The 57671-nt window shown below is 64.8% G+C and carries 45 protein-coding genes (1 of these 45 running past the window's edge); 21 read left to right on the top strand and 24 right to left on the bottom strand.

Translation table 11 applies throughout. The features are described 5' to 3' along the window. From AC4LGL_RS01210 to AC4LGL_RS01195, 4 genes are all read right to left on the bottom strand, one after another. Nucleotides 1–528, bottom strand: the 5' portion of a protein-coding gene (locus AC4LGL_RS01210) for an ABC transporter permease (protein ID WP_064884624.1). Its footprint begins 315 nt before the window's first position; 528 of the gene's 843 nt are visible here — the first part of the coding sequence; it begins with the start codon at nt 526–528; its stop codon lies off the left edge, out of view. Further along, nucleotides 525–1289 carry an MlaE family ABC transporter permease gene (locus tag AC4LGL_RS01205; protein WP_064884622.1) on the bottom strand — a complete coding sequence of 255 codons (765 nt, stop codon included), beginning with the start codon at nt 1287–1289 and terminating at the stop codon, nt 525–527. Before AC4LGL_RS01205 ends, AC4LGL_RS01210 begins: the two co-directional genes overlap by 4 nt. A 272-nt stretch (nt 1290–1561) precedes the next feature. Beyond that, entirely contained in the window at nt 1562–2479 is a 918-nt protein-coding gene (locus AC4LGL_RS01200) for a 3-oxoacyl-ACP reductase (protein WP_491837255.1), read from the bottom strand. 14 nt (nt 2480–2493) lie between these two features. Continuing rightward, complete coding sequence (locus AC4LGL_RS01195) at nt 2494–2685, bottom strand: ferredoxin (RefSeq protein ID WP_064933094.1); 192 nt, start codon at nt 2683–2685, stop codon at nt 2494–2496. 165 nt (nt 2686–2850) lie between these two features. Here AC4LGL_RS01195 and AC4LGL_RS01190 point away from each other — a divergent pair, with 165 nt between their 5' ends. From AC4LGL_RS01190 to AC4LGL_RS01175, 4 genes are all read left to right on the top strand, one after another. After that, entirely contained in the window at nt 2851–4032 is a 1182-nt protein-coding gene (locus AC4LGL_RS01190; RefSeq protein ID WP_065148027.1) for an acyl-CoA dehydrogenase family protein, read from the top strand. A 13-nt stretch (nt 4033–4045) separates the two neighbouring features. Next, nucleotides 4046–5155, top strand: a complete 1110-nt coding sequence (locus AC4LGL_RS01185) for an acyl-CoA dehydrogenase family protein (protein ID WP_491837254.1) — start codon at nt 4046–4048, stop codon at nt 5153–5155. A gap of 2 nt (nt 5156–5157) precedes the next feature. Next, the gene (gene fadD17 / locus AC4LGL_RS01180; RefSeq protein WP_491837253.1) at nt 5158–6669 is read left to right on the top strand and encodes a long-chain-fatty-acid--CoA ligase FadD17; all 1512 of its coding nucleotides are present in this window, start codon (nt 5158–5160) and stop codon (nt 6667–6669) included. Between the two features lie 149 nt (nt 6670–6818). Further along, nucleotides 6819–7793, top strand: coding sequence for an NAD-dependent epimerase/dehydratase family protein (locus tag AC4LGL_RS01175; RefSeq protein ID WP_491837252.1), 975 nt, complete (start codon nt 6819–6821; stop codon nt 7791–7793). On the opposite strand, the gene AC4LGL_RS01170 is transcribed toward AC4LGL_RS01175, so the two are convergent. After that, complete coding sequence (locus AC4LGL_RS01170) at nt 7779–8333, bottom strand: TetR/AcrR family transcriptional regulator (RefSeq protein ID WP_491837251.1); 555 nt, start codon at nt 8331–8333, stop codon at nt 7779–7781. The two genes, AC4LGL_RS01175 and AC4LGL_RS01170, sit on opposite strands and share 15 nt — an antisense overlap. A gap of 42 nt (nt 8334–8375) precedes the next feature. Between AC4LGL_RS01170 and AC4LGL_RS01165 the strand changes: the two genes are divergently transcribed. After that, the gene (locus AC4LGL_RS01165; RefSeq protein ID WP_491837250.1) at nt 8376–9101 is read left to right on the top strand and encodes a DUF6597 domain-containing transcriptional factor; all 726 of its coding nucleotides are present in this window, start codon (nt 8376–8378) and stop codon (nt 9099–9101) included. Here the strand turns inward: AC4LGL_RS01165 and AC4LGL_RS01160 are convergent. After that, nucleotides 9038–9433 (bottom strand): VOC family protein, encoded by a 396-nt coding sequence (locus tag AC4LGL_RS01160; RefSeq protein ID WP_491837249.1) that lies wholly within the window; start codon nt 9431–9433, stop codon nt 9038–9040. The genes AC4LGL_RS01165 and AC4LGL_RS01160 overlap by 64 nt on opposite strands. A 127-nt stretch (nt 9434–9560) precedes the next feature. Between AC4LGL_RS01160 and AC4LGL_RS01155 the strand changes: the two genes are divergently transcribed. Next, nucleotides 9561–11114 (top strand): succinic semialdehyde dehydrogenase, encoded by a 1554-nt coding sequence (locus tag AC4LGL_RS01155; protein ID WP_491837248.1) that lies wholly within the window; start codon nt 9561–9563, stop codon nt 11112–11114. Nucleotides 11115–11121: 7 nt separating this feature from the next. Here AC4LGL_RS01155 and AC4LGL_RS01150 read toward each other — a convergent pair whose 3' ends face one another. The 3 genes from AC4LGL_RS01150 to AC4LGL_RS01140 all read right to left on the bottom strand — a co-directional run bounded on the left by AC4LGL_RS01150 (nt 11122) and on the right by AC4LGL_RS01140 (nt 14846). Then, the gene (locus AC4LGL_RS01150) at nt 11122–11958 is read right to left on the bottom strand and encodes a class I SAM-dependent methyltransferase (protein ID WP_491837247.1); all 837 of its coding nucleotides are present in this window, start codon (nt 11956–11958) and stop codon (nt 11122–11124) included. Nucleotides 11959–12060: 102 nt separating this feature from the next. Next, nucleotides 12061–13182, bottom strand: a complete 1122-nt coding sequence (locus AC4LGL_RS01145) for an NAD(P)H-dependent flavin oxidoreductase (RefSeq protein WP_491837246.1) — start codon at nt 13180–13182, stop codon at nt 12061–12063. A gap of 14 nt (nt 13183–13196) precedes the next feature. Then, on the bottom strand, nt 13197–14846 hold the full coding sequence (locus AC4LGL_RS01140) for a medium/long-chain-fatty-acid--CoA/3-oxocholest-4-en-26-oate--CoA ligase (protein WP_491837245.1): 1650 nt from the start codon (nt 14844–14846) through the stop codon (nt 13197–13199). Nucleotides 14847–14915: 69 nt separating this feature from the next. Between AC4LGL_RS01140 and AC4LGL_RS01135 the strand changes: the two genes are divergently transcribed. After that, entirely contained in the window at nt 14916–15716 is an 801-nt protein-coding gene (locus AC4LGL_RS01135) for a crotonase/enoyl-CoA hydratase family protein (RefSeq protein WP_064884597.1), read from the top strand. Nucleotides 15717–15830: 114 nt separating this feature from the next. Beyond that, complete coding sequence (locus AC4LGL_RS01130) at nt 15831–17111, top strand: sensor histidine kinase (protein WP_491837244.1); 1281 nt, start codon at nt 15831–15833, stop codon at nt 17109–17111. A gap of 60 nt (nt 17112–17171) precedes the next feature. Here AC4LGL_RS01130 and AC4LGL_RS01125 read toward each other — a convergent pair whose 3' ends face one another. The 4 genes from AC4LGL_RS01125 to AC4LGL_RS01110 all read right to left on the bottom strand — a co-directional run bounded on the left by AC4LGL_RS01125 (nt 17172) and on the right by AC4LGL_RS01110 (nt 20736). Continuing rightward, nucleotides 17172–17525, bottom strand: a complete 354-nt coding sequence (locus tag AC4LGL_RS01125) for a hypothetical protein (protein ID WP_491837243.1) — start codon at nt 17523–17525, stop codon at nt 17172–17174. Nucleotides 17526–17684: 159 nt separating this feature from the next. Further along, a complete protein-coding gene (locus tag AC4LGL_RS01120) occupies nt 17685–18890 on the bottom strand; it encodes a cytochrome P450 (RefSeq protein ID WP_491837242.1) in 1206 nt (401 codons plus the stop codon). Continuing rightward, nucleotides 18887–19594, bottom strand: coding sequence for an acetoacetate decarboxylase family protein (locus tag AC4LGL_RS01115; RefSeq protein ID WP_491837550.1), 708 nt, complete (start codon nt 19592–19594; stop codon nt 18887–18889). The genes AC4LGL_RS01120 and AC4LGL_RS01115 overlap by 4 nt, the downstream gene beginning before the upstream one ends. Nucleotides 19595–19704: 110 nt before the next feature. Then, entirely contained in the window at nt 19705–20736 is a 1032-nt protein-coding gene (locus AC4LGL_RS01110) for an LLM class F420-dependent oxidoreductase (RefSeq protein ID WP_491837241.1), read from the bottom strand. A 58-nt stretch (nt 20737–20794) separates the two neighbouring features. Between AC4LGL_RS01110 and AC4LGL_RS01105 the strand changes: the two genes are divergently transcribed. From AC4LGL_RS01105 to AC4LGL_RS01085, 5 genes are read left to right on the top strand one after another with little or no spacing between them, the layout of a single operon-like run. Further along, a complete protein-coding gene (locus tag AC4LGL_RS01105; protein ID WP_491837240.1) occupies nt 20795–21808 on the top strand; it encodes a Zn-ribbon domain-containing OB-fold protein in 1014 nt (337 codons plus the stop codon). A gap of 11 nt (nt 21809–21819) precedes the next feature. Beyond that, nucleotides 21820–22875 carry a thiolase family protein gene (locus AC4LGL_RS01100; protein ID WP_491837239.1) on the top strand — a complete coding sequence of 352 codons (1056 nt, stop codon included), beginning with the start codon at nt 21820–21822 and terminating at the stop codon, nt 22873–22875. Nucleotides 22876–22879: 4 nt separating this feature from the next. After that, nucleotides 22880–24079, top strand: a complete 1200-nt coding sequence (locus tag AC4LGL_RS01095) for a thiolase family protein (RefSeq protein ID WP_491837238.1) — start codon at nt 22880–22882, stop codon at nt 24077–24079. A gap of 5 nt (nt 24080–24084) precedes the next feature. Next, nucleotides 24085–24963, top strand: coding sequence for a TIGR03619 family F420-dependent LLM class oxidoreductase (locus AC4LGL_RS01090; protein ID WP_491837549.1), 879 nt, complete (start codon nt 24085–24087; stop codon nt 24961–24963). Nucleotide 24964: 1 nt separating this feature from the next. Beyond that, nucleotides 24965–25378 carry a nuclear transport factor 2 family protein gene (locus AC4LGL_RS01085; protein WP_491837237.1) on the top strand — a complete coding sequence of 138 codons (414 nt, stop codon included), beginning with the start codon at nt 24965–24967 and terminating at the stop codon, nt 25376–25378. A 77-nt stretch (nt 25379–25455) separates the two neighbouring features. On the opposite strand, the gene AC4LGL_RS01080 is transcribed toward AC4LGL_RS01085, so the two are convergent. Continuing rightward, nucleotides 25456–25980: a gamma carbonic anhydrase family protein gene (locus AC4LGL_RS01080; protein ID WP_491837548.1), complete on the bottom strand. Its 525-nt coding sequence runs from the start codon at nt 25978–25980 to the stop codon at nt 25456–25458. A gap of 61 nt (nt 25981–26041) precedes the next feature. On the opposite strand from AC4LGL_RS01080, the gene AC4LGL_RS01075 reads away from it, so the two are divergent. The 3 genes from AC4LGL_RS01075 to AC4LGL_RS01065 all read left to right on the top strand — a co-directional run bounded on the left by AC4LGL_RS01075 (nt 26042) and on the right by AC4LGL_RS01065 (nt 28430). After that, a complete protein-coding gene (locus AC4LGL_RS01075; RefSeq protein ID WP_491837236.1) occupies nt 26042–26677 on the top strand; it encodes a hypothetical protein in 636 nt (211 codons plus the stop codon). A 107-nt stretch (nt 26678–26784) separates the two neighbouring features. Beyond that, entirely contained in the window at nt 26785–27945 is a 1161-nt protein-coding gene (locus AC4LGL_RS01070; RefSeq protein WP_491837235.1) for a 3-ketosteroid-9-alpha-monooxygenase, oxygenase component, read from the top strand. After that, nucleotides 27945–28430 carry a hypothetical protein gene (locus AC4LGL_RS01065; RefSeq protein WP_491837234.1) on the top strand — a complete coding sequence of 162 codons (486 nt, stop codon included), beginning with the start codon at nt 27945–27947 and terminating at the stop codon, nt 28428–28430. Before AC4LGL_RS01070 ends, AC4LGL_RS01065 begins: the two co-directional genes overlap by 1 nt. An 85-nt stretch (nt 28431–28515) precedes the next feature. Here AC4LGL_RS01065 and AC4LGL_RS01060 read toward each other — a convergent pair whose 3' ends face one another. The 3 genes from AC4LGL_RS01060 to AC4LGL_RS01050 are packed head-to-tail and all read right to left on the bottom strand — an operon-like array spanning nt 28516 to nt 31574. Then, nucleotides 28516–29664 carry a sulfotransferase family protein gene (locus AC4LGL_RS01060; protein WP_491837233.1) on the bottom strand — a complete coding sequence of 383 codons (1149 nt, stop codon included), beginning with the start codon at nt 29662–29664 and terminating at the stop codon, nt 28516–28518. Beyond that, nucleotides 29661–30443: an SDR family oxidoreductase gene (locus AC4LGL_RS01055; protein WP_491837232.1), complete on the bottom strand. Its 783-nt coding sequence runs from the start codon at nt 30441–30443 to the stop codon at nt 29661–29663. Before AC4LGL_RS01055 ends, AC4LGL_RS01060 begins: the two co-directional genes overlap by 4 nt. A gap of 3 nt (nt 30444–30446) precedes the next feature. Then, nucleotides 30447–31574, bottom strand: a complete 1128-nt coding sequence (locus tag AC4LGL_RS01050; protein ID WP_491837231.1) for a hypothetical protein — start codon at nt 31572–31574, stop codon at nt 30447–30449. A 110-nt stretch (nt 31575–31684) separates the two neighbouring features. On the opposite strand from AC4LGL_RS01050, the gene AC4LGL_RS01045 reads away from it, so the two are divergent. After that, complete coding sequence (locus tag AC4LGL_RS01045) at nt 31685–32590, top strand: IclR family transcriptional regulator (RefSeq protein ID WP_491837230.1); 906 nt, start codon at nt 31685–31687, stop codon at nt 32588–32590. Between the two features lie 5 nt (nt 32591–32595). Here AC4LGL_RS01045 and AC4LGL_RS01040 read toward each other — a convergent pair whose 3' ends face one another. The 6 genes from AC4LGL_RS01040 to AC4LGL_RS01015 form a co-directional block, all read right to left on the bottom strand. Next, a complete protein-coding gene (locus tag AC4LGL_RS01040) occupies nt 32596–32814 on the bottom strand; it encodes a hemophore-related protein (protein WP_330220075.1) in 219 nt (72 codons plus the stop codon). A gap of 258 nt (nt 32815–33072) precedes the next feature. After that, nucleotides 33073–35940 carry an MMPL/RND family transporter gene (locus AC4LGL_RS01035; protein ID WP_491837229.1) on the bottom strand — a complete coding sequence of 956 codons (2868 nt, stop codon included), beginning with the start codon at nt 35938–35940 and terminating at the stop codon, nt 33073–33075. A 3-nt stretch (nt 35941–35943) separates the two neighbouring features. Further along, nucleotides 35944–38862 (bottom strand): MMPL/RND family transporter, encoded by a 2919-nt coding sequence (locus AC4LGL_RS01030; protein ID WP_491837228.1) that lies wholly within the window; start codon nt 38860–38862, stop codon nt 35944–35946. After that, a complete protein-coding gene (locus tag AC4LGL_RS01025) occupies nt 38859–39278 on the bottom strand; it encodes an MmpS family transport accessory protein (RefSeq protein WP_064884913.1) in 420 nt (139 codons plus the stop codon). The genes AC4LGL_RS01030 and AC4LGL_RS01025 overlap by 4 nt, the downstream gene beginning before the upstream one ends. Before the next feature lie 363 nt (nt 39279–39641). Further along, nucleotides 39642–40439: an alpha/beta fold hydrolase gene (locus AC4LGL_RS01020; RefSeq protein WP_491837227.1), complete on the bottom strand. Its 798-nt coding sequence runs from the start codon at nt 40437–40439 to the stop codon at nt 39642–39644. 21 nt (nt 40440–40460) lie between these two features. Beyond that, nucleotides 40461–42197 (bottom strand): AMP-binding protein, encoded by a 1737-nt coding sequence (locus AC4LGL_RS01015; RefSeq protein ID WP_491837226.1) that lies wholly within the window; start codon nt 42195–42197, stop codon nt 40461–40463. Between the two features lie 428 nt (nt 42198–42625). On the opposite strand from AC4LGL_RS01015, the gene pks2 reads away from it, so the two are divergent. From pks2 to AC4LGL_RS00995, 4 genes are all read left to right on the top strand, one after another. Continuing rightward, nucleotides 42626–48931, top strand: a complete 6306-nt coding sequence (gene pks2 / locus AC4LGL_RS01010) for a sulfolipid-1 biosynthesis phthioceranic/hydroxyphthioceranic acid synthase (RefSeq protein ID WP_491837547.1) — start codon at nt 42626–42628, stop codon at nt 48929–48931. 3 nt (nt 48932–48934) lie between these two features. After that, complete coding sequence (locus AC4LGL_RS01005; protein WP_491837225.1) at nt 48935–49744, top strand: GAP family protein; 810 nt, start codon at nt 48935–48937, stop codon at nt 49742–49744. Further along, the gene (locus AC4LGL_RS01000) at nt 49744–51081 is read left to right on the top strand and encodes a WS/DGAT/MGAT family O-acyltransferase (RefSeq protein WP_491837224.1); all 1338 of its coding nucleotides are present in this window, start codon (nt 49744–49746) and stop codon (nt 51079–51081) included. Before AC4LGL_RS01005 ends, AC4LGL_RS01000 begins: the two co-directional genes overlap by 1 nt. 409 nt (nt 51082–51490) lie before the next feature. Next, nucleotides 51491–52156 carry a methyltransferase family protein gene (locus tag AC4LGL_RS00995; RefSeq protein WP_491837223.1) on the top strand — a complete coding sequence of 222 codons (666 nt, stop codon included), beginning with the start codon at nt 51491–51493 and terminating at the stop codon, nt 52154–52156. Between the two features lie 83 nt (nt 52157–52239). Here the strand turns inward: AC4LGL_RS00995 and AC4LGL_RS00990 are convergent. After that, nucleotides 52240–57671: non-ribosomal peptide synthetase (locus AC4LGL_RS00990; protein ID WP_491837222.1), on the bottom strand; the 5432-nt coding region annotated here is incomplete at its 5' end.

The following is a 57671-nucleotide window of genomic DNA, read 5'->3' as shown; positions in this document are numbered from 1 at the left end:
TACCGACAGCGAGTACAGCGGAACGATCGCGATCAGCCCGGCCAGCAACCGGGTGGAGACCAGATAGGACACCGCGTGGACCGCCATCGCTTCGACGGCGTCGATCTCCTCGGCCACCCGCATCGCGCCGAGCTGGGCGGTGGCGCCTGCGCCGATCGTGGCCGCCAGGGCGATGCCGGCGATCACCGGTGCCACGATGCGCACGTTCAGGAACGCCGAGAGGAAGCCGGTCAGGGCCTCGATGCCGATGTTGCCCAGCGACGAGTAGCCCTGAACCGCGATGACGCCACCGGAGGCCAGGGTGAGGAAGGCCGCGACACCGACGGTGCCACCGATCATCACCAACGCGCCTGCGCCCATGGTCATCTCGGCTACCAGCCGGATGGTCTCCTTGCGGTAGCGGTTGACCGCGTTGGGCAGGTACCGCATCGTCTCGCCGTAGAACAGTGCCTGTTCGCCGATATTGTCGACGGTCTTGGGCACGCCCCGGAACAGCCGCCGGAAGCGGAGGGTGGCGTCATAACTCATCGGACAAGCACCCGAACCCCGATAGCGGTCATGATCACGTTGATCACGAACAGGCAGATGAAGGCGTAGACCACCGTTTCGTTCACTGCGTTACCGACACCCTTCGGGCCTCCTTTGACGGTCAACCCGCGGTAGCAGCCGACCAGGCCGGCCACCACGCCGAACAGCAGTGCCTTGATCTCGGCCAGCACGAGCTCGCCGAGCCCGGTCAGCACGGTCAGGCCGTTGATGAAAGCTCCGGGGTTCACCCCCTGGAGAAATACCGAGAAGGCGTAGCCGCCGGCGATGCCGATCGCACACACCAGACCGTTGAGCAGCAGCGCGACGAACATCGACGCGAGCACACGGGGCACCACCAGGCGTTGGATCGGGTCGATGCCCAGCACCCGCATCGCGTCGATCTCCTCGCGGATGGTGCGGGCGCCGAGGTCTGCGCAGATCGCCGTGGCACCGGCGCCTGCCACCACCAGCACGGTCACGACGGGGCCGAGCTGGGTGATGGTGCCGAAGGCGGTGCCGGCGCCGGACAGGTCGGCGGCGCCGATCTCGCGGAGGAGGATGTTGAGCGTGAACGCGACCAGAACCGTGAACGGGATGGCGACCAGCAGGGTCGGCACGAGCGACACCCGGGCGATCATCCAGGTTTGATCCAGGAACTCTTTGAACTGGAACGGTCGACGGAACATCTTGGCGAAGGTGTCCAAGGACATCTCGACGAAGCCGCCCACGGCCCGGGCCGGAACCGCAAGCTGTTCGATCAACCTGGGCTCCGTTCTCGGGGTACTCGGATGGGGGAAAATTTTGCGGAAACTCGCGTTAGCGAAAAACTGACGGCCACATGTCGTGGCTGCCCTCCCACCCCTTGGTCTTAGTGCGCTCTTAGTGAGCCGGATCATATTAACTAGAACATGTTCGCACTGTCAAAGAATTCAAAATATTAGCTTCAACAGCGGTTTTCCCAGTTCAGGACACGTTAGATGGACTAGCAACTAGAACTTGTTCCAGTCCCGTTGAACCGCCCTGAACGAGACCGTCAGTCTCGTGAGGCCATCAGTTCGGTGGCCGAGAATCCACGCGTCCGGTCACGATCAGCAAAGTAATCCTGCAGTGTCCCGCTGAGGTCTGCCGGGTTCCAGGCGTCGGAGTCTGCAGTGAAGTGCTTCTCGGCGGTGGGCGGCGCGACCAACGTGACAGTTGGACCATAGACGATGAACAGCTGAGCGTTCACAGCTTCGGACGCCGGAGCGGCCAGGAAACGCACAAGTGTGACGACATGGTCGGTCGACAGCGGGTCGATCTGTCCTTCGGCCCCGTCGGGCGCGTCGCCGAAGACACCTGCGGTCATGGCGGTGCGGGCCCGCGGCGCGATCGCGTTGGCCCGCACGCCGAAGCGTTCCAAGGCCCGGGCGGCGGACACCGTGAGCGCCGTGATGCCCGCCTTGGCGGCACCGTAGTTGGGCTGGCCGACCGGACCCGACAGTCCGGCCTCCGACGAGGTGTTGATGATCCGGCCATAGACCGTGCCATCCCCCGCCTTGGCCTTGTTGCGCCAGTAGACGGCGGCATTGCGGGTCAGCAGGAAGTGGCCACGCAGGTGCACGGCGATGACCGCGTCCCACTCCTCGTCGCTCATGTTGAACAGGATCCGGTCGCGGGTGATGCCCGCGTTGTTGACGACGATGTCCAGTCCACCCAGACCGTCGGCAGTGGCGACCAGCTCGTCCGCGGTCGAGCGCGCACTGATGTCCCCGGCCACGGCGACGCCCTTGGAGCCGGCAGCGGCGATCTCGTCGAGAACGTCAGAGGCGTCGAGCGCGCCGGCCATGTCGTTGACCACCACGGTGGCTCCGGCCTTGGCCAGACCGATGGCTTCGGCGCGGCCCAGGCCCGCGGCCGCACCGGTCACCACAGCCACTTTTCCGGACAGGTCGATCTGAGCGTCGTCAGTCATATTTATGAATACCTCTAGTCTTTTCGGATCAGGGCTGCACGGGGGCATTCGGCGATGGACTGCTCGGCCAGATCCTCCTGGTCGGCAGGCACCGGATCGGCCTTGACCACGGCGTAGTCGTCGTCATCAAGATCGAACAAATCGGGGGCAATACCCACGCAGACCGCATTACCTTCACAGCGATCACGGTCAACTTCTACTCGCATGGCGACCTCCTCACGACGTGTGCACGCACGGGGCTGCGTACGCGCAGCCACAGAATACGACCACACCGGACGGATACCGGTCCGACACCGGCCTGGATCCTAAGACTAGAACGTGTTACAACCAGGTGAGAACTCAGGTCTATCAAGCAGTGAGGATGCAGCGCAATGCGGATCGGTTACACCCCCGAGCAGGAGGAGCTGCGCCGCGAGTTGCGCGCGTACTTCTCCAAGTTGATGACACCCGAACGGGTTGAGGCACTCAGCTCCTCCGAAGGCGAGATGGGACGCGGCAACATCTACCGCGAGACCGTCGCGCAGATGGGCAAGGACGGCTGGCTGACGCTGAACTGGCCCGAGGAGTACGGCGGCCAGGCGCGTACGCCCATGGAGTCGCTGATCTTCACCGACGAGGCCGCGATCGCCGGCGCGCCGGTGCCGTTCCTGACGATCAACAGCGTCGCGCCGACGATCATGCACTTCGGCACCGATGAGCAGAAGAAGTTCTTCCTGCCCAAGATCGCCGCGGGTGAGCTGCACTTCTCCATCGGCTACTCCGAGCCCGGCGCGGGTACCGACCTGGCGGCGCTGCGCACCACGGCAGTCCGCGACGGTGACGACTACGTGGTCAACGGCCAGAAGATGTGGACGTCGCTGATCGCCTACGCCGACTACGTCTGGCTGGCGGTGCGCACCAACCCCGAGGCCAAGAAGCACCGCGGCATCTCGATGCTGATCATGCCGACGACGGCCGAGGGTTTCTCCTGGACCCCGGTGCACACCATGTCGGGTGTGGACACCAGCGCCACCTACTACCAGGACGTGCGCATCCCAGTCACCAACCTGGTCGGCGAGGAGAACGCCGGCTGGAAGCTGGTGACCAATCAGCTGAACCACGAGCGGGTGGCTCTCGTTTCTTCGCAGCCGATCTACGTCGCACTCGACGGGGTCCGCGAGTGGGCCCAGAACACCAAGGACGTGCACGGCAAGCGGGTCATCGACTCCGAGTGGGTTCAGCTCAACCTGGCCCGGGTGCACGCCAAGGCAGAGGTGCTCAAGCTGATCAACTGGGAGCTGGCCTCGGCCCAGGACGAGGCTCCTTCTCCGGCGGATGCGTCGGCGGCCAAGGTCTACGGCACCGAGCTGGCCACCGAGGCCTACCGCCTGCTGATGGAGGTGCTCGGCACGGCGGCGACGCTGCGCCCGGACAGCAAGGGCGCGCTGCTGCGTGGCCGCATCGAGCGGTTCCACCGGTCGGCGCTGATCCTGACCTTCGGCGGCGGCACCAACGAGATTCAGCGTGACATCATCGGCATGGTCGCTTTGGGCCTGCCCAGGGTCAACCGGTAAGGACGGCACACCAATGGATTTCAAGACGACCGAAGAGGCCACCGACCTGGGTGGCCTGGTGCGCACGATCACCGAATCGGTGTGCACACCCGAACGCCAGCGTGAGCTCGACGGGCTCGAGCAGCGGTTCGACGCCAATCTGTGGGCCAAGCTGGTCGAGGCCGACGTCCTGTCGGCCGCGGCTCCCGAATCCGTGGGCGGCGGCGGCCTCGGCGTGCTCGAGCAGACCGCCGTGCTGACCGCGCTCGGTCGCCAGCTGGCTGCCGTGCCCTACGTGGACTCGGTGGTACTGGGCGCGGGCGCGCTGGCTGCGTTCGGATCCGAGGAACTGCGCACCCAGTGGGCCGCGCCCGCGGTATCCGGCGACAAGATCCTCACTGTCGCCCTCGACGGCGAAATGGGCCAGGGCCCGGTGCAGGCTACGTCTTCTGAGGGGCCTGACGGCCGAAGCTACAAGCTCACCGGTACCCGCACCCAGGTGAACTACGGGCCGATCGCCGACGCGTTCCTGGTTCCGGCCGAAACCGATTCCGGAGTCAGTGTCTTCCTGGTGTCCGGGGATGATCCCGGCGTGACGGTCAGCCTGCTCAGCACCACCGGCAAGGGCAGCGTGGCTCTGCTGGAGCTCGAGGGCACCACGGTGGACGCCGCGCGCGTCGTCGGCGGTGCCGAGGTCGCCGATTGGCTGACCACGCATGCGGCGTTGGCCCGCACCGCGTTCCAGCTCGGCGTGCTGGAACGCGCGCTGGAGCTCACCTCCGAGTACGCCCGGGAGCGCGAGCAGTTCGACCGGCCGATCGGCAGCTTCCAAGCCGTCTCGTCACGGCTGGCCGACGGCTACATCGACGTCAAGGGCCTGCGCCTGACACTGACCCAGGCGGCGTGGCGGCTGTCCGAGGATCTGCCCGCCGACATCGATGTCGCCAGTGCGGCGTTCTGGGCTGCCGAGGCGGGCCACCGCGTTGCGCACACCGCGGTGCACGTGCACGGCGGTGTCGGCATCGACATGGATCACCCGGTGCACCGGTACTTCCTGGCCGCCAAGCAGACCGAGTTCAACCTCGGTGGGGCGACCGGGCAGCTCCTGCGCATCGGCCGCGAACTCGCCGACACCCCGGTCTAGGAATGGGGGGTCCAACCGTCGGCCCGACGGTCACCGAGCTGCTGGTCCCATTGGCCGATGTCATTGACCGTGGTGTCTACCAAGAGGATTCGTTCGTCAGCTGGGCTGACCACATCGCCGCAGGCGCGCAACTGGCCGCGGCACTGCGGGCCCGGTTGGACCCCACCAGGCCCCCGCATGTCGGGGCATTGCTGGCCAACACGACGTTCTTCTCCAGCCTGCTGGTGGCTGCGGGACTGACCGGGCTGGTTCCGGTGGGGCTCAACCAGACCCGGCGCGGTGAGGCGCTGACCCGCGACATCGCGCAGGCCGATTGCCAGCTTGTCCTGACCGACAGCCCCGAAGCGGTCCCTCCCGGGGTGAATTTCATCGACGTCGAATCTGCCGACTGGGCAGCCGAACTCGCGTCCTACCGCGACACCCCGGTCACATTCGCCGAATTGTCGGCCGATGACCTGTTCATGCTCATCTTCACCTCGGGGACCAGTGGTGACCCCAAGGCGGTGCGGGTCACCCACGACAAGGTGGCGTTCCCGGGCCGGATGCTGGCCGAACGCTTCGGCCTGGGTCCGGCCGACACCGTGTACCTGTCGATGCCGCTGTTCCACTCGAACGCGATCATGGCCGGGTGGGCCGTCGCCGCCGCGGCCGGCGCGTCGATTGCCTTGCGGCGCAAGTTCTCCGCGTCCGGATTCATGCCGGACATCCGGCGCTTCGGCGCCACCTACGCCAACTACGTCGGCAAGCCGTTGTCCTACATCCTGGCCACCGAACCGACCGCCGACGATGCCGACAATCCGTTGCGGATTCTCTACGGCAACGAGGGTGCGCCGCGTGACCTGAGCCGGTTCGCCGAGCGGTTCGGCGTGACCGTGGTCGACGGATTCGGTTCCAGCGAGGGCGGGGTCGCGATCGCCCGCACGCCCGACACTCCCGAGGGCGCCCTCGGCCCACTCACCGACCAGGTGGCGATCGTGGATGTTGACACGGGTGGGCCGTGCCCGCCCGGGGTGGTCGGCGAGTTGGTGAATCCGACCGGCGCCGGCTGGTTCCGCGGCTACTACAACGATCCCGATGCCGAGGCGGCCAGGATGGCCGGCGGCATCTACCACACAGGCGACCTGGCGTACCTCGACGAGGACGGCTATGCCCACTTCGCCGGACGGCTCGGCGACTGGATGCGGGTGGACGGCGAGAACCTGGGTACCGCGCCGATCGAACGGATCCTGCTGCGCTACCCCGATGTCACCGAGGTCGCGGTGTACCCGATTCCCGACCCCAACGTGGGTGATCAGGTGATGGCCGCGCTCGTGCTGGCCGCGGGTGCGCCGTTCGACGCGCAGAAGTTCCAGGCCTTCCTGGCCGAACAGCCGGATCTGGGGCCCAAACAGTGGCCGTCGTATGTCCGGATCGGCGCCGGGTTGCCACGCACCGAGACGTTCAAGGTGATCAAGCGACAGTTGTCGGCCGAGGGCACCGACTGCACCGACCCCGTCTGGCCGATCTCCCGGTAGCCGCACCCGTTGTGAATCCAACGTGGCGCGCTGACCATTACGCGGCGGGTTGCTGCTCAATACTGACCGCAACCCGCCGCACAAGTGCCCGCGTCGCACCACCGTGACCCATTTCGATACCATCGGCATCGAAACATGGGAGGCGCAGCATGCACATCGCAGTGACCGGAGGCACCGGCTATCTCGGGGCGCACACCGTTCGGGGCCTGCTGGCTACCGGGCATCGGATCCGTCTGCTGGTCGCACCGGGCTGCGGCGACGACCAGGTGATCGGACACCTCGCCACCCTCGGCGAGATGTCCGTGCTGGAAGGCGACATCCGCGACAGCGCCACCGTCGGGAAGCTGCTCGCGGGCTGCGACGCCCTGATCCACGCCGCGGGCATCGTCGGCACCGACCGCCGCCGCGAACAGCTGATGTGGGAGATCAACGCGCACGCGACCGAAGCCGTGCTCAACCGCGCCGTCGAGGCCGGGCTCGACCCCATCGTCTCGGTCAGCAGCTACAGCTCGCTGTTCCCTCCGCCCGACGGGGTGATCTCCGCCGACACCCCGCCCGCACCGGGCCGCAGCCCCTACGCCCAGACCAAGGCCTATGCCGACCGGGTGGCCCGACGCTTGCAGGAGGCCGGCGCCCCCGTCGTGGTCACCTACCCGTCGAGCGTGGTGGGCCCGGCGTTCTTCACCGCCGCCGGGGTCACCGAGCGCGGCTGGGCACCGATTGCCAAGGCCGGTCTGGCACCCCGGATGACCGGTGGCATGCAGATGATCGACGTGCGCGACGTTGCGCTCGTCCACGAGCGGCTGATGGTGCCCGGGCTCGGACCCAGACGCTATGTCTGCGGCGGTGTGATGGTGTCGTTCAACGAGATGATCGATGTGCTGGAGCAGGGCCGAGGACACAAGATCCGCCGGATTCCGGTGCCGGGCGGACTGTTCCGCGGAATCGGCTGGTTGTCCGACCTGGTCGGTGGGGTACTGCCGCTCGGCGATGGGATCAGCTACGAGGCAGCGATGCTGCTGACCGCTGCCACCCCGACCGACGACAAGAGCACGCTCGCCGATCTGGGTATCGAGGCCTGGCGTTCGCCTCAGGCCGCCATGCTGGCGTCATTCGGCCGGTGACACCCCGAGGGCGTGGCTGAGCAGCCGCACCAGGCGCTGCTGCAGTTCCGGCGAATCGTCGTCGGTTGCCACCGTGGTCGTGAACAACGCCGCCCCGGCCGCCATGGACAGCGCGGCCCTGGCGTCGGACTCCGATCCGTAGCCTTTGGCGGCGAACATCTCGATCGCAGGACCGCTGAACCCGTCCCACAACGCCTTTCGCAATGCGGCGTTCTCCCGCAGGGCCAGCAGCAGCCCCGGCACGGCCTCGCTCACGTCCGGGCGACTGAACAGCTGATGGCTGCCGCGCACCACCCAGTCGATCCAGCCCGCCAGGTCGGTGCCGGAAAACGGTGACATGTCGGGTGATTCGCCGAGGATCGCGTGCAGCACCAGCTCGGCCTTCGACGCCCAGCGCCGGTTCAGGCTGGACCTGCCCACCCCGGAACGCACCGCGACCAGCCGCACGCTCAGATCGTCCCAGCCCACCTCGACCAGCAACTCGCGGGTGACCGCGAGCACGCGCTCGTCGATCGACGTGTCGCGTGGTCGGCCGGTCATTCCCCGATTCAACCGCATGGTGGCGCGGGTAGCGTCGGTGACGTGGGCTACCGCGAACACGATCCGCCGTCACGCCTGAGCGAGCTCGTCGAATGCCGGTGGGTGCGCACCGGCCCGGCCGAACCCGGCCGGATTCTGCCCGACGGCTGCATGGACCTGATCCAGATGGACGACACGATCATCGTCGCGGGCCCCGACACCACGGCGTTCATGGCGGCATGTAGCCGGGATCCGGTGCAGGGATTGCGCTTTCGCCCCGGAGTCCTGCCGCGGCTACTGGGCATCCCGGCCGACGAGCTGTGCAATACGCGGGTCGAGCTACGCGAACTCTGCAGCATCGCCGAGGGCCGTTCACTCGACGAGCTCACCGAAGCGCTGGCATCGCAGCGGCCCCGCGCCGAGACCACGCCGTGGCCCTTACCGATGCTTCGTGACGTCACCCGCCGGCTGGCGGCCGGCGAATCGGTCACTGCGACAGCGCGGTACGCCGGATGGTCGAGCCGAACGCTGCAGCGGCAGTGCGCCGCGGTCTACGGATATGGGCCGGCGATGCTGCGCCGCATCCTCCGGTTCCGTCGTGCGGTCGGGCTGCTCGGCACCGGTGCGAGCTCGAGCGCGGTCGCGGTGCGGGCGGGCTATGCCGACCAGCCCCACCTGCACCGCGAGGTCCGCGCGCTGGCCGGCATCGGATTACGCCAGCTCCGTCAGTTTCCCAATGGCGCGAACAGGTCCACCGAGGTCCCGTCGGGGTCCTCGACGGTCGCGTAGCGCTGCCCCCACGGCGCGTCGAACGGCTTGAGCTTTCCCGGATGCCCGGCGTCGGTGAGCCGGTCGTACAGCGCGTCGACGCCGGCGGGCGCATCGACGCCGAAAGCCAGGGCCACCCGCCCGGGCCCGGTGGGAGGTGTCCAGCCGGGATGCATACCGGCGATCACCTCCTCGGTGTCGAACGCGAGCCGGTTTCCGCCCGGCAACGCCACCTCGACGTGCGGCCCGTCCGGTTCGGGAACCGCCAAGCCGAGCAGCCGGTAGAAATCCAGGGCTCGTGACAGGTCTCTGGTGGCGATCTCGATGACCGCCGAGTTCAGGTTCAAGGCCATACCCGCAGGTTAGGAGGCTGGACTGCCCTAAGTCGTGAACAGATCGGACAAGGTGTGCCTTTGTCGGACTGCCGGTACCGAGTAGGTTGAGCCTGACTGTTAGTTACTTGCCAGTAGGGAGTCCCCGATGCCTGCTCCGTCCGCCGCCGACTTCGCCCGCCTGCGCGCGCTCGTCGCCATCGACGACGTCGGAGCCCGGCAGTCCAAGCCGATCGACGAGGTCTTCACCGGCAAGGAACTGACCACCATCCCGGTCGGTACCGCCGACGACGTCACCGCCGCCTTCGCCAAAGCCCGGGCCGCGCAGGCACAGTGGGCCAAGCGTCCGGTCAAGGAACGCGCCGCCATCATCAAGCGCTTCGGCGCGCTGCTGGCCGAGAATCGTGACTTCCTGATGGACGTGGCCCAGGCCGAGACCGGCAAGGCCCGCTCGGCCGCGCAGGAAGAGATCGTCGACATGATCCTGAACGCGGGCTACTACGCCCGCGAGGCGTCCCGGTTGCTCTCGACCAAGCGGGTCCAGGGTCTGCTGCCCGGATTCGTCAAGACCGTGGTCAACCACCACCCCAAGGGTGTCATCGGCGTCATCTCGCCGTGGAACTACCCGATGACCCTGTCGATCTCGGATTCCATCCCGGCCCTGCTGGCCGGCAACGCGGTGGTGGTCAAGCCCGACAGCCAGACCCCGTACTGCACGCTCGCCAATGCCGAGCTGCTCTATCAGGCCGGCCTGCCGCGTGATCTGTTCGCGGTGGTGCCGGGTCCGGGTTCGGTGGTCGGCACCGCGATCGTCGAGAACTGCGACTACATGATGTTCACCGGTTCGACGGCCACCGGGCGGACGCTGGCCGAGCAGTGCGGCCGCCGGTTGATCGGCTTCTCCGCCGAGCTCGGTGGCAAGAACCCGATGATCGTCACCAAGGGTGCCAACCTCAAGGTGGCAGCCAAGGCCGCCACCCGCGCCTGCTTCTCCAATGCCGGTCAGCTGTGCATCTCGATCGAACGGATCTACGTCGAGAAGGACGTCGCCGACGAGTTCACCGCCAAGTTCGCCGAGCAAGTGCGCAACATGAACCTTTCGGCGGCCTACGACTTCACCGCCGACATGGGCAGCCTGATCTCCGAAGACCAGATCAAGACCGTGTCCGGCCATGTCGACGACGCAAAAGCCAAGGGCGCCAAGGTGGTTGCCGGCGGCCACGCACGCCCCGACATCGGCCCGCTGTTCTTCGAGCCGACCGTGCTGACCGGGGTCACCGACGAGATGGAATGCGCGCGCAACGAGACCTTCGGCCCGTTGGTGTCGATCTACCCGGTCGATTCCGTCGACGAGGCCATCGAGAAGGCCAACGACACCGAGTACGGCCTGAACGCCAGCGTGTGGGCCGGTTCGAAGTCCGAGGGCGAGGCGATCGCGGCCCGGGTCAATTCCGGCACGGTCAACGTCGACGAGGGCTATGCCCTGGCGTTCGGTAGCACCGCAGCCCCGATGGGTGGCATGAAGGCCTCCGGGGTCGGACGACGCCACGGCGCCGACGGCATCCTCAAGTACACCGAGTCGCAGACCGTCTCCACCGCCCGGGTGATCAATCTCGATCCGCCGCTGGGGATCTCGCAGACGGTATGGCAGAAGGCGCTTACCCCGATGATCAGGGCACTGCAGAAGCTGCCCGGCCGCTAGATCGACGCTAGCGGGGACGCCGCGCGACGACCGCGAAGTTCAGCGGGATCTTCGGTGCCCCCGGCGGCAGGGCCCAGCCCTGAGGACAGGACACGAGCGCCGGGAACGCCTGCCAGTCCATGTAGGGCAGTTCGACCAGTGCCTCGATGACGAGCCCGGCCTGCAGTAATGACGTCACGACTTCGGACAGATCGTGGCGCCACTCGTGGTTGCGCACGTTTTGGATCTGGCCTGCCGAATCTTCGGTGTACGTCCCGTCGTCGTCGTAGGTTCGGGCTCCCCCACCGCTGAGGTAGTCGTCGGTGATGTCCCACGGTTCGTAGTCCAGGGCGCTGAGGATCGGATGGTCGTCGCGGATCAGGAACACCCCGCCCGGCGCGAGCAGGTCATGGATCGACCGGGCCCAGTTGACCAGTTCGGGCAGCCACACGATGGTGCCGGTACTGGTCACCACGATCTCGAAGCGGCGCTGGATCAACGTCGACGCGAACCGCGCATCGCCTTCCACCCAGGTGATGTCACGGCCGTCGGCCTCGGCGATCCGGGCCGCGTGCCGCAGCGAATTCGGCGAAAGGTCGATACCGTGCACGTCGCGGGCACCCAGACGCGCCCAGGAGATGGTGTCGGTGCCGATGTGGCACTGCAGATGCAGCAGTGACCGGTCTTTCACTCCGGTTTCCGGCAGGTGCGGCGCGAGCACCTCGAGGTCGTTGCGCACCACCCACGAAATGTCGGTGGGATCGGCGAGAAACCCTGCCACGTCGTACATCTCGGACCGGACATGCACATCGGCCCGGTCGTCCCAGTTGGCCCGGTTCGCCGCCAGGGCGTCCGCTACATCCACCAGCTCGACCATACCCATCCCAACGACATCGAGCCTGCGTGCAGATCGCGAAATCGTGAGAAATCGCGAACTGGACGCAGGCTCGGTGCGCTACGCGCAGACTCAGCCGCCGGCGATACCGTCCAGGCGCTTGGTCGCCGCCTCGAAACCGCTCACCAGCTCGGCGATGATGTCGGCGGCCGGCCGGATCTCGTTCATCCGGCCCACGATCTGGCCCACCGGCATCGCGACCGCGGTCGGGTCATCGGACAGGCTCATCCGCTGATGCGCCTCGCCGACCAGGATGTTCTGCAGCGGCATCGGCAATGCCTCGGGGGCGTCCGGTGCATCCCAGGCGTCGGTCCAGCGGCTCTTCAGGATCCGGGCGGGCTTGCCGGAGTAGATCTTTCGGCGCACGGTGTCGGCGGAGGTGGCTTTGAGCAACGCCTCCTGGATCACCGAGGCACCCGACTCGCGACGCACGCCCAGGTCGTATTCGGCCGCGGTGAGGAACGCCGAGCCCATCCACACTCCCTGGGCACCGAGCGCCAGCGCCGCGGCCAACTGGCGGCCGCTACCGATCCCGCCGGCAGCGAGCACCGCGGCCTTGCCGTCGACGGCGTCGACGATCTCCGGCCACAGCACCACCGAACCGATCTCGCCGGTGTGCCCGCCGGCCTCCTGGCCCTGGGCGATCACGATGTCCACTCCGTTGGCGACGTGGCTGAGCGCGTGCTTCGCACTGCCGGCCAGCGCGGCCACCGGGACACCTGCCTCGTGGACCTGCTCGATGACGTCGTTGGGCGGGGACCCCAGCGCGTTGGCGATCAGCTTGATCGGATGACGCAGCGCCACCTCGACATGGCTTCGCGCCACCGAATGCAGCCAGCCCAGCACACCCGTGTTGTGCTCGCCCTCCGCGGGGAGCGGCGGAACACCAAGATCAGCAAGAGTTTTCGCGACGAAGTCCCGATGCGCCTGCGGAATCAGCTTGTCGATGTCGACGGCGCTGCCCTCGGTGGGGATCTTGCTGGGCATCACCACGTCGACGCCGTACGGCTTACCGTCGGTGTTGGCGTCCATCCAGGACAGCACATTGTCCAACTCGTCGGGATCGTTGAACCGCACGCAGCCCAGCACACCCAGACCGCCGGCCCGGGTGACCGCCGCGGCCACCTTCTCCGACGGGGTGAAGACGAAGATCGGGTATTCGACCCCGAATCTTTCGCTCAATTCTGTCTTCACAGTCGAGTCCTCATCTACTTCGCTCCAACATGATTCGCGTGCACCTCGTCGGCCGCACGCTCCTCGGTGGTGTCCTTGGCCCAGCGGTAATCGGGCTTGCCCGCGGGCGAACGCTTGACCTCATCGACCAGCCACAGGCTGCGCGGCACCTTGTAGCCGGCGATCTCGCTGCGCACGAACGTGTCGAGTTCGGCCAGGGTCGGGCGCGACCCTTCGCGAGCCTGCACGACCGCGGCGACATGCTGACCGAAGCGCTCGTCGGGTACGCCGACCACGAGCGCGTCGAACACGTCGGGGTGCCCCTTCAGTGCGGCCTCGACCTCTTCGGGGTAGATCTTCTCGCCACCGGAGTTGATCGACACCGAGCCGCGGCCCAGCATGGTCACGCTGCCGTCGGCCTCGACCTCGGCGTAGTCACCCGGGATGGCGTACCGGACACCGTTGAAGGTCCGGAAGGTCTCGGCGGTCTTCTTCTCGTCCTTGAAGTAACCGACCGGGATGTGACCGCACTTGGCGATGATGCCGCGCACACCCGAACCCGGAACGACCTCGTTGCCGTCCTCGTCGAGCACCTTGGTGTTCTTGTCGATGGTCACCCGCGGTCCGCCGGTGTGGCTCTGCCCCTTGGCCACCACGGAGGTACCACCGAAACCGGTCTCCGAGGAGCCGATCGAGTCGGTGATGATCCGGTTGGGCAGCAGCTCGAGGAACTTCTCCTTGAGGCTGGTGGAGAACAGGGCCGCGGTGCTGGCGAGCAGGAACAGCGACGACAGGTCGTACTCGTTCCCCGCGTCCTGATGTGCGAGCAGCGCATCGAGCAGTGGGCGCGCCATCGCGTCACCGGTGAAGAACAGCAGGTTCACCTTGTGCTCGTGGATCATCCGCCACGCCGCGTCGGCGTCGAACTCCGGCATCAGCACCACGGTGTGGCCGGTGAACAAGGCCATCCAGGTGGCCGACTGGGTCGCACCGTGGATCATCGGCGGGATGGGCAGCCGGATCATCGGCGGGTTGGCGACGGCCTGCTTGGACAGGTCGTATTCATCGGCCACCGGCTCGCCGGTGGCGAAGTCGGTGCCGCCGAACAGCACTCGGTAGATGTCCTCGTGACGCCACATGACGCCCTTGGGGAATCCGGTGGTGCCGCCCGTGTAGAGCAGGTAGATGTCGTCTTCGCTGCGCGGGCCGAAGTCGCGCTCGGGTGAGTGCTCGGCGATGGCCGAGTAGAACTCGACGCCGCCGTAGCGCTGGTAGTCGTCGTCGGACCCGTCTTCAACCACGAGGACCGTCTTGACCAGCGGGGTCTCCGGCAACACGTTGGCCACGCGGTCGGCGTAGCGGCGCTCGTGGATCAACGCGACCATGTCCGAGTTCTCGAACAGGTACTTCAGCTCGCCCTCGACGTAGCGGAAGTTGACGTTGACCAGGATCGCGCCGGCCTTCACGATGCCCAGCATCCCGATCACGATCTCGATGCGGTTGCGACAGTAAAGGCCGACCTTGTCGTCCTTCTTGACGCCTTGGGCGATCAGGTAATGGGCCAGACGGTTGGCCTTCTCCTCCAACTGCGCATAGGTCAGCTGTTCGTCGCCACAAATCAGGGCGACACGGTCAGGCACAGCATCGATGGCGTGCTCGGCAAGATCGGCAATATTCAGAGCCACAGAACCTAAACTAGAACGTGTTACATTTCGAGACAAGTCTGGGTTGAAAATGTATAGGAGCTGGCACCTGTGAGCGATACCGAAAAAGGACCCGACGCCCTCATTGAGCAGCGCGGACACACCCTGATCCTGACGCTGAACCGGCCCGAGGCGCGCAATGCGCTTTCGACCGAGATGCTCTCGATCATGGTCGAGGCCTGGGACCGCGTCGACAACGATCCGGAGATCCGTACCTGCATCCTGACCGGCGCGGGCGGGTACTTCTGCGCGGGCATGGACCTCAAGGGCGCCACCAAAAAACCGCCTGGCGACTCGTTCAAGGACGGTAGCTACGACCCGTCGCGCATCGACGGCCTGCTCAAGGGCCGTCGGCTCACGAAGCCGCTGATCGCCGCGGTAGAGGGCCCGGCCATCGCCGGCGGCACCGAGATCCTGCAGGGCACCGACATCCGCGTGGCCGGCGAGAGCGCCAAGTTCGGCATCTCCGAGGCCAAGTGGAGCCTGTACCCGATGGGTGGCTCGGCAGTACGGCTGGTGCGCCAGATTCCCTACACCATCGCGTGCGACATGCTGCTGACCGGACGGCACATCACCGCTGCTCAGGCCCTGGAGTACGGCCTGATCGGTCATGTCGTTCCGGATGGCACCGCGCTGGACAAGGCACTGGAGATCGCCGAGGTGATCAACAACAACGGCCCGCTGGCCGTGCAGGCGATCCTCAAGACCATCCGCGAGACCGAGGGCATGCACGAGAACGAGGCGTTCAAGCCCGACACCGCCAACGGCATCCCGGTGTTTCTGTCCGCCGACGCCAAGGAAGGCCCGCTGGCCTTCAAGGAGAAGCGCGCGCCCAAGTTCCAGATGCGCTGATCCCCGCTGCCGGCGCAGACCGCCCTCATCGCTGATTTCGCCCGCCAACTGTCCTCATTGCGGCACTGAGCAGCCCTATACTCGTGCCAACTTTTGCCGGGACGGGAGCCGGGCATGCCTGAACGCGATGAGGCGTCTGCGCCAACCACCGATAACTCGGTACGCCGTGGCCTGTTACTGCAACTCGCCCTGCGGATGCTCATGGCGATGTTCATCGGCGTCGCCCTGGTGTCTCAGCCCCCACACTCGAACCTGTGGCTACACCGCGCGATCTTCGTCGGCTACGCCGCGGCGGTCTCGGTGTGGAGCTGGTGGACGCTGCGCTCCGCCGACCGGTCGGGCGGCGGAACCCGGCGATCGGTGGCACTGCTCATGCTGTGCGTGGATCTCCTTGCGGTCGCGATCATTTCGACGGAAACCGGGATCAGTTCGGCAGAGACCTGGACCTCCGACGTGGTACAGCACGGGCTGTTCCTGATCCCGCTGATCGCGGCAGCGCAACTCGATCCCGTCGTCAGCGCCACGATCGCGGTCCCTACGGTGGTCACGTTCTTCGTGGTGAGCTGGGTTGACAAGGCCGCCAACGGCAATGAGCCCTGGGGGTCGATCCTGGCGCGGACCGCCGTGCTGTTCGGTCTGGCTGCCGGATCGGTCGCCTTGTCGTGGATCCAGCAATCCAGGACCAGGACCATCACCGCCCTGGCCCTCGAGCGGACCCGCCTGCTCGAAGAAGTGATCAACCTAGAGAAGCGTGAACGCCAATCGCTCTCCGAACGCCTGCACGATGGTGCGCTCCAGTACGTGCTGGTGGCGCGACGCGACATGGAAGAGGTCAGGGACGGATCGGTCGACGGGATGGACCGCGTCGACTTCGCGTTGGCGGAGTCCTCCCGCCTGCTGCGCGACGTGGTTCGCGAACTGCATCCAGAGGTTCTGGCCCGGGCCGGCCTCAAGGCGGCGATGACCTCGCTGGCCGACGGCATCGCGACGCGCACCAACCTCACAGTCCAGTTGGACGCTGACAGCTGGCCCGACGACCTACGTACCAACGCCGATCATCTGATCTACAGCGCGGCTCGGGAATTCTCCACAAACGTCATCAAGCACGCACAGGCCCAGAATCTGCGGTTCACCCTGGGCTACAACGGCATTCAAGCCGCAATGTGCATCGCAGATGACGGCGTCGGCATTCCACCCGAGCGTCTTGCTCAGAGCATCGAGGAGGGCCACATCGGGTTCGCCTCGATTTGTGCCAAGGTTCTGGCCGCAGGCGGCACATTCGTGGTGACGGGCACACCCGGGACCACCGTGTCGATCTCGGTTCCCGCGAAAGGCACCGCCGACGCTACCGGAACAGTCGCGGCGAAGCGGCCGCCCCACGTCCAGATGAAGTAGGTCGCCGCAAAACTGAGGCCCTGCTCGACGTTTCGAGCAGGGCCTTCAGTTTCGGGACGTCTAGCGCCAGTGTCCGGGTGGAGGTGGTCCCCAATGGCCGGGCGGCGGCGGTGGCGGCGGGCCCCACCTCGGCGGTGGCGGTGGTCCCCAGAAAGGTGGTGGCGGCGGGGGCGGCGGCCCCCAGAACGGCGGCGGTGGCGGAGGCGGACCCCAGAACGGTGGGGGCGGCGGCGGAGGTGGTGGCGGCGGGAACTGCGGTGCCGGGACCACCGACATCACACTCGCCGGTGCCGGCGTGATCCCTTGTGCCGGTGCCGCATTGGCCTGCCCGGCCAACCCGATGGCTCCGGCCAGGAGCGTCCCACCCAGCACCATTCCGCTCAACACACTTCGCCCAGGTAAATGTCGTGCCATCTCGTGCACTCCTCTAGTCGTAGTGTCATATCCCCCGAAATCGCGAGACTATCTAATTAGACTGCCTATGCGAAACCTATGAGCGCCTTACACAGCTGATGCTTAACCAACGCATAGGAGTACACAGTCACGGGGAGTCCACGCTCGCGCGATCTGCCGCTAGGCCCCGACCGGAGCAGTCGGGGTGAACACCACCGGCATCGATTCCGGGCCGCTGACGAAGTTCGCCGGGCGCAACGGCAACTGGTTGGCGTCGGCCAACCGCAGGTCCGGCAGCCGTTCGAGCAGTCGTTCGAGCATCAGCCGCAGCTCCAGGCGGGCCAGCTGGTTACCCAGACAGAAGTGGGTGCCAAAACCGAAAGCCAAGTGGCTGTTGGGGTTCCGGTCGATGCGGAACTCCTCAGGATTCTCGAACACCGCTTCGTCGAAGTTCGCCGACTCGAACATCAGCATGATCTTCTCGCCGGCCTTCAGATCGGTCCCGTGGAAGGTCGTGTCGGCAGTGAGGGTCCGGCACATGTTCTTCACCGGCGAGGTCCAGCGCAGAGTCTCCTCGATGGCGCCGGGCAACAGCGACTGATCGGCGACCAGACGCTCCCACTGATCGCGACTACGCAACAGCTGATCGGTCCCGCCCGAGAGAGTGTGGCGCGTGGTCTCGTCGCCGCCGATGAGGATCAGGAGCGTCTCCATGACGATCTCGTCATCGCTCATCTTCTGCCCCTCGACCTCGGCGTTCACCAGGATCGAGAACAGGTCGTCGGTCGGCTCGGCGCGGCGCTTGGCGATCACCTCCATGGTGAACGCGGTGTAGGCGGCAAACGTCTCCATCAGCATGTTGATGGCCGTCTCGTCGAGATGCGAACTCAGCCCGCAGACCAGGTCATCCGACCACTTCAGCAGCATCTCGCGCTCGGTGGGCAACACCCCGAGCATGTCACCGATCACCGCCATCGGCAGAGGCGCCGCGATGTCGCGGACGAAATCGCATTCCCCGCGTTCACACACCGCATCGATCAGGGTGTCGCACAGGTTCACGATCGAGGGCACCTTGTCCATGACGCGCTTGCGGGTGAAGCCGGAGTTGACCAGCTTGCGGCGCAACACATGTGCCGGATCGTCCATGTCGATCATGTAGGGCATGCCCGGCTGATCGGGCCGAATTCCGCCGGCGTTGGAGAACAGCTCGGGGTTGCGTTCGGCGTCGATCACCGCCGCGTACGTGGCGGCCGCAGCCAACCCGTTGCGATCGCGGAACACGGGCTCGTTGGCCCGCATCCATCTGTAGGCCTCCCGCGCGCCACCGTCGGCATAGAAATTGCCGTTGGTGAGGTCGACATCGGGCTTGAGCAGTACCTGGGTCACGGAATCTCCTTGGCGTCAGCAAACGTCATCTGCACATTGCGTACCGAACTGGACAACATCGCCCGTTTGGGCAGGCCCAGGGCCGCGAGTTCTTTGGCATAGGGGTGCTCCCCCAGCCGCACCGTGACCCCACCCGGGCGGTACCGCACGCCCGAAAGCCGCATCTCGCCTTCCGTTTCGCGCAGTACGCCGTCGAGATGGGAGAAGGTGGATTGCACCTGCGGTTTGGCGGTGAACCGGGACGGGACCGGGAGGCCGGGTTTGAAGTCCATGCCCACGGCCGGCTTGCCGTCGATGTTCACGTCAAAGCTGAACGGCTTATCACCACGGACCCCAGCCTGATTGTCCGCACCACGGATGGTGAAGTCCGCCAGGACCTTCGGATATCCCCAGATCTGCCTGCCGGCCTGCAGCGTGAACTCGCCGTCGACCGGGAGGTGATGCACGAAGGCGCCGGCCGAACCCAGGCCACGCAGGCCCGACGCCTCCGATCCGGGGCGGTTCACCATGACGTTGGTGCCGTACTCCAGGTACGGGCCCAGGTCACCGTCGATGTAGTGCATCAGCATCAGCACGACGATCGCGCGGTGCGGCCGGTGCCGGTACACGCGCAGGCCGCTGTAGTCGATCATCCGCTGCGCGGCGTCGGCATCGACCGAGAACATGGCCATGTGCTGTTCGGCGGTCCGGATCTGCACCGGCATCGTCAACACGGTGCCGAGCACAGTGTGCTGCGAGGCAGGAGTGGTGTCACTCACACCACTGAATCTAGACCCAGCGGTGAACAGATTTCAAGAAGTGTCTACAGAGCGGTCTACACCAGGGCGGCGAGGTCCTTGATCTGCTCGACAGAGCGGGCACCGACGACCATCATCGTCACGCCAGAGGCCTCCCAGGCCTTGATCTGCTCCTTGACGTAGTCGAGGTTACCGACGATCGCCGAATCATCGACCAATTCGTCGGGAATGATCTTGGCGGCCTCATCTTTCCGGTCACTGCGGAACAGCTTGGTGACGTCGTCGACCACCTCTGCGTATCCCATCCGGCGGTAGACCTCGGCGTGGAAGTTGGTGTCCTCAGAGCCCATCCCACCCATGTACAGCGCCAGGTGCGGCTTCATCAGCTCCATGATCGCCGGCCGGTCGTCGGTGACCACGACCTGCGCGGTGGCACAGATCTCGAAGGTCTCCCGGGTGCGCCGGGCGCCGGGCCGGGCGAATCCCTCATCGAGCCACTCGTTGTACATGCCGGCGATGCGCGGCGAGTAGAAGATCGGCAGCCAGCCGTCGGCGATCTCGGCGGCCATGGCGACGTTCTTGGGCCCCTCGGCACCCAGCATCACCGGGATGTCGGCGCGCAGCGGATGAGTGATGGGCTTGAGGTTCTTGCCCAGGCCGGTGGTGCCCTCGCCGGTCAACGGCAGCGGGTAGTGCGGGCCGTCGCTGTGTACCGGGGCCTCGCGCGCCCAGACCTGACGCAGGATGTCGACGTATTCGCGGGTGCGGGCCAGCGGCTTCGGGAACTTCGCGCCGTACCAACCCTCGACCACCTGCGGTCCGGACACACCGAGGCCGAGGATGTGGCGGCCGCCGGAGAGGTGATCCAGCGTCAGCGCGGCCATCGCACACGCGGTCGGCGTCCGGGCGGACATCTGGATCACCGAGGTACCCAGCCGCATGCGGGTGGTTTCCCGGCCCCACCAGGCCAGCGGCGTGTAGGCGTCCGAGCCCCAGGCCTCCGCGGTGAAGACCGTGTCGAAGCCCTCCGCCTCGGCAGCGGCGACGAGTTCGGCGTGATTGGTCGGCGGCTGGGCGCCCCAGTATCCGAGTTGAAGACCCAACTTCATTAGCTCGCCTTTCCACACACGGTTGAAACCATTCTTAGAACCTGTTCTACTCGATGCTGTGACCACAGGCCAAAGCAGCCCGGTGCAGATCGACAAGCATGAGCGGCCCCTCTCGGCGCCGCTGAAGCTCTCATTCGACTACACCCGTTCAGTCGGACCGCTCCTGTCCCAGTTCTTCACCGCGCTACGCGATCGACGCATCGTCGGCGTACGCGGATCGGACGGCCGGGTGCACGTTCCACCCGCTGAGTATGACCCCGTCACCTACGCGGCCCTGACCGAGGTGGTGCCGGTCAGCGCCGTCGGCACGGTGCAGTCCTGGACCTGGCAGTCGACTCCGCTGGAGGGCCAGCCACTGGACCGGCCGTTCGCCTGGGCGCTGATCAAACTCGACGGTGCCGACACGCCACTACTGCACGCCGTTGACAGCGGAGGCACGCCCGACATCAAGACCGGCGACCGGGTGCATGCGCACTGGATCGACGAACCGGTCGGTGCGATCACCGACATCGCGTACTTCCTGCCCGGGGACGCCGAAGAGTCGGCAGAATCGTCCTCCAGTCCGGATGACCGCGAACCCGTCAAGGTGCAGGTGACTCCCAGCTTCATCGAGATCCAGCACACCGCGTCCCTACCCGAGACCACCTTCCTCAAGGCTCTCCAAGAGGGCAAGCTGCTGGGAGGCCGGACGCGCAGCGGTCGCGACGGACAGCCGGGCAAGGTGTACTTCCCTCCCAAGGAGGCAGATCCCGCGACCGGTCTGGCGCTCGACGAGTTCATCGAGCTGCCGGACAAGGGCACTGTCACCACGTACGCGGTCATCAACATCCCGTTCCCGGGACAGCGCATCAAGCCGCCCTATGTCGCGGCGTATGTCTTGCTCGACGGCGCTGACATCCCGTTCCTGCATCTGGTCACCGAGATCGATCCGGCGGACGTGCGGATGGGTATGCGGGTGCAGGCGGTATGGAAGCCCAGTGAGGAATGGGGCCTGGGCATCGACAACATCGATTACTTCAAGCCCACCGGCGAGCCCGACGCCGACTACGACTCCTACAAGCACCACCTCTGAGAGAGCACCTGATGACTGATGTAGCAGTGGTGGGCTTCGCACATGCGCCCCACGTCCGCCGGACCGACGGCACCACGAACGGCGTCGAGATGCTGATGCCGTGTTTCCACAAGCTGTACGAGGAGCTCGGTCTGAAGCAGACCGATATCGGCTTCTGGTGCTCCGGATCGTCCGATTACCTTGCCGGCCGGGCCTTCTCGTTCATCTCGGCGATCGACTCGATCGGCGCGATCCCGCCCATCAACGAGTCGCACGTCGAAATGGACGCAGCCTGGGCGCTCTACGAGGCCTACATCAAGCTGCTGACCGGGCAGGTCGAGACCGCGCTGGTGTATGGCTTCGGGAAATCCTCGGCGGGCATGCTGCGCCGGGTGCTGGCCATGCAGACCGATCCCTACACCGTCGCGCCACTGTGGCCGGACTCGGTGTCGATGGCCGGACTGCAGGCGCGCGCAGGCCTGGACGCCGGAAAGTGGACGGCCGAGCAGATGGCCCAGGTGGCACTGGATTCCTACGCCGCCGGCGGCCGCACCGACCAGGAAGAGGTCACCGGGAGTATCGACGACCTGCTCTCGCGGCCCTTCTTCGCCGACCCGCTGCGCCGCCACGACATCGCCCCGATCACCGACGGCGCGTCAGCAATCGTGCTCGCCGTGGGCGACCGGGCGCGCGAACTGCGCGAAAACCCAGCCTGGATCACCGGTTTCGAGCATCGCATCGAGACGCCGATCCTGGGTGCGCGTGACCTGACCACCTCTCCCTCGACGGCGGCGTCGGCCAAGGCGGCCACGGGTGGTGATGCGAGCTCGATCGAAGTGGCCGAGATCTACGCCCCGTTCTCGCATCAGCAACTGATCCTCACCGAGGCTATCGGGCTGGGAGCCTCCACGAAGGTGAACCCGTCGGGTGGGGCCCTGGCCGCCAATCCGATGTTCTCGGCCGGCCTGGAGCGCATCGGCTTCGCCGCTCAGCACATCTTCTCCGGCTCTGCCGGGCGCGTCCTGGCGCACGCCACCAGCGGCCCTGCGCTGCAACAGAATCTCGTCGCCGTTCTGGAAGGGAAGTAACGAGGTGGCTGGCACTTCAAAGAAAAACTTGGCCGCGGTCCTGGGTACCGGGCAGACGAAGTACGTCGCCAAGCGCCACGACGTGTCGATGAACGGCCTGGTGCGTGAGGCCATCGACAAGGCGCTCGCCGATTCGGGCTCAACGATGGACGACATCGATGCCGTGGTGGTCGGCAAGGCGCCCGACTTCTTCGAGGGCGTGATGATGCCCGAGTTGTTCATGGCCGACGCCACCGGCGCGACCAACAAGCCGCTGATCCGCGTGCACACCGCCGGTTCGGTGGGCGGCTCGACCGCGATCGTGGCGGCCAGCCTGGTGCAGTCGGGCAAGTACAAGCGAGTGCTGACCATGGCTTGGGAGAAGCAGTCGGAATCGAATGCCATGTGGGCGTTGAGCATTCCGGTGCCCTTCACCAAACCGGTCGGCGCGGGCGCGGGTGGCTACTTCGCCCCACATGTGCGCGCCTACATCCGACGCTCGGGCGCGCCGAACCACATCGGGGCCATGGTGGCGGTCAAGGACCGGCTCAACGGCGCCAAGAATCCGCTGGCCCATCTGCACCAGCCCGACATCACCGTCGAGAAGGTGATGTCCTCCCCGATGCTGTGGGATCCGATCCGCTACGACGAGACCTGTCCGTCCTCGGATGGTGCCGCGGCCATGGTGATCGGCAACGAAGACGCAGCGGACGCACACCTGTCCAACGGGCATCCCGTCGCATGGATCCACGCCACCGCGTTGCGCACCGAACCGTTGGCCTACTCCGGTCGCGACCAGGTGAACCCGCAGGCCGGTCGCGACGCGGCCGCCGCGTTGTGGCGCGATGCCGGTATCACCAGCCCCATCGACGAGATCGATGCGGCTGAGGTGTACGTGCCGTTCTCCTGGTACGAGCCGATGTGGTTGGAGAACCTCGGTTTTGCCGCCGAGGGCGACGGCTGGAAGCTCACCGAGGCCGGCGAGACGGCGATCGGCGGCAGGATCCCGTTCAACGCGTCCGGCGGCGTGCTGAGCTCGAACCCGATCGGTGCATCCGGCATGATCCGCTTCGCCGAGTCGGCGATCCAGGTGATGGGCAAGGCCGGCGACCATCAGGTCGAGGGCGCCCGCAAGGCGTTGGGTCACGCCTATGGCGGTGGCGCGCAGTACTACTCGATGTGGGTGGTCTCGAGCGATAAGCCTGCGGACAAGCCGGCCTCATGACCCGCATGAAGTACACGCTCAGCGTGGCCATGGGCCCGCTCGAGCACCTGACCGGATTGGCCCGCACCGCTGAAGAAGTCGGGTTCGATTCGATCGCGTTGCCGGACTCGCTGTTCTACATGGAGAAGCAGGCCGCGGACTATCCGTACACCCCGGACGGGTCGCGGATGTGGAATGCCGAGACCCCCTGGGTGGATCCGCTGATCGCGGCCGCCTCGATGGGCGCGGCGACCTCGACGTTGCGGTTCTACACCAACGTCATGAAGCTCGGCTCGCGTAATCCGCTGCTGCTGGCCCGCCAGGTCGGTTCCGTGGCCAACCTGACCAACAACCGGTTCGGGTTCGGCGTCGGAATCGGCTGGGCACCGGAGGAGTTCGAGTGGTGCGGGGTTCCGTTCGCCAAGCGGGGCGCGCGGGTCGACGAGATGATCGAGGTGCTCAAGCTCGTACTCGGCGGCGGCATGGTCGAGTTTCACGGTGAGTTCTACGATTTCGAGCGTCTGCAGATGAGCCCGGCCCCGTCCGAGCCCGTCCCGTTCTACGTCGGCGGGCACACCCCGGTCGCCCTGAAACGGGCGGCGCGGGTCGGTGACGGCTGGACCAGCGCGATGATGACGTGTGCACAGCTGGGTGAGACCGTGACGGCGCTCAACAAGTTGCGGGCCGAATACGGCCGGGCCGATGAGCCTTTCGAGTTCCAGGCGGTGTGCATCGACAAGTTCGATCTCGACGGGCACCGCGAGCTCGCCGCGGCCGGGATCACCGACAACATCGTGATCCCGTGGATGCTCGAGGGTCTGGGCTTCGATGCCCCGTTGGAGAAGAAGCAGGACTCACTCAAGCGGTTCGCCGATACCTACATCCACTCCGGCTGGCAGGACTGACATGGCCGTCACCAACCCCGAGCACCCGGCACACCTGGCAGGCAAGCGATCCCGGGACGCAGTTGCCGCTCGGGACAAGCAGGCCTGGCTGGACAACTTCGCCGACGACGCGATCGTGCAGGATCCCATCGGGCCCTCGTTCTTCGATCCCGAAGGCAAGGGGCACCAGGGCAAGGAAGCCATCGCGGCGTTCTGGGACAAGGCCATCGCCCCGACCGACAACCTCGAGTTCAAGTTTCTCGACACGTTCCAGTGCGGCGACGAGGAAGCCAACGTCGGCAGCATCGTCACCACCATGGGCGGGCACCGGATCACCACCCCGGGTGTGTTCACCTACCGGGTGAACGACGAGGGGCAGATGGTCGCGCTGCGCGCATTCTGGGAAGTGGACCGCGCGAGCGCCGAGAAGATCTGACACCTCGCCGAAACGGCATTCCAGCAGAAGAAGTGCGAGTAGCGACCTGCTGGAATGCCGTTTCGGCGGTGGGAAAGTTAAGCCTCGGCGAGGCCCGACAGGTAACGCTGCGCCAGTTCCCGGTACGCCGCCGGGTTGCTCTGAACCCAGGTATGTGCGCCGGTGCCCGCGATCGGTCCCCGGATCTTCGCGGGCGCACCGGTGACCAACACCTCGTCGGGGATCTTGGTGCCGCCGACCACCAGCGAATGTGCCGCGATGAGGCTGCGTCGCCCGATCACCGCCCCGTCGAGCACCGTGCAGTGGTTGGCGATCAGCGCCTCCTCGCCCACGTGTGCGCCGTGCACGACACACATGTGGGCAACCGTCGCGCCGGGACCGATGTCGACCGGGATCCCCGGCGGGGCGTGCAGCACCGACCCGTCCTGAACGTTGGCGCCCTCACGGACGACAATCGGGGCGAAGTCGCCGCGCAGCACCGTGTTGAACCACACCGAGGCGCCCGCCTCGACGGTCACATTGCCGATCAACGTCGCCGTAGGGGCCACGAACGCACTCGGGTCAACCACGGGCGAACGGCCCTCGAACGAATACAGCGGCATCGTCCACATATACCGCAGGACACCGGCTCCGGCGCGACGACGCGTACCCTGAACAGTAACTATGTCGCTCACGACAATTACCCGCCCCAAGTTCCTGCTCACCATCGGTCTTGCCACGGCCATCGTCGGCACGGCCGCAGCGTGCACTCCGGTCGCTGATTCACCGAGTACGCCGTGGGTGGCCACGCCGTCCTCACCGTCCTCGACGGCGGCGCCGAAGTCGTCGAAATCCGAGGCATCCGACTACAGCCACCTGCTGCTGCAGGCCGAGGATGTCAGTATTCCGCCGGAATCGTTCACCGCGCGGTCCAGCAACGTCAATCCCGACGGTCAGTCCGGAGCCAGTGCGTTGTTCGTCAACGCCGACGACACCAGGGCGATCGCCGACACAATCCTGATCTACCCGGATGCCGCCACCGCGTCGGCAACGCTCAAGCAGGCCTCTGCGGCCGTCAGCACGATGGTCACCGGCGGGCAGCCGCAACCGGTGCCGGTGGGTTCGAACGGCACCGTCATCTCGGGGACCGCACCGGACGGCTCCAAGGCGGTGACGCTGTTGATGTACACCCAGGGCCGCGCGGTGGTACGCCTGGAGTTCGACAGCAACCCGGACGACCCGGTGCCGCCGCAGACGGTGGCCAGCGTGGGACGCATGCAGCAGATCGCTCTGCGAATCGGACTTCCGGAGCGAGAGTAGAAGCCGTTCACGACGGGTATGCCCCAGGTCACGCCTGAATTATTGCCAGGAGGGTGCCAAAAACTGTAACGTGTTCTAGTTAAGAGCACCGATACGGGAGGCCCACCGTGACTACCGAACATGCCGGCATCAGAGAGATCGACACCGGCGCCCTGCCAGACCGCTACGCGCGGGGTTGGCACTGCCTGGGACCGGTCAAGGACTTCCTTGATGGTCAGCCGCACTCTGTCGAGATTTTCGGCACCAAGCTGGTCGTGTTCGCCGATTCCCAAGGCGATCTGAAGATCCTCGACGGCTACTGCCGGCACATGGGCGGTGACCTGTCGCAGGGAACCATCAAGGGCGACACCGTGGCCTGCCCGTTCCACGACTGGCGCTGGGGCGGCGACGGCAAGTGCAAGCTCGTCCCCTACGCCAAGCGCACCCCTCGTCTGGCCCGCACCCGGGCCTGGCACACCGACGTGCGCGGCGGTCTGCTGTTCGTCTGGCACGACCACGAGGGCAACGACCCGCAGCCCGAGGTGCAGATCCCCGAGATCCCCGAGGCCGCCAGCGACGAGTGGACCGAGTGGCAGTGGAACTCGATGTTGATCGAAGGCAGTAACTGCCGCGAGATCATCGACAACGTCACCGACATGGCGCACTTCTTCTACATTCACTACGGACTGCCGACGTACTTCAAGAACGTCTTCGAAGGGCACATCGCCTCGCAGTACCTGCACAACGTGGGCCGTCAGGACATCGGCGGCATGGGCACCCAGTACGGGGAGTCCCACCTGGATTCCGAGGCGTCCTACTTCGGTCCGTCGTTCATGATCAACTGGTTGCACAACAACTACAGCGGCTACAAGGCCGAGTCGATCCTGATCAACTGCCACTACCCGGTGAGCCAGGATGCCTTCATGCTGCAGTGGGGCGTCATCGTCGAAAAGCCCAAGGGCATGGACGAGAAGACCACCCAGAAGCTGGCCAACGCGATGACGGACGGCGTCAGCCAGGGCTTCATGCAGGACGTCGAGATCTGGAAGCACAAGACCCGCATCGACAACCCGCTGTTGGTCGAAGAGGACGGCGCCGTCTACCAGATGCGCCGCTGGTACCAGCAGTTCTACGTCGATGTCGCGGACATCACGCCCGACATGACCGACCGCTTCGAGATGGAGATCGACACCACCGCGGCCAACGAGAAGTGGCATGTGGAGGTTGAAGAGAACCTGAAGGTCCAGGCCGAGCAGAAAGCGGCCGAGAAAGAAACAGCGCAGTCCTGATGACGACACGCAACGAGCGGAGCCAGGCGCCGGATGTCGACGACCTGGCCCGCTCGATGCTGCTGTTGCACGGCGCGCATGACGACGACGATCATCACGCCGGCAGCGGCGGCAACGAAAGCGAATCATGGGCAGGGACGTGGGCGAAGGCACCGGATTTCGCCTCCGATCCACAGCGCGCCGCCGCGGTCCGCGAATCCAGCGCACGCGACCGCGAGCGCTATCTGACTTCGGGCCTGGTCTCGGTGGACTGCCGGTTCTGCCACGTGGCGGTGCAGGTGAAGAAGCTCAGCGCAGAACACACCTCGGTGCAGTGGAATTCCGAGGCGGTGCGACGTTGTGCGACATTCGAGGAGATCCGCTCCGCCGGTGGGGATCCGGCCCGGGCCCGGTCATGCCCGCGGCTTGCCGACAGTATCAAGCATGCTGTGGCCGAAGGGTGCCTCGAAGAGGTGTCCTCGGCGCCCTCCCCCGGCGACGGCTGACGGCCGGTTTCCCTTGCGCGAGCAGACGTAAAGCTGCCCCTTTTCCGAGGAAAAGGGGCAGCTTTGTGTCTGCTCGCGGGAGAGATTACAGGCCCTGGAACCGCTCCTTGACCGCCTCGTCGGTCAACCCGTAGTCGGCCAGTGAGTAGCTGTGCTTCGGCGCCCGCGGCCCCTGCTGGCTGGCGGTGTGACTGTCGACCATCGCCTGGCGGGCGGCATCGGTGAAATCCAGCCCGAAGGTGCGGTAGATGCCTTCCACAGCGCCCACCGGGTCCTTGACGAACTCGAAGTAGTCCACATCGCAGAACTGGGCCGGATCGTGCTTGGCCCGTTCGGTGTTGAACAGCTCCAGACCGCGCGACCAGGTTTCCATGGCATCTTCGCCGATCACGTTGCCGGTGAAGGTGTTCGACCAGCCGGCGGTGGTGTGCTGCGACAGCGAACACATCGAGGCCATGATGGTCTCCGCCGGCCGGTGGCATTGCACGACCAGCGCGTCCGGATACGTCGCGAACAGCGCGTCGAGGGCGAACAGATGGCTGGGGTTCTTGAGCACCCAACGCTTTTCGGGTTCGTTGAGACCGATCAGCTGCAGGTTCTTGCGGTGCCGCTGATACGACTTGGTCCAGTCCTGGCGCGCCAGCCACTGTGAGTAGGTCGGCACATGCGCGAGCGTCTCGTAGGACACCGAGTGCAACGACTGCCGCAGCAACTGCCAGCATTCCTCGACCTCGTCGGCGGTCATGAAATGCAGACCGGTGTAGTCGGGATTCTCCTCGTGCGCCTGCTTGAACCGGGCATCGAGTGCACTGAAAACCGGGTTGTCCGGCCAGGTTTCCCGCGGTGGCCGCGGCTGCGGGAACTCCGCCAGCCACATCTCCAGCCCCTGATGCGCGGGATCGGCAGTGAGCAGGCGGTGGATCACCGTGGTCCCCGTGCGCGGCAGGCCGGTGACGAAGATGGGCCGCTCGATCGGCACTTCGGCGTGCTGCGGGTACTGCGTGAACGCCGCGTTCGACACCAGCCGGGCCACCAGAGCATTGCGCGTGAAGAAGCGCTGCATCTTGCTGCCGAGTTCGGTCAGATCAGCGTCACGCTGGTAGGACTCCAGCAGCACCCCGAGCGCTTCGATGTAGTTGTCGTCGTCGGTGCCGAAATCCTCCAGCCCGCAGGCCTTTACCGCCGAGGCGTGCAGATCCTCGATGGTGCCCACGTTGGTGCGCGGGTTACTCATGCCTTGTATTCTCCGCAGTTCACGTCAAGAGCCTGGCCGGTGATGCCGCTGGACAGATCGCTGGCCATGAACAGGATCGCGGAGGCCACCTCGTCCTCGGTCGGCAGCCGCTTGAGGTCGGACCCGGCGGCCGACGCGTTGTAGATCTGTTCCACGGTGGTGCCGTACTTCTGCGCCTGATGGTTGAAATACCCCTCCAGGGTTTCGCCCCATATGTAGCCGGGCAGCACCGAGTTGACCCGAATACCGTTCTCTCCCAGCTCGGTTGCGAGAGTCTGCGACATGGACAGCAGGGCCGACTTGGCCATCTTGTAGGCGCCGTACTTGGCCTGCGAGTGCCGCACGACCATCGAATTGACGTTCACCACTGAGCCTTTGGCAGCTTCCAGGGCAGGAGTGAAGCCCTGGGTCATGCGCAGTGCGCCGAAGACGGTCAACTCGATCGCGTCCCGCATGTGCTCGAAGGTGGTTTTCGCGAACGGCTTCATGGACGGCACCCGGAATGCGTTGTTGATCAACACGTCGGCCTTGCCGTACTCCTCCATCGTGCGGGCCACCACGTTGGCGACCTGTTCATCGTTGGTGATGTCGGTGCCCACCGCGAGCGCGCGACGGCCCAGTGCCGTCACTTCCTTGGCCACGTCCTCGAGCCGCTCCACCGTGCGGGCGGCCAACACGAGGTCGGCACCGTTCTCCGCACAGCGGCGGGCCAGCGTCGTGCCGAGCCCGGGCCCGACCCCACTGATCACCACTACCTTGCCATCGAGCAGTCCGGCCATCGGTCAGCCCACCATCCTTTCGCCAATAAGCTTCTGACGCAGCGCAATCCGCGCCCGCCAATCGTCGTCGGAAATCTTGTTGCTCTCAAAGTACGGCAGCTTCTCGGCCACGGAACCGATGTCCACCAACTCTGCGGTCGGCCCGTCCTCGGCGCTCAACTCGCGTGACACCCGCTGCCAGCGGAACTGCAGATATCCCTTGCCGTGGCCCAGCGTCTCGCACCAGTTGGTTACCCCGGGATTGTTCTCGGACACCACGATCCGGATCTTGCCATCCGGGTCGGCTTGCGCCTGGGTGCCGTTCAGCGAGGTCTGGTGGTTGATGTAGTCGAGCGAGATGTACCAGAGGCTACCCAGCTGGAAGCCCAGGTAGGGCGCATCCGACACCGGCAGCGTGAGGATCATCGCCTGATCCGGTGTCATGTCGTAGTGCCCGACCGACGAGTACTGGGTGGCGAGCCCACCTGGAGTCAGGCGGGGCGCGGTAACTGTATTGACGGGCAGGTTGTCGTAGAACCACTTCGGGAACTGCAGCCACGTCTTGACGCGCTGCACGAGCTGCTTACCCGCAGTGGCGTAACGCTTCTCGATGAGCTCGCGGGTCAGCGGCGCCGGCGCGGTGCCGGCGGTGTCGGTACGCGAGATCGCGAAGGTGCCGCGCTGCGCCGACCAGTCGTTGTAGACCTCCCGGATCACCAGCTGCGAGGGCGTGGCCGGGGTGAACCGCCACTCGAAGGTACCGTCGGCGGCGATGTCGAGCTTGCGATCGTCGAACGCGGTCTCACTGTCCGGCACGTTCTCGTCGGTGTACTCCCCGCCCAGCAGCTGGAAGCTGACGTCGGTGGTGGTGCCCCGCCGCCCGGTGACGACGTACTCGTGGCCGGGCTGAACCCGGGTGCCGAAGTACATGGTGTCGGGATTGTCCAGCCCCATCTTGGTGAACGGCCCGGTTCCGCTGTGCAGGAACGGGTGTTCGCGGTCGTAGTCGAATGCGACGTGCGTGCACGCAGCGATGCATCCGGCCAGGTACTGCAGACCCTCGAGGAGATCGGCCTCGGTTTCGATGAAGGGCGCGGTGGTCACCAGGTGTTCTGCCTCGGCAATGGCATCGGCCAGCGGTTGTGAGTACATCCAGCATCTGCTCTCTCGGTCCAATATTGGACCGCAGTGGTAGAGTTTCCTACCCGACACTAGAACGCGTTCCAATTCGAGTCAACGCCCGATTGCCGCCAGGAGGACCGATGTCAGACGCCGAGTCGGCCGGCCGCGCTTCACCACCTACCGCCCGGGTGGTGGCCATCCTGGATTTCCTGTCCCGTCATCCGCAGGAGCGGTTCGGGCTCTCCGAGCTCACCCGAAGAGTGCAACTGAGCAAGCCGACCTGCCTGGGCATCCTCAGCACCCTGACCGAATCGGGCTACCTGATCCGGGACGACGCAGACAAGACATACCGCCTCGGCCCGAGCCTGATCTCACTCGGCCAGATGGCCCAGGAGTCGATGCGCATCAACCCGGCGGCCCGCGCCGAGTTACGTGCGCTGTCAGCCGCCTTCGACACCTCCGCAGGCCTGACCGCCGTGGTCGATGACCGGATCACCGTCCTGGAGCTGGTCGGCCCACCGGGCCGGGACCCCGGAGTGCGGGTGGGTCAGAGCTATCCGTTCGCACCGCCCGTCGGCCTGATGTTCGTGCTGTGGGACGACGACGCCCTGCGCGCCTGGCTGGCCAAGGTGCCGACCATTCCACTGCGCACAGAATCCACCCGACTGCAGCGGGTGATCGAAAGCTGCCGCACCGACGGATATCTGGTGGAACGACTGACCCCGGGGGGTCGCCGGCTCTACGCGCTCATGGCAGGGATGTCGACCAATCTGCCCGACGAACTGCGCGCGCTGCTGAGCGAGTTGGTTTCCGACATCGGCGAGCGGGTGTATCTGCTCGACGAGGGACCCGGCGGCCGAGCGCCGCATGACATCAGCGTCATCTCCGCGCCGGTGTTCGACCACTATCAGCGTCAGGTCATGGCGGCGTCACTGCACATCGGAACGGCCTTGACCGACAATGAGATCGGCGACCGCGCCCGCGCTCTCGTGGCAACGGCCGACGCATTGACCCATCAGCTCGGCGGAACAAAACCGACGTACTGACGAGCTCAGAAGTTGTTGCAGGTGTCGAAGACCGTCTGCAACAAGCCCAGATAAGGCTGGTTGGCCGGCTGAGCGGCGATGCCCTCGGCCATTCGCTGGCGCTGATCCCGCGGCGCCTCCAGGAACTGTCCCAGAACCGATTGCACTGCCGGCGATGCGCCGGCCATGGGACTCTGCGCATTGAGCGCGCCCATCACCTGTGAATAGCTACAGGTGGTGTTCACAGCGGAATCAAGCCTGGGATCTGCAGACGCGACACCCGCGCCGGCAGAAAGGGATGTTGCCAAAGCACCGACGGCGACTGCCACTTTGATCGGCGATAGTTCAATCATGCGTGAAGACCTCCTCCCCCCGATGCCCGGACTCTACCCGCCCAAAGTGAATACTCTTGGGGTTTTGGCAATTTGCTGCGCGGGCCACAAATTAGGTCATTTGCCCAATTCGGCGATGTGTCGGTGCGGCTCAGAACAGGCGCAGACAAATCAGCGTTCGTCGGGCGGAAGCATTAGCGAGCGCGCCACCGGCCGGGGCGCCGTGTCTCTCAACAACGCGCTCGCGGGCCGCTGACGCACCTGCTGCGGCCACCAGAACCAACGTCCCAGCAGCGCGGCGATGGACGGCGTCATGAGCGCCCGCACCACCAAGGTGTCCAACAGCAGGCCTATGCCGATCGTGGAACCCACCTGGCCGATGATCCGCAGATCACTCACCACCATCGACATCATGGTGAATGCGAAGACCAGACCCGCGGCGGTCACCACTTTGCCACTACCGCCCATGGCTCGGATGATGCCGGTGTTGATTCCCGCGCCGATTTCTTCTCTCATCCGCGACACCAACAGCAGGTTGTAATCGGAACCGACGGCCAAAAGGATGATCACCGACATCGCGAGCACGAGCCAGTGCAGGTCTATCCCGAGAATGTGCTGCCAGATCAGCACCGAGAGCCCGAACGCCGCACCCAGCGAAAGTGCCACCGTGCCAACGATGACCAGCGCTGCGATCAGGCTGCGCGTCACCAGCAGCATGATGACGAAGATCAGACACAGAGCAGCGACTCCCGCGATGAGGAGGTCGTAGGTCGAGCCATCCCGCATGTCCTTGAAAGTCGGTGCGGTACCGGCCAAATAGATCTTGGCGCTCTCCAACGGAGTGACCTTCAGTGCTTCTTCGGCCGCTTTGACCACCGCGTCGACCCGCGAGATGCCTTCAGCTGTCGCCGGGTCCCCCCGGTGCGAAATGATGAATCGGGCCGACTTACCGTCCGGTGAGAAGAACAGGGTCATCGCGCGCTTGAAGTCCTCGTTTTCGAGGACTTCCGGCGGCAGGTAGAAGGAGTCGTCGTTTCGGGCGGCGTCGAATGCCTGACCCATCGCGGTGGCGTTCGCGCTCATCTCGTCCATCAACGCGAGGGTGCCGGCCATCGTGCTGTGCATGGTCAGAATCCCGGCCCTCATCGCCTTCATGCTCGCGATCATCTTCGGGAACTGCGCCATCAGCTGGGGCATCAGCACATCGAGCTTGTCGGTCTCCTGACTGAGCTCACGCAATTTGTCAGAGACCGAATCGACCCCGTCGATCGAGTCGAACAAGGATCTCGTCGACCAACAGAACGGGATGTCGAAGCAATGCGGTTCCCAATAGAAGTAGTTGCGGATCGGCCGGAAGAAGTCGTCGAAATCCGCGACGTGGTCCCGCAGCTCATCCGTGACAGCTTCCAATTCGCGCGTGTCCTCCGTCATCCGATGTGTCGTGGTGGCCATTTGCTGACCCACACCGTAGAGCCGCTGCGTGATGTTGATCATCGTGGTGATGTCGTCTGCCTGCTTCAGCAGGTCCTTCATGCGGTCCTTCTGGAACGGCACGACCTGTTTCTGATTGGCGCTCTGCAGGCTGAGCAGGAACGGTATCGAAGTCCGGTCGATCGGATTGCCCTCAGGCCGGGTTATCCCCTGCACACGCGATATGCCCGGGACAGCGAAGATCCCCTTCGCCACCTTGTTCAAGATCAGCAGATCCGACGGATTGCGCATATCGTGATCTGCTTCGAGCATCAAGATGTCGGGGGTCATCCGGGACTGCGGGAAGTGTCTCTCCGCAGCCGCATAGCCGACGTTGGCAGGGATGTCGCCGGGCACATACAGACGGTCGTTGTAGCTGGTCTGGTAGGCCGGTAACGCCAACAACCCGGTCAGCGCGATGGCACACGCGGTGACGAGAATGGGTGCCGGCCAGCGGACGATCGCCGTCGCCAACCGCCGCCAGCGCCGGACGATGATCTTGCGTTTCGGTTCGAAGAGCCCGAACCGACCTCCCACCGCGAGCACGGCGGGAACCAGCGTCAGTGCGACCGCGACCGCGACCACCATGGCGACCGCGGTCGGGACACCCATGGTCTGGAAGTAGGGCAGCCGGGCGAAACTCAGACAGAAGATGGCTCCGGCGATGGTCAGCCCGGAGCCGAGGACGACCTTGGCCACACTTCGATACGTGGTGTAGAAGGCGGTTTCCCGGTCTTCGCCGGCCTGCCGCGCCTCCTGATATCGGCCGAGGAAGAATATGCCGTAGTCGGTTCCCACGGCGATGCCCAGCGACACCAGCAGGTTGACCGCGAACGTCGACAGCCCGATGACCTGGTGCAGGCCCAGGAACGCGACCACCCCACGAGCGGCCTGGACCTGGATACCCACCATGAGGAGGAGAAGGACCGCGGTGACCAAAGAACGGTAGACCAGCAGGAGCATGGCAAGGATCACCACGAGGGTGACGATGGTGATCTTGATGATGGACTTGTCGCCGGCATGGTTCATGTCTGCGACCAACGGTGCGGGGCCGGTGACGTAGGCCTTCACTCCCGGCGGAGACGGTGTGCGCGCCACGATGTCGCGGATTGATTCCACGGACTCGTTCGCCAGGGATTCGCCTTGGTTACCAGCCAGATTCAGCTGGACATAAACCGCCTTGTCGTCTGCGCTCTGGACCGCCGGTGCGGTGAGCGGATCGCCCCAGTAATCCTGCACGTGCTGCACGTGTCGGGTGTCGGCCTTCAACTGCCGTATGAGGTCGTCGTAGTAGGCGTGTGCCTCGTCGTCGAGAGGTTGTTGACTCTCCACGACGATCATCGCCACACTGTCGGAATCCGATTCGCCGAAGTTCTTGCCGATGCGCTGCATCGCATGGAACGACGGGGCGTCCTTGGGGACCAGCGACACCGAATACTGCCGGCCGACCTGTTCGAGCGACGGGATGGCGAAGGTCGCAATCGCGACAAACACCAACCAGCCGAGGATGATCGGCACCGCCAACCGGTGAATGATCCTCGCGATACGCGGTGGCTCGTTGCGTCCCACGGGTCAGCGTTCGTCGGGGTTCAGCAACAGGGAACGGACCAGCGGTCGAGGCCCGATGGGCCGCAGCAGCGCACTGGCCGGTCGCTGTCGGACGTGCAACGGCCACCAGAACCACCGGCCCAGCAGGGCTGCGATGGACGGCGTCATGAACGCACGGACGATCAACGTGTCGAAGAGGAGACCGATACCGATGGTCGAACCGACCTGGCCGATGGTGCGCACATCGCTGGCCAACATCGCCAGCATGGTTGAGGCGAACACCAGACCGGCGATCGTCACGACCTTGCCGCTGCCCGCCATGGCGCGGATGATGCCCGTATTGATGCCCGCCTGGATCTCCTCTTTCATCCGGGACACCAACAGCAGGTTGTAGTCGGAGCCGACCGCCAACAGGATGATGAGCGCGATCGCGAGCACGATCCAGTTCAACTGAATGCCGAGAATGTGCTGCCAGATCAGGACAGACATGCCGAATGCCGCTCCGAGTGACAGGGCGACCGTTCCCACGATCACCATTGCGGCCACCAGACTCCGGATCATGATCAGCATGATGATGAAGATCAGACACAGTGCGGCGATTCCGGCGATCAGGAGGTCATAGGTAGACCCGTCCACCTGATCTTTGGCCATCGCCGAGCTGCCGGTCAGATAGAGCCTGGCGTTCTCCAACGGTGTTCCCTTGAGTGCCTCCTCGGCGGCAGTCCGGATCGGTTCGACCCGCGAAATGCCTTCGGGTGTCGCCGGATCCCCTCGTTGCGAGATGAGCAGACGCGCCGTCTTCCCGTCCGGCGACAGGAACACGTCCATCACTCGCTTGAAGTCTGCGTTCTTGAACACGTCAGGCGGGATGTAGAAGGAATCGTCGTTCTGGGCGTCGTCGAAGGCTCGGCCCATAGCCGTTGCACCATCGGACATCTCGTCCATCTGTGCCAGGATCCCCGCCATCGTGCTGCGCATCGACAGCATCATGGTCCTGGTGCTCTCCATCGTGGCGATCATCGCTGGGAACTGGGCGATCATCTGCGGCATGAGCAGGTTGAGTTGATCGAGGTTGCCGATCAGCTGGTGCATGGAGACAGTCAGCTTGTCGACACCGTCCAGCGCCTCGAACAACGATTTGATGGACCAGCACAGCGGGATGTTGAAGCAGTGCGGTTCCCAGTACAGGTAGTTGCGGAGGGGTCGCCAGAAGTCGTCGAAATCCGCCATGTGGTCCCGCAACTCGAGCGTGGTGTCTTCGAGTTCGTGTGTCTTGCCGACCAGACTGTTGGTCGTGACGGCGAGTTGCTGCATCAGGCCGTACATGCGTTGCATCGTGGCGATGGTCTTCGAGATCTCGTCGGCCTGGGTGAGCAAGTCGTTCATACGGGCCTTCTGGAACGGCAAGAGCTGCAGCTGGCCGGCATTCGAGGAGCTGATGATGAACGGAATCGTCGTGTGCTTGAGGGGAGTACCCTCCGGCCGGGTCGCGGCCTGCACGCGGGCCACCCCGGGAACGGCCAGCACGCCCTTGGTCAGCTTGTTCAGCACCAGAAAATCTGCCGGGTTCCGCATGTCATGGTCGGCCTCGACCAGCAACACGTCGGGCGAGGCCATCAGCGACTGCTGAAAATGCCGGCCCGCGGCCTCATATCCGGCGTTGGCGGGAATGTCCTTGGGCAGATATTTCTGGTCGTTGTAGCCGGCCTGATAGGCGGGCAGCGCCAGCAAGCCGATCAGTGACACCGCGCATGCGGCGACGAGGATGGGCGCTGGCCAACGGACGATCGCCGTGCCGATGCGTCGCCATCGACGGGCGATGATCTTGCGCTTGGGCTCGAACAACCCGAATCGGCTGCCCAGCGCCAGAACCGCCGGGATCAGCGTCAACGCCACCGCCACCGCCACCACCATGCCGAGGGCACATGGGATACCGAGTGTCCGGAAGTAGGGCAACCGAGTAAAGCTGAGGCAGAAAACCGCGCCGGCGATGGTCAGACCGGATGCCAACACCACCTTGCCGACGCTGCGATACGTGGTGTAGAAGGACAATTCCTTGTCCTCACCGGCCTGACGCGCCTCTTGGTAGCGGCCGACGAAGAAGATGCCGTAGTCAGTTCCGGCTGCAATACCCAGAGTCACCAGAAGGTTGACCGCATACGTGGACAGGCCGATGAGGCCCTGATCGCCGAGAAGTGCCACCACGCCGCGGGCCACCTGCAATTGGATGCCCACCAGGAACAGCAGGATCACGGCCGTGAAGATCGAGCGGAAGAAGAACAGCAGCATCGTCAGGATCACTGCCAGGCTCAGGCCCGTCACCAGCAGAACGGTCTTGTTGCCGCTCGCGCTCAGGTCGGCGACCATCGCCGCTGGCCCGGTGACATAGGCCTTTACCCCCGGCGGGGGTGAACTGCGTTCGACGATGCCCCGGACCGCTTCCAGGGACTCGTTCGACAGTGGCTGGCCGAGGTCGCCGGCGAGCCCCATCTGGACGTAAACGGCCTTGTTGTCGGCGCTCTGGGCCGCGCCTGCCATGAGCGGGTCGCCCCAGAAATCCTGCACATGCTGCACGTGGGCCGGGTCGGCTTCCAGCTGGCGGATCAGATCGTTGTAGTACCGGTGCGCCTCGTCACCGAGGGGCTGCTCGCCCTCGAGCACGATGATCGCCGCGCTGTTGGAGGTGGCCTCGTGAAAGTTCCTCCCCATACGTTGGACCGCCTCGAACGACGGCGCGTCGCTGGGGATCAGCGATACGGAGTGCTCCTTCTCCACTTGCTCCAACGGAGGTACTACGGCACTCAGGACATATGCGATCACCACCCAGCCGAGGATGATCGGCACCGCGAGCGTGCGGATCATCCTCGCGATGAACGGCGGTTTGGCCCCTGGGGTCGCACCCGGCGTCGGGTTCGGGGGCGGGCTCGTGGTGGGGCTGCTCATGCGGCCTTCAAAAGACAGTAGGTGAAGGCACTTTCGCCGTTCTCGACTCTTTCCGACTTCACCTTGTCATCGATGATGATGCGGCAGCCGATTCTGTCGCTGTCGCCCTGCGCGATGACGTTGACCATCGAGGTGGCCTCGCTCATCGGGAACTTCAATGACCATGGCAGGCTTGCGCCTTCGACGAACTGTGGCTCGGCGTCGACGTCGAAATAGCTGATGTTGGCGACAGTCCCAGGCGGACCGAATACCTCGTACACCAATTGCTTGGGGTCGTAGGGCTTGCGCTCCTCGAGCTCGGTGTCGGCATAAGCAGGGCGCGTCTCGGAGCCGAAAACTTTATGCAGCCGAAGGACGGTAAATCCTCCGGCACCCAGGACCACCAATATCAACAGCGGAATCCAAACCCGCTTCAGAACCCCCACGTTCAAGTACCCCCTGAATCCGCGGTCTAGTCCGGACCATCCACGCCACAGGAGCCGGCGAAGTACATCGACCGCGATCCTCGGCGAGGCATCGGCAACACTGATGCGGTTGGCATTCGAACCCAGCCGGGCGCTGTGGTCACGGCAGACACACGGTAACTCGGGCAGGACAGTTCGAACCTGACAAGTAGATCATTCAGGCCACCTCCATATCGGTCCATTCCCAAGGTGATACGGGATCGTAATCCATATCGCGCACCGTCGAAGCGGGAACGGAATTTAACGCAGCTAATAGTCTGGCATCCCTGGGCAATCGCTGCGGGACGGCTGTGGGTCTGGGTCATTTCGCGGTTTCTACGCACGGCCGCAGGCTTCGACGAGGAAGAAGTCCAGAATTGCAGCGTTCACGGCATCTGGCCGTTCCAGAAAACCGAGGTGACCGGTATTGGCGATTTCAAGATATCGCCCGTTGGGCAACGCATCTGCCACCTCCGCTCCCAGGTGCGGCGGCATCACGAGATCGTCGGCAAATCCGATGACGAGAACGTCGGTGGCGATTGTCCGGTAGGCGGGTCGCCGATCGCTCTGCGGCGCGACGCCGTATTGGGCGCGAATACCTGGTGTCACCTTCGCCGGCCACCTCGTGAACATGTCGATCCAGTCACGTACGGCTTCCTCATCATTCAACGTCCTCGGTGAAAAGCTTTCAAGCAAGCGTAGTTTCGCATCGTATGTGGCGGGCAACCGCACCCCCGCACCGGCCAGATCCTCTTCAGCCGTGCGGAAGAATTCCCGCGTGCGGTCGTGACGGGCCCGCGTTGCCATCAATGCGGCCTGCCGTACCAATTCGGGGCGGGAAAGCATCAATTCTTGTGCGATATATGAGCCCATCGAGACCGCCACCACCCGGACGGGTCCGAGATCGAGTCCTTCGATCAGCTCGGCTGTGTCAGCAACCATCGTGGCCGAACTGAAGCCGTTGGCGTCCGACGTCGCACCCACGCCTCTGTTGTCGAAGGTGATCACCCGATATCCCGCTGCGCGGAACGCGGGTACCTGATGGAGATCCCAGGTCCGCCCTACCCCGCCTTGACCGGCGATGAACAACACGGGCTCCCCGTCGCCGCCGTGATCGGCATAGGCAAGGTTCACGTTCCGTTCCCCGACAGACACTCACGCTTCCAGCCTGGCGAATTCGCCCTGCCGGTACTGGTCGACGCAGGCCGCACGCCGGACCTTGCCGCTCGTGGTGATCGGGATCGAACCTGGAGGTACCAGAACAAGATCGGCCACTCCCAGGCTGTGGGTGTTGAAGATGGCCGAGGTGACATCGCGCTTGACCGCAGAAATTTGCTCGGCGGGGCCGTCGGCCGATTCCGACCGCCTTCTGAATTCGACGATGACAACCAGTTTTTCGGTAGCGCCGTCCGGGACCGCGATGGCTGCACACCGGCCCCGGCTGATCTCCTGGATGGTGGCCTCGATGTCGTCGGGAGAGTGATTACGCCCGTACACGATCAGCAGATCCTTGATCCGGCCGATGACGTATAGCTCGTCATCGAACATGAACCCCGAATCCCCGGTGCGCAGCCAGGGGCCTTCTGGCGTGCCCACTGCCGCAGCAGCAATCCGCGCGCCGAAGGTCGACTCGGTTGCATCCGCCCTGTTCCAGTAGCCACTTGCGACGTTGTCGCCATATACCCAGATCTCCCCGACGGTTCCGGGCGGACACTCGGTGTGGGTCTCGGGTTCGACGATCCTGATCGTCGGCGAGACCGGGATGCCGTAACTGACCAGCGGGGTGCCTGTTCCGTTGTCGCAGCGCTGCGCGGTGCCGGCGGTCAGCGGTTCGGATTCGAAGCGCACGATCGCCGGCGGCTCACCCGCTTCGCGGGTTGCGATGTACACCGTGGCCTCAGCCATCCCGTAGGAAGGCCGGATCACCGCCGGGTCAAGGTTGAGCCTGGCGAACCGCTGGGTGAAACGCTCGAGCGTGGCGGGGTGCACCCGCTCACTACCGGTGATGATGACGAGAATCTGAGAGAGATCAAGCCCGGTCATGTCCGCGTCCGATGTCTTGCGCACCGCCAGTTCGAACGCGAAGTTCGGTGCGGCCGTGTAGGTACGGCCGTTGGTCGCGAGCATCTGCATCCACCGTGCGGGCCGTTGCAGGAACGCCACCGGGCTCATCAGCACGGCGGGTACTCCTGCCAGCACCGGCCCGCAGACTCCGAGGTACAAACCCATGTCGTGATAGAAGGGCAGCCACGACACGATGGCCGAACCCTCCGGTACGACATTTCCGAAGTCCGCGAAGTAACCGGACATCAGCTGTTCAAAGTTGGCCAAGAGGTTTCGGTGCGACATCATGACCCCCGCCGGCTGACGGGTCGAGCCGGATGTGTACTGCAAATACGCGGTATCCGTGGGATTCTCGCTGTGTGATCCCGGCCCGCCGACAGCATCGAGGTCTAGAGTGTCGACTTGGACGATCGCCGGTGCCGACAGGGAATTCGCCTTGAGGTAGTCGGTGACCGCATCAACGACCGCAGACGTCGTCAGGATGACCGAGGGCTCCGCATCCTGGAGTACCGAACTCACCCGCTCGTCGCTGACACCGCCCATGGGAACCGCCAACGGAACCGCGATCCGGCCCGCCTGCAGCGCACCGAAGAAAGCGACGATGTAGTCCAACCCCTGAGGCGCCAGGATGAGCGCGCGGTCACCGGGTGAGCCGAATCTACTCAGCTCCCGCGCCACGTTGCACGCACGTCGATACAGCTGGGAGTACGTCAGGCTCTCTGCCGACCCGTCGGAATTATGTTCATAGTCAACAAACGTCATCGCCGTGTCGTCACCCTGCAGACCCGCCCGCTCCTGCAACAACGTCAAAATGGATGCCTCGCCCACGGGAGTCAGGGTATCGCGGTAAGCGTGCCGAGATATCCGGATCAGCCAGCAAACTAAATTTGAGTAGCCTTATGAATCACATCCACGTCATTCCGCGCCAACGTGCCGAAGTGAGCGAAACAGTGCAACGAAAGCCGCGAAACGCCTCTGATCTTGACTGTTGAGGCTTGAGCAGGAGAAAGACCCCGAAGTAGTTGAAATCGCCTGCATCTCGCCTGTGGATTGATCGGATCGCGAGACAACTTTGCGCAGCGAACATACTGTTAACGTTTGTGAGCGCCCGCGACGGGCGTTGAGCCGCTAATGGACGCTCGCTACCGGCGATCAAATTCTGCGGCTCGGCGTTCGAATGCAGGCTTCTGGCCTTGTCGCGGATGAACCGCGGAAAGGCCTGCCGGGAGGAGTGGCAATTGAATGCATCCGAAATCGTGCGCGGGGGGCTTCCGGGAGCAGATTCCGGGACCGGTACGGCCCCCGTGCCCGCCGCACCGGTCACCCCGGTTGCCATCATCGGCATGTCCTGCCGGCTTCCGGGTGGCATCGACTCCCCCGAGCGCCTGTGGGAGGCATTGATCCGAGGCGACGACCTGGTCACCGAGGTTCCGCCAGACCGCTGGGACGCCGACGAATACTACGATCCGGAGCCAGGCGTGCCCGGCCGGTCGGTCTCGAAGTGGGGCGCATTCCTCGACGACGTTGCCGGCTTCGACGCTGAGTTCTTCGGAATCAACGAACGTGAAAGTGCCGCACTCGATCCGCAGCAGCGGCTGTTGCTGGAGACTGCATGGGAGGCGATGGAGCACGCCGGACTCACGCGGGATTCGCTTGCCGATTCACTGACAGGTGTGTTCGTCGGGATGACGCACGCCGACTACCAGATGCTGGCAGCTGACGCTCAGGTCCTCGAAGCCGCATATGGCTTCAGCGGCAACAACTTCAGCCTGGCATCGGGCCGGATCGCCTATGCGCTCGGGGTACACGGCCCGGCGCTCACCGTCGACACGGCATGCTCCTCCGGCCTGACGGCGGTGCACCTGGCGTGTCGCAGCCTGCACGAGGGTGAGAGCGATTTCGCCCTGGCGGGCGGCGCCACATTGGCATTGGACCCGCGCAAGTTCGCGTCCGGTTCAGCCGAGGGCATGCTGTCGGCGACCGGGCACTGCCACGCCTTCGATGTCGCGGCCGACGGATTCGTAAGCGGTGAAGGCTGTGTCGTGGTGTTGCTCAAGCGACTCGCCGACGCCGTGCGGGACGGCGACCGTATCCTGGCGGTCGTACGGGGCACAGCCGCCAATCAAGACGGCCACACCGTGAACATCGCAACGCCGTCGGATGCCGCCCAGACCGCGGTCTATCGGGCAGCCCTCGCCGCCGCCGGGGTGGATCCCGGCACCGTCGGAATGGTCGAGGCGCACGGCACCGGGACACCCGTGGGCGACCCCATCGAATACGCCAGTTTGGCCAAGGTTTACGGCATCGACGGCCCATGTGCGCTCGCCTCGGTGAAGACCAACCTCGGGCATGCCCAGGCGGCCTCGGGTGCTGTCGGACTGATGAAGGCGGTCCTCGCCGTGCAGCACGGTGAGGTTCCGCAGAACCTGCATTTCACCCGCCTGCCCGACAAGCTCGCAGAGATTCCGACCAACCTCTTCGTGCCACAGGAGACAACACCGTGGTGCACCAACGGACACCACCCCCGGCGCGCAGCGGTGTCCTCCTACGGGCTCTCGGGTACCAACGTTCACGCGATCGTGGAGCAAGCGCCGCCCGGTGCCTCAGAACGCGGGGCGACCCGGCCGGCGGTGTCCTTGCTGTTCCCGCTGTCATCCACCTCGGCCGAAGAACTGCGTCGCACGGCGGGCCGGCTGGCCGACTGGGTCGAAGCACACGAAGATGTCGACCTGACCGACCTGGCCTATACCTTGGCCTCCCGCCGCGTACACCGACCGGTACGCACCGCCGTCAGTGCCGGCAACCGACCGGAACTTGCTGCCGCCTTGCGCGAGGTCGCCGAGGGTGACACCCCCTATCAAGCCGCAGTGGGGCGCGACGACCGAGGGCCGGTGTGGGTGTTCTCCGGTCAGGGTTCGCAATGGGCCGGAATGGGCGCCGACCTGCTGGCGACCGAACCCGTGTTCGCCGCCACCGTGGCGCAAGCCGAACCGATCATTGCCACAGAGTCGGGATTCTCTGTGACCGAGGCGATGTCGTCGCCGGAAACCGTGACCGGTCAGGACCGGTTACAGCCGACATTGTTCACCATGCAGGTCGCCATGGCCGCCACCATGAGGGCACATGGCGTGCATCCCGGCGCGGTCATCGGCCACTCCCTGGGTGAAGGCGCAGCCGCTGTCGTCGCCGGGGCGCTCTCCCTGGAGGACGGCCTGCGACTCATCTGCCGCCGGTCTCGGCTGATGTCCCGAATCGCCGGCAAAGGCGCCACTGCTGCCGTGGAACTGCCTGCCAAACAAGTACTTTCGGAGTTGACGGGCCGCGGCATCACTGACGTTGTGGTGGCAGTGGTGGCTTCGCCCAAGTCCACTGTTGTCGCCGGCACCACGCAGACCGTGCGAGACCTGGTGGCAGACTGGGAACAACGTGGGATCATGGCCCGCGAAGTCCCCGTCGACGTCGCCTTCCATTCACCGCAGGTGGAACCGATCGTCGGCGATCTCACCGAGGCGCTCGCTGATCTCGAACCCATGACACCGGATATCCCGTTCTACTCCGCGACCCTGTTCGACCCACGCGAGCAGCCGGTGTGCGATGCCCAGTACTGGGTGACCAACATGCGCAAGATGGTGCGCTTCGCCACCGCGGTACAAGCCGCGCTGGAGGACGGCCACCGGGTCTTCGCCGAGCTTTCGCCGCATCCGCTGCTCACCCGGGCCCTGGAACAGACCGCCGCCGGCCGCGAGACACCGATGGCTGCCTTGGCCGCAATGCGTCGTCAACAATCGATGCCGAACGGACTGCGCGGGCTCCTGGTCGACCTTCACAGTGCCGGCGCGGAGGTCGACTTCTCGGTGCTGTGCCCGAGTGGTCAGCTGGTGGATGCGCCGCTGCCGACCTGGACGCACCGCCGGCTGTGGCTCAGCGGTGGTGGCCAGGAAGCCCCGACCCATGGCGGGTGCACCATCGCGGTGCATCCGCTGTTGGGCGCCAACGTCCGGTTGCACGAGGAACCGGAACGCTATGTGTGGCAATCCGATGTCGGTACCGGGGCCCAACCGTGGCTCGGGGATCATCAGGTCCGCTCGGTAGCCGTGCTCCCTGGTGCCGCGTACTGCGAGATGGCGCTGGCTGCCGCACGGACCGTGATCGGTGAGGTCTCCGAAGTCCGCGACATCCGGTTCGAGCAGGCGTTGCTGCTGGACGAGCAGACCATGATCGGTACCTCGGCAACGGTATCTGCTCCCGGTGTCGCCGACCTCACCGTCGAAACCGACGAGGAGGGCCAGCAGACTCGGCATGCAGCGGCTGTCCTGCGGGCCGCGGCGGATGAGATTCCGCCCAGCTATGACATTTCCGCGATCCTGACCGCCCATCCCTGCGAAGAGGATGGCTCCGAGGTGCGTAATCGGGTGGGTCAGCATGGCATTCAGTACGGCCCGGCATTCACCGGTCTCGTCACCGTGCACACCGGCGAGGCAGAGGCGCGCACGGTGCTCGCTGAGGTGGCGCTCCCCCGTTCGATCCGTTCACAGCAGGACGCCTACGGCGTACATCCGGCACTGCTCGATGCTTGCTTCCAATCGGTCGAGGCTCACCCCGATGTCCAGGCACTCGGCGGAGACGTGCTCGGCCTGCCGCTGGGGGTCCGACGGTTGCGCACGTACGGCCCGGCCCGCAACGCGCGCTACTGCTATACGCGGTTGACCGCTGCTGACACCACGGGCATCGAGGCCGACATCGACGTTCTCGATACCGACGGCAATGTGCTGCTGAGCGTGCAGGGTTTGCGCCTGGGCACCGGCGCATCCGCCGGCGCGCACGACGACCAGGTTCTCAGCGAGAGACTGCTCGCCGTCGAATGGCGTCAGCGGGAACTGCCGGACGTCCAGTACGCCGATGCCGGTTCATGGCTGGTGATCAGCGCCGCCGTAGGCCCGGACGTGGTTGCCGACAAGCTGTGCGAGATCCTGAAAGACCGTGGCGCACTGTGCACCAGCATGAGTTGGCCCAACCAGGCCGATGACTCACTCACCTGCGAGCAGCTCGGCAGTCATCTACGGGCGGGCCGCTTCACCGGGGTGGTCATCGTGACCGCGCCGAATGACGGTGAGCACGCCGAGCAGTCACCGTTGTTGGGGCGTGAATACGTTCGTCATCTGGTCCACATGACCCGCGAATTGCCGGAAATAAGCGGCGAACTGCCCCGCCTGTACGTCGTGACCCGTAACGCACAGACGGTGGTGGCCGGCGATGTGGCCAATCTGGATCAAGCCGAACTGCGCGGCCTGATCCGGGTCATCGGCACCGAACACCCGCATCTGGCGGCCACGCAGATCGATGTGGACCAGACCGTCGACGTGGAGCAGTTGGGCGCACAACTGCTCAGCGGATCCGAGGAAGACGAGACCGCATGGCGCAACGGGCGGTGGTACACCGCCCGGCTGTGCCTCGCCCCGCTGCGTCCCGAGGAGCGCCAGACCACCATCGCCCATCACGAACGCGACCGGATGCGGCTGCAGATCCGCACGCCCGGGGACCTGGAGTCGATGGAACTCGTAGCCTGCGAACATGTTCCGCCGGGTGCGGGACAGATCGAGGTCGCAGTCACCGCCTCCAGCATCAACTTCGCCGATGTACTGGTCGCTTTCGGCCGCTACCCCGCCTTCGACGGCCGGCTTCCCCAGCTCGGCATCGACTTCGCCGGGGTGGTGACCGCGGTCGGACCCGACGTCACCGACCACAAGGTCGGTGACCATGTGGGCGGTCTGTGTGCCGAGGGCTGTTGGGGTACGTTCGTCACCTGCGACGCACGGCTGGCCACCACCTTGCCGGCCGGGTTGTCCGATGCCGAGGCAGCGGCGCTGACCATCGCGACCGCGACCGCCTACTACGGCCTCAACGACATGGCCCGTATCAAGGCGGGCGACAAGGTGCTGATCCACTCGGCGACCGGCGGGGTCGGCCAGGCCGCCATGGCCATCGCCCGTGCCGCCGGCGCGGAGATCTTCGCCACGGCCGGCAGTGAGGAGCGCCGGCAGTTGCTGCGGGACATGGGCGTCGATCATGTCTACGACTCGCGCACCCTGGAGTTCGCCGATCGGATTCGCCAGGACACCCAGGGATACGGGGTGGACATTGTGCTCAATTCGGTGACCGGTGCCGCGCAGCGAGCCGGTCTCGAATTGCTGGCGTTCGGTGGGCGATTCGTGGAGATCGGCAAGCGGGACATCTACGGTGACACCCGGTTGGGGCTGTTCCCGTTCCGGCGCAACCTGTCGTTCTACGCCGTCGACCTGGCGCTGATGTCCGTCAGCCATCCGGATCAGCTGCGCGAGCTGCTGTCCACCGTGTATCTGCTGACCGCCGAGGGCGACCTGCCGAGGCCCGAGTTCACCCGGTATCCGCTGGCCGATGCGGCCACCGCCATCCGGATGATCAGCGGTGCGCAGCACACCGGCAAGCTGGTGCTCGACATCCCGCATACCGGTTCCACCCGGCTTGTGGTTCCGCCGTCACAGGTGCGGGTGTACCGGCCGGACGGCGCATACATCGTCACCGGTGGTCTCGGAGGCCTCGGATTGTTCATGGCCGAGAGAATGGCGGCCAACGGATGCGGACGTATCGTGCTGTCCTCTCGATCGCAACCGAGCGAACCGGCATCGAAGATCATCGATCGCATTCGCGCGACCGGCGTCGACGTACTGGTCGAGTGCGGCGACATCGCCGAACCGAGCACCGCCGAACGATTGGTGGCAGTCGCAACCGCCGGCGGGCTCCCGGTGCGGGGCGTGTTGCACGCCGCGGGCGTGATCGAGGATGCCGCGCTGACCAACATCACCGACGAGCTCATCGAACGGGACTGGGCACCAAAGGTCTACGGCGCGTGGAATCTTCACACCGCGACCGCCGACCAGCCTTTGGACTGGTTCTGTTCGTTCTCGTCGGCGGCAGCACTGGTGGGGTCCCCAGGGCAGGGAGCCTACGCCGCGGCCAACAGCTGGCTGGACGCCTTCAGCTTGTGGCGCCGGTCCAAGGGCCTTCCGGGCACCGCCATCGCTTGGGGCGCGTGGGGGCAGATCGGCCGCGGTACCGACCTCGCCGAGAGCGCCGGAATCGCCATCGCGCCTGACGAAGGTGCGTATGCGTTCGAAGCATTGCTGCGTCACGATCGGGCGTACACCGGCTACGCGCCGATCATGGGCACGCCATGGTTGAGCGTGTTCGCCGAACGCAGCCCGTTCGCCGAGGCATTCCGGTCAACCGGTCAAAGTTCGACGGGCACCAGCAAGCTGCACGCCGAACTCCACGAGCTGCCCCCGGAAGAATGGGCCGGCAAGTTGCGGCATGTCATCTCAGATCAGGTCAGCGTGATCCTGCGCCGCAGTGTCGACCCGGACCGCCCGCTCTCCGAGTACGGCATGGATTCACTGGGAGCACTCGAACTACGCACCCGCATCGAGAACGAAACCGGAATACGGATCTCGGCAACGGGAATCACGACGGTGCACGGCTTGGCGGACCTGCTGTACGAAAAGCTCGCACCGGCGGAAGCGGTGTAAGCCATGTGGGGGCCATTACTGCTGCTGGCGGTGTTGTTCACAGTCAATCCCGTGCGCCTCGGGATCATCCTTCTGGTGCTCTCTCGACCACGGCCCATGCAGAATCTGCTCGTTTACTGGATCGGCATCCTCGTGGTCGGCCTTGCCTATCTGCTCATCCCGTTGGTCTTACTCCACTCCACACCGACGTCAGCTGCACTGACGAGGAGTTTCGGGCAGCCGACTGAGAGCCCCACCGTCCAGCTCATTGTGATCACCACAGGTGCGCTGCTGTTGCTGATCGCCATCGTGCTGGTGACCCGCTCGTTCGAGCGGACACCGAGCAGTCGTGCCGCGTACACGCGGGATCGGGGGCAGGACGCGGACGAGCCGGGCGGGAAGTTCGATCTGGCTACGCTGCCGGCCATCTCTCGGCTGGTACGTCCCGCGCAGGATACGGTGCCAGAAAAGAACTCTCGGATTCAACGGATGCTAGCCAGCGCGCGCGACGCGTGGCAGAGCGGCTCGCCGTGGATCTCGCTCATCATTGGCCTCATGGTGTTGCCCGCCGACGGAGTTGTATTTGCCCTGGCCCTCATCGTTGCCTCAGGTGCCGGAATCGCGATGCAAATCGGTGCCGCCATCGTGTTCCTGATCGTCGCGCTCAGCGTTGAAGAAGTCATCCTGGTCAGCAATCTGGTTGCGCCGGAGAAGACCGAAGTGGTGCTGCGGCGTTTGCATGAGCTGGCACTTGCTCACCACCGAAAGTTCATGGCAGCCATCCTGGCATTGGTTGGCGTCTCGCTGATAGTCCGGGCGACCGGCGTCATCTGATGCGCAACGTCCTCGACCTGCTCGATCAGACGATGTTCGACTTCGGGCAAGCTTCAGAATCGACCACGCTTCTGCAGTGTGTCTGGGTGTATGACCATCCTATTGACATCGACGGTCTGCGGCTGTTCCACGGCCATCTTGAGCGGGGACGGTTATCTCGCTGTATAGCAAAGTCTCCGTTGCCGTTCGGCCGCAGCCGCTGGGTGGCAACCGCGTGTTCGTCCGACCTCGAGCTCGTCGAGTCGGCCCGTCCGCGTGAGGCATTCGATGACTGGCTCGACGAGCAGGTCAACTTTCCACTGGACTCCCAGCACGGACCCGCATGGCATCTCGCCACCGCGCCGTTCACCGACGGCGGCGCCGGAGTGAGCCTGGTCATCTCACACTGCCTCGCCGACGGCGTCGGGCTGTGGCAGGCGATGGCAGATGCCGCACTCGGCCGCGACGACCCGATCACCTGGCCGGACCCCACATCACGCGGGCGGTGGCAAGCCATCTGCCAAGACACCGGCCAAACCCTGAGAGACATCCCCGCCATCAGCCGTGCCATTGGTTCGGCAATTCGTTTCAGCCGGAAGAGTCGCAACGGCGCCAAGGCCGGCACAGCTCCGAAGGCCAAGTCACCTGCTCCACCAGTCGGAACCGAAGATTCGTACAACCTCCCGGTGGCAACGGTATTCGTCGACGCCGACGAGTGGGACGCCCGCGCCCGAGCACTCGGCGGAACGCGCAACACCCTGCTCGTAGGCCTGGCTTCTCTCCTCGCCCAGCGCGCCGGACGAGTGGCCACCGACGGTTCCGTGGTCGTGACACTTCCGGTGAACGAGCGCACCCCAGACGACACCCGCGCCAACGCCATCAGCGGCGTCCGGGTCACCATTGACCCCGCATCCGCGACAACCGACCTGAGCGACATCCGGGCCACGGTGAAACAAGCGCTGATTCGTCACCGGGAGGTGCCCGACTCCGACGAGGCACTGAACGCGCTGGTCCCGCTGTTGTCCAAGCGCCTCCTCATGGCTGCCCGCAGTGCGACACGAGGTGCCGCGTTCAACCTCGTCGGCGCATCGAACGTCGGAGAGGTCGACGCCGACGCCGGCCGGCCAGACGGCACACCAGCCGAGTCCTTTGCCCTCAGACTGCACCACTTGGGTGTAGACAGGCCGGCGATGCAGCAGTACGGGGGATTACAGACCATGCTGTCGGGAACGGTGCAGGGGCGGGTTTTCGTCTCGCTGATTTCTTACCTCCCAGGCCGCCTCAACTCCAAAGATGAACTACGTCGGCAGCTTTCCACTGCCTTGAGCGAGTACTCGCTCGCCGGCACGTATCTGTGATCGGGACGAATTGAGCGATACGTCTTCCTCACAGACCTCAGCAGCCCGTCGGTGACTCTCAGCGACTTCGCCGGCGGAGGTATTCGGCACCCCCGACAGTCGTCGTCGAGCCCGGTCGGTCACCTTTCCTGCAGAATGGCGAAACCAGTTGTGCGGCAACGGGTTCTGCCACATTTTGGTGCGCCGGCAAGATACATCGGCCCGTTCCGACTCCGCCGCCGGAGCACAAACCCGAAAGGCCGAGGGCCCGAGTGGGCGGCAATGCGCCACGATTGCCTCCGTTCGATATTTGCACCCGCACACAATGCGGCTCGGGCCGTGAAGAAAGCCGTAAAACCAATAGAGCCCGTAAGAATTCACCTGTATTCTGAAGCTCAGACAAATCATTACGGGATCCCGGGGAGGGTCCATGAAATCAATCCTCAAAATGCTGACGTCAGGCTTTCTTCTGATGCTGGGCCTTTGGTTGCTCCTGTTTGCCCCGGCGGGCACACTGGACCATTGGAAAGCATGGCTCTTTTTCGCAGTGATAATTATCTCCTCGTGGGTCTCGAGTCTCTATCTCCTACGCAGGTCACCCGCGGTGCTCGAACGCCGCATGCTTGCCACCGAAACGCGGCCGGTGCAGAAGCTCCTGGCCGGTACGAATTATTTTTTCTGGCTTGCGCTGGTCGTCGTCAGCGCGCTCGACCACCGATTTGGATGGTCGTCGGTCCCGACCCATATCTCCATAATGGGATTTATTCTGATTTTGATTGCGATTGTCGGCATAACACTGGTTTTCGCGCAGAATACTCATGCAGCCACGACCATCCGAGTGGAAGAAGACCAACCACTCGTCTCTACCGGAATATACGGTCGAGTACGGCACCCCATGTACACGTTTACCACCTGCCTGTATTTAGGCACTCCACTTGCGCTCGGATCCTATTGGGGTCTGATTTTCACAGTTCCCGCCCTTATAATCTTCGCGCTGCGAATCCGCGACGAAGAAAAGTTGCTCAAAGAAGAGTTGTTCGGTTACCACGACTACATGCAGAAAGTTCCGCACCGCCTGGTGCCGGGCATTTGGTGACCAGAACCGCCGATACCCTGGAGGCCTCGCGGAATGCTTCGAAAAGGCCGTTCACCCCGCGGTTTTGACGAACTGTCCACCCATCACGAGGTCAACAAGCTCTTGAGCTTGTTACCGTATTGACTCAGCGACTTAGCGGTCAACATCTCGTAGTGCGCACTGTCAACCGTATGAGCAGAAATCTCACCAGAAATGTAAGGTCGCCAGTTCTCAAGACGGGACTTAGCGGTCCGTCGCGCTCGCCATCGCCTAGACCAAGGTCCGATACCCACGCCGCCGTCTTTCAGATTAGGCGCAGCAGAAAACATCACCATATCGCCATCGAACACATCGGGCGTGTGTTCTGCGAGACACTGCTGATTTATACCGACGCTTTGGATCATGAACTCGAGCAGCGCCTGAGCCGGAGAAGTAAGCTTCGCCCCTCGACGCCGAATGAGCATCTCAGCCTGTCGATACGCGAGAAGTTTCCAAGGAGCAGGGACCGCCATATTGTTGGTCTGCAAGATGAATCCCAAAACCCGCCCCTCGGCCACTCGGCGATTTCTTCCGACGACTCGCCCAACGCGCTTCGTAAACCAGTTCCTGCTCAATACAGCATCTATCAACACAAGGTTCCGGACGTCACATCCCCGATGCTGAAGCTCTACCGCGAGCGCCTGAGCGGCTACGCCACCGAAAGACCATCCGAGAATCCGATAGGGACCATTCGGATAAAGATGTTGTACGCGGTTTGCATAACTGGCCGCCATGCTTCGGATCGAGGAGAATTCAACGCCCAGGTCTTCCGGTATTTGATTGATTCCGACGATAGGACCATCCGCGTAATCACCTAGAGCACGATACTGCCGGCTCATCCCGAACCCGTCGTGGATACAAATCAACGGAATTCCGGAGCCCTCTTTGAGAACCTCAACAGGGGCCACTTGCTCTGCATTATCGTCGACCGCGGACACCTCATGGTCAAGGCACTCAGCCAACCGACCGACTGTGGGCGCGCCGAACAGATACCGTACCGGTACGTCGCGGCCGAGTTCCGGCTGCAGTCGCGCACACACTTGAGTGGCTGTCAACGAATCTCCACCGAGGGCGAAGAAGTCGTCATCGAGGCCGACCTGCCCGAGTCCCAGCACATCAGCGAATGCCTCGCCGATCGCCTTCTCGACCACGGTCTGCGGCGCCCGGAAGACTGCATTGGCGAACAACGGTTCTGGCAACGACTTACGGTCGATCTTGCCTGATGTGGTCAGAGGAAACTCCTCGACAACGATGATCTGGGTCGGCACCATGTATTCGGGCAAGCGGTCAGCCAGCCACTGCCGGACTTCGTTGACCTTGCCGTTGGCGTCGGGATCGTTGGAGTACGAGGTGCGCTGCTGGTTTCGGACGGCCGGCAGATACAGATCGGTCTGTACCGGAACGGATACGTCATCGGTGGTTGCCGTGTAGATCGCGTCGACCGTGCCCGGCTGAGCACCCCATGTGACCACGGTCCGATATCCGAGTGCCTCACCGAGCCGATACAACTGCTCAGGCAGAACTGCCCCATCGATGTCGGCGATGTCGGCGAAGGACTCACCGGCCGCCAATGCACGTTCGGCAGCCACGTCGGCGATCACCCCGGCGCGTGGAATTGCGCTGACTCGCATCATCGCCGGACGCTGAGCCCGCAGTTTGGCATCCAACCCGCTCAGGCTGGCGCAGTCCGTCCATGGCCAGGTGGGTACTGCGGCCAACGAACGCACCGGCGTCGGAGCCTTGTGGATGACGACGTCGTAGCGGTAGCGGGACAACTCATTGTCGTATTCACCGCGCTTGACCTGGATATCCAACCCGGCCACCGACGAATGCCTGGTCGCCCACGTAGTGAAAAACTCTGGCGCCAAGAGCAATTCGGGGTCGCCCAGGACGGACCGCTGCACCCGGCGGCGAATATCCTCGATATCGTCACTGCCGTTACGTGCCATCGCTACGGCGGTCTGGAATGCCCCCTGCAGGCTGTGATTGCGCACATCTCCGAGGAAGAGTTTTCCGCCGGCGGCCAGCAACCCGAATGCCCGGTCTATCACCTCGTCCAGGTAGCCGGAATTAGGGAAGTACTGGATCACGGAGTTCAGGATGATCGTGTCGAAATAGTCCACCGGGAGTGAATCGGTGACATGCGCGGGCCGGGCCAGCAGCCGAACCCGGTACCGCCACGGAACTTTCTGCTCCTCCAAAGAGTGCGCCAGCTTGTCGATGGCCACGGCCGACATGTCGGTGCCCACATAGAGCTCGCAGTGGGGGGCGACTTGGGAGAGCACAAGGCCCGAACCGGCACCGATTTCGAGCACCCGCTGCGGTTTCAGGGCCAGAATTCGGTCCACCGTAGCCGACTGCCACTCCTGCATCTCCGCCAGCGGAATCGCCTCGCCGGTGTAGCTGCTGTTCCATCCTCGGAAATCACCGCCGATCTTCGGATCCTCGAGCTCGGCGTCATACAACTCGTCGTACATCTGCTGCCACTGATCGATGACTTCGGCATCGTGATCGGAGGTGCTGTTTTGCTCCAATGCCACGTAGGCAACCAGATGGTCGGCGGTATCACGGTGATACACCGCCGCGGCGGCACGCCTGACCTGCGGGCACACCAGCATCGCGTTCTCGATCTCGGCGAGTTCCAACCGCTGTCCACGCAGTTTGACCTGCGCATCGGCCCGGCCCAGGTACTCCAACGTCCCCCGCTGAGCCCAGCGCACGACGTCACCGGTGCGATACATGCGCGTGCCCGGAACCGTGGAACCTCCGAAGGGGTTGGCCACGAAGCGGTCTGCGGTCAGATCGGCCCGGCCCACGTACCCACGCGCCAATGCCGGCCCGGCCAGATACAACTCCCCGACCACGCCGATCGGCACCGGCTTCAGCCGCGCGTCGAGCACCAACGCGCAGACACCGGCAATCGGCGCACCGATGTCCACAGGCCCTCCCGAAGACAACGGCGGGGTGCAGGTCGACCAGATGGTGCCCTCGGTGGGGCCGTACGCGTTGAACATCGCCCGGCCGGGCGCCCAGGCGGCCACCAACTCCGCAGGGCAGGCCTCACCCGCGGTGATCAACGTCGTGAGTCGTCCATCCAGGTTGGTCTGGTCGAGGGTGGCCAGGACTGTCGGGGTGATCACGGCCGCATCGACGTGAGCATCCTTCACCAGCGCTGTCAGCGCAGCTCCCGCATAGGAATTCGACGGCGCCACCACCAACGCTGCCCTGGAGCCCACCGCCAACAGCACCTCGAAGACCGAGGCATCGAAGGTCGGCGCGGCCACCATCAACACCCGAGCATTCGGCCGCAAGCCGAACGCGGTCCGCTGCGCGGCCGCCACACCCAGCAGACCGGCGTGGGTGACCGCCACGCCCTTCGGCGTTCCCGTGGATCCTGACGTGAAGATCACGTATGCGGCATCGTCGGTCCGCGACGGCGCCAGGCGCTCCATGTCCGTAATCGGGTCTTCGGACCGGGACGAGAGATCGAGGGTATCGAGACGGAGCACGGGGCACTCACCGGTCCCGGCGACGGCGTCCGCGCCACGCGTCAGCACGCATACGGCCGTGACAGTGTCGAGAACCATGGCGATCCGTTCAGCCGGATGACCGGGATCGACGGGAACGTACACACCTCCGGCCTTGAGTACCGCCCACCATGCCGTCACCAGTTCAGCCGACCTACCCATCGCCACGACGACCGCACACTCCGGCCCGACACCCGCTGCGATCAATGCCCGCGCCAACCGGTTGGACACCTGATCCAACTCGCGATACGACAGCTGCTGCCGCTCATCCACGAGCGCCGTCGCATCCGGATCTGCGGCCACCGCCGCGGCCAACAACTCAGGCCCCAATCCCACCGGAGCACCCGTCTCGGCACCAGACCAGCTGTGCAGCAGCAGATTCCGCTCATCGCATTCAAGCAGTGCCACATCGCCCACCACCACCGACGAATCAGCCGCCACCGCCTCGACCACCCGGCCGAACCACCCCACCAACCGTTCGATACTGGAGCGGTCATACAGATCGGTGGCATAGGTCACGATCCCGGTGGCCATCGGCGCACCCGAATCCTGGTCAGGAACCTCCCTGATGTCGAAATCCAGATCAAACTTGGCGGTGTGGGTCAGCACCGTCACCGGTTCGATGACCACTCCGTCGAGAGACACCTCGGGGAGCGCATTGTTCTGGAAGGCAAGGGCTACCTGGAACAACGGATGATGCGACGTCGACCGCGTCGGGTTGAGTTGCTCCACCAGCAACTCGAAGGGCACGTCCTGATTCGCATAAGCCCCCAGTGCCTTCTGCCGAACTCGATCGACGACATCGCTGAACCGCTCTTGGGAATTGACCTCGGAGCGCAGCACCCAGGTGTTCACGAAGAAGCCCACCAGGTCTTCCAACGCGGTATCCACCCGGCCGGCGATCGGCGTACCCAGCGCCACGTCTTCGCCGGCTCCGGCCAGATGCATCACCACCGCCGCAGCGGCTTGCAACACCATCGACACAGTGGCGTGGTGGTCCACCGCGACTGCCTTGAGCCCAGCCCACAACTCAGGCTCGATGCGCAGGTCGACCACGTCACCGTGATAACTCGGCACCGGCGGCCGAGGCCGGTCGGCCGGTAGCGAAACCACCTCGGGCAGGTCCGCCAACTCGTTCCGCCAGTACGCCAACTGCCCGGCGATCCGGCTGTCAGGGTCCGCCAGATCTCCCAGATGATCGCGCTGCCAAAGGGCGTAATCGGCATATTGCACCGGCAACGGCGTCCAGTCAGGAACCTGCCCGCCACACCTGGCGGCGTAGGCGACTCCGACGTCACGCACGATCGGAGCCATCGACCAGCCATCAAACGCGATGTGGTGCAACACGATCCCGAGGACGTGCTGTTCAGGGCCGACCTCGAAGATCTGGGCTCGGACCGGCACCTCTGCCGACAAGACAAATCGATGCCCGGCCAACGCCACCAAACCGCCTGCGACGTCGCCTGCCGACGCCGACATGTTCTCCGCGTCCGAAGGCCTCCACATTCCCGCCCGCGCCGGCAATATCGTCTGCGAGGGCACTCCGTCGACGTCGACGAACACCGTACGCAGCGACTCGTGGCGCGCAATCACATCGTCAAGCGCCGATTCAAGCGCCTGACGGTCCAGCACACCGTTGATCTTGAAGGCGATCGGCATGTTGTACGTTGCCGCCCCGCCCTCGAACTGATCCAGGAACCACAGCCGCTGTTGGGCATATGACAACGGAATGACCGCCGGACGCTGCCGCGGGGTCAGCGGCTCACGACCACCCGAGCCCACCTTGATGAGGAGCGCGAGTTGGGCGATGGCGGGTGCATCGAACAGGGTTCGGACGGCCACTTCAGCATCCAGGCGGGCATCGACTGCGGCGAGCAGTCGCATCGCCGACAACGAATCTCCGCCCAGGTCGAAGAAGGAGTCATCCACCCCGACCCGCTCCAACCCCAACACCTCGGCGTAGATGCCGG

It is taken from the genome of Mycolicibacterium arcueilense, from assembly GCF_058536225.1.
Note: the sequence above shows the minus strand (reverse complement) of the source record. Positions and strands in the feature narration are given on the sequence as shown.

What these genes read in the sequence shown, in the direction of transcription:
- AC4LGL_RS01200 (WP_491837255.1), bottom strand. Translation starts at nt 2,479, where the DNA reads ATGACTGACGACGCTCAGATCGACCTGTCCGGAAAAGTGGCTGTGGTG.
- AC4LGL_RS01195 (WP_064933094.1), bottom strand. Translation starts at nt 2,685, where the DNA reads ATGCGAGTAGAAGTTGACCGTGATCGCTGTGAAGGTAATGCGGTCTGC.
- AC4LGL_RS01190 (WP_065148027.1), top strand. Translation starts at nt 2,851, where the DNA reads ATGCGGATCGGTTACACCCCCGAGCAGGAGGAGCTGCGCCGCGAGTTG.
- AC4LGL_RS01185 (WP_491837254.1), top strand. Translation starts at nt 4,046, where the DNA reads ATGGATTTCAAGACGACCGAAGAGGCCACCGACCTGGGTGGCCTGGTG.
- fadD17 (WP_491837253.1), top strand. Translation starts at nt 5,158, where the DNA reads ATGGGGGGTCCAACCGTCGGCCCGACGGTCACCGAGCTGCTGGTCCCA.
- AC4LGL_RS01175 (WP_491837252.1), top strand. Translation starts at nt 6,819, where the DNA reads ATGCACATCGCAGTGACCGGAGGCACCGGCTATCTCGGGGCGCACACC.
- AC4LGL_RS01170 (WP_491837251.1), bottom strand. Translation starts at nt 8,333, where the DNA reads ATGACCGGCCGACCACGCGACACGTCGATCGACGAGCGCGTGCTCGCG.
- AC4LGL_RS01160 (WP_491837249.1), bottom strand. Translation starts at nt 9,433, where the DNA reads ATGGCCTTGAACCTGAACTCGGCGGTCATCGAGATCGCCACCAGAGAC.
- AC4LGL_RS01155 (WP_491837248.1), top strand. Translation starts at nt 9,561, where the DNA reads ATGCCTGCTCCGTCCGCCGCCGACTTCGCCCGCCTGCGCGCGCTCGTC.
- AC4LGL_RS01130 (WP_491837244.1), top strand. Translation starts at nt 15,831, where the DNA reads ATGCCTGAACGCGATGAGGCGTCTGCGCCAACCACCGATAACTCGGTA.
- AC4LGL_RS01125 (WP_491837243.1), bottom strand. Translation starts at nt 17,525, where the DNA reads ATGGCACGACATTTACCTGGGCGAAGTGTGTTGAGCGGAATGGTGCTG.
- AC4LGL_RS01115 (WP_491837550.1), bottom strand. Translation starts at nt 19,594, where the DNA reads ATGCCGGTGCAGATCCGGACCGCCGAACAGCACATGGCCATGTTCTCG.
- AC4LGL_RS01110 (WP_491837241.1), bottom strand. Translation starts at nt 20,736, where the DNA reads ATGAAGTTGGGTCTTCAACTCGGATACTGGGGCGCCCAGCCGCCGACC.
- AC4LGL_RS01100 (WP_491837239.1), top strand. Translation starts at nt 21,820, where the DNA reads ATGACTGATGTAGCAGTGGTGGGCTTCGCACATGCGCCCCACGTCCGC.
- AC4LGL_RS01090 (WP_491837549.1), top strand. Translation starts at nt 24,085, where the DNA reads ATGAAGTACACGCTCAGCGTGGCCATGGGCCCGCTCGAGCACCTGACC.
- AC4LGL_RS01085 (WP_491837237.1), top strand. Translation starts at nt 24,965, where the DNA reads ATGGCCGTCACCAACCCCGAGCACCCGGCACACCTGGCAGGCAAGCGA.
- AC4LGL_RS01080 (WP_491837548.1), bottom strand. Translation starts at nt 25,980, where the DNA reads ATGCCGCTGTATTCGTTCGAGGGCCGTTCGCCCGTGGTTGACCCGAGT.
- AC4LGL_RS01075 (WP_491837236.1), top strand. Translation starts at nt 26,042, where the DNA reads ATGTCGCTCACGACAATTACCCGCCCCAAGTTCCTGCTCACCATCGGT.
- AC4LGL_RS01065 (WP_491837234.1), top strand. Translation starts at nt 27,945, where the DNA reads ATGACGACACGCAACGAGCGGAGCCAGGCGCCGGATGTCGACGACCTG.
- AC4LGL_RS01060 (WP_491837233.1), bottom strand. Translation starts at nt 29,664, where the DNA reads ATGAGTAACCCGCGCACCAACGTGGGCACCATCGAGGATCTGCACGCC.
- AC4LGL_RS01055 (WP_491837232.1), bottom strand. Translation starts at nt 30,443, where the DNA reads ATGGCCGGACTGCTCGATGGCAAGGTAGTGGTGATCAGTGGGGTCGGG.
- AC4LGL_RS01050 (WP_491837231.1), bottom strand. Translation starts at nt 31,574, where the DNA reads ATGTACTCACAACCGCTGGCCGATGCCATTGCCGAGGCAGAACACCTG.
- AC4LGL_RS01045 (WP_491837230.1), top strand. Translation starts at nt 31,685, where the DNA reads ATGTCAGACGCCGAGTCGGCCGGCCGCGCTTCACCACCTACCGCCCGG.
- AC4LGL_RS01030 (WP_491837228.1), bottom strand. Translation starts at nt 38,862, where the DNA reads ATGAGCAGCCCCACCACGAGCCCGCCCCCGAACCCGACGCCGGGTGCG.
- AC4LGL_RS01005 (WP_491837225.1), top strand. Translation starts at nt 48,935, where the DNA reads ATGTGGGGGCCATTACTGCTGCTGGCGGTGTTGTTCACAGTCAATCCC.
- AC4LGL_RS01000 (WP_491837224.1), top strand. Translation starts at nt 49,744, where the DNA reads ATGCGCAACGTCCTCGACCTGCTCGATCAGACGATGTTCGACTTCGGG.
- AC4LGL_RS00995 (WP_491837223.1), top strand. Translation starts at nt 51,491, where the DNA reads ATGAAATCAATCCTCAAAATGCTGACGTCAGGCTTTCTTCTGATGCTG.